Below are 57,671 nucleotides of genomic sequence, written 5' to 3'. Positions count from 1 at the left end.
GGTCTATGAGTACATATATTCCAGACAGTGATATTTCAAAAATTAATAGAGGAGATAGTACGATCGTTGTAGACGCTATGTTTAAAGATGTATTTACGCTTTCGCGAAAACTACACAGATTGACTAACGGTTATTTTGATCCAACAGTGGGAGGCTTGCGTAACGCTTATGGATTTGGTGACACAAAACCACTAGCAATAATAGATAGTGTACGTTTAGATTCTATGATGCAATATGTAGGATTTGATAAAGTAAACCTTTCGCCGAAAGGCACCATACAAAAACAATATTCAGAGATATATTTTGACTTTAATGCCATTGCCAAAGGATATGGTATCGATCGAATAGCGGTATTTATGCAAGAGCAAGGACTTAGCGATTTCTTAATTGAGTTGGGAGGAGAAATACGAGCACAAGGAAAGCATCAACTGAAAGATAAATCATGGACTGTAGGTGTTGAGAGTATTTATTCTTCTACTGAAGATAGAGTGGCTACCGTTGCTTTACGATTGGATGACAAATCGATGGCGGGATCTGGAAATTACCGTAAAAACAGAATAGATGCTCTGACGGGAAAACAATATGTTCATACGATAAATCCATTGACGGGAAGCGCCGAAAAAAGCAATGTGTTAAGTGCCAATGTAATTGCCTCTACGTGTGCCGAAGCAGATGCCTGGGCTACTGCTTTTATGGCCATGGGATTAGAGCGTTCTAAAGTACTACTAGCTGCGCAAAAAGATATAGATGCGTATTTAGTATTTTCTAATGGAGAAAACTCAACAGGTACATACGTAACAGGTGGTTTTAAACAATTATTGACAGAGTAATTTTAAAAACGCAACGCTTCTTTTTTGTCAAATTCTTTAGCTGTAATAGGTTTCCCTGCAATAGTTGCTGTATCCCAATCTTGCGTGATTTTCCATTGTCCTTTTATTTTTTCAAGTACAATGTGAAATTGCCCATAACTGTATTGTGTTTTTCCATCTTTTGAAGTAAACCCTATACGATAAAACCCTACTTCATACGAAGTGGTTTCATTCGTTTTTCTACTATCAAACCAAAAGTCTAAGCTAATCGTATCTCCATTTTTGCGATTTGCAGCAAAACGTTCTGCATTTCCTTTCTTAAAGGCGTTTTCTGTATCAATACCTTGAGGTGTGACACGTAATACTTGAGCTGCATACGTCGCATTTAAGGCATCTCCATCAAGTGTCTCAAAGGCATTTTGAAACGGTTTCCATACCGTTTGATCTATTTCTTTTTGGATAGCTTCAGTTGTGTTTTGTGCATTCATTGTTGTGATTGCTAAGGTCAATAAAAGGAATAGGTGTTTCATGATCTATATTTTTATATACAATTTCTTATTTTCTACACACAGGCAAAATTTCGCCTTGAGCGAGTCTATAGAGGTCTACTTCTTTGGGAGATAAAATGGTTGTGTAATCTACCTCGTCTACGGTAAACCCAATACCTCTGAGTTTGTCAAAATAGTCTCTTCCGTATACGCGTACATGATCATATTGTCCAAAGATGTTAGCGCGTTCAATAGGATCCGTAATGGTGTCATCTTCAAAGGTAACATCACGATCTAATTCTTGAGGAATCTGTAAAATGGCCATACCGCCAGGTTTCAGTACGCGATATAATTCTTGCATCGCTTTCGTATCGTCAGGTATATGTTCTAATACATGATTGCAGAAAATGATGTCGTATTGGTTTTCGCCGAAAGGCAACTTACAAATATCGGCTTTTACATCAGCCAGTGGTGAGTTCAGATCTGTTGTTGTGTAGTCTAGATGTTTTAGTTTTCGAAAACGCTTATAAAAGGCTTGCTCTGGTGCAAAATGAAGCACTTTTGACGGTTTTGTAAAGAAGTCAGTTTCACGTTGAAGCCAAAGCCATAATAAGCGATGCCTCTCTAAAGAGAGGGTAGAAGGGGATAAGATGTTTTCGCGTTGCGTTACATATCCATAAGGTAAAAACTTTCGAAATCCTTTTCCATCAATAGGATCTTTATAACGTGACCCTCTTAAAAATAATGCAAATACAGGGCGTATTACATAACTCAACCGAATAAGTAATGGCCTTGGAATGGCATTTAGAAAAAATTTAAAAAGCTTTTTCATCTATGATATAAATTTTTAATTGTAGAAATAAAGCATATAAAAATTTTTAGCATAGATCAATCACTTCGTTTTCGTATAAAAAAAATAATTTTTTAATAAAGCAATGTAAAAAATATTTTTGTTTACACTCATTTCACGATTTATAGTACCAATGCTTCTTGACGAAAAGGAGTTTCTTCATCACTTTCAATACCTAATGCTTGATAAATGTAGGCAAAAGTAGAGAGGAGTTCAGGTTTCCCATCTAGAATAGCTACATCATGTTCAAAATGAGCACTAGGTTTATTATCACGCGTTGTGATAGTCCAACCATCACTGTGTTGTTTAATATTTTTTGTTCCTAAATTGATCATAGGCTCTATAGCAACAACCATCCCTTCTACAAACTTTTTACCGCGGCCTCGTTTTCCGTAATTAGGCATTTCTGGAGCTTCGTGCATCACTTTACCTAGCCCGTGACCTACAAGTTCGCGTACCACACCATATCCATGGTCTTCGGTATATTTTTGGATAGCATAGCCTACATCACCTACTCGGTTTCCTACTTTGAGTTGTTCGATTCCTTTATAGAGTGATTCTTTCGTGACATCTAGTAATTTCTTTACTTCAGGAGCAACTTCGCCTACTTCAAAGGTATAGGCATGATCTCCATAAAACCCATTTTTGATAGCACCACAATCTATAGAAATGATATCTCCTTCTGTCAGAGGTGTGTCATTTGGAATCCCGTGTACCACCTGCTGATTTGGACTCATACATAGGGTATTTGGGAAGTCATATAGTCCTAAAAATCCAGGAATTGCATCTTGACTGTGTATGTATTCTTCGGCGAGTTTGTCTAAGTATAGAGTAGTAACTCCAGGTTTTACTTCACCTGCAAGCATGCCTAACGTACGAGATACAACGAGGGCACTCTCTCGCATAAGTTCAATTTCTTCTCTAGTCTTCTGGATAATCATACGTCTGTGTCATTTTGATCTTTAAATATCTCTTCTATACGAGATAAGAATCCTTTCTTTGATTTTTTAGCTTTTAGATTAGGTCTTTTTGATGCGCTAGCATCACCTACGAGTATATGATAAATTTCTCCCCATCCCATCATGCCGCCTATATTTCTATCATCTATAAATAAATCTGCATTTATTTTCCTACTGATGTTAGGACTCATTTCCTCCTCAGGATAACTTTTATTTACTGCATAAAAAGTGATTCCATTTTTTTTACAAAAGGCAACTGCTTCTTCGAGTTTTTCTCCAGAACGATAGGTCCATAAAATAAGTATGTGCCCTTCACTTTGAAGTTTTTTTAAGGTGTCAAAAGCAAATAATAATGGCTTACCTATATCTGGATATGCATTTGTTACAATGGTTCCGTCAAAATCTACAGCTATTGTCTTTTTTTCCAATGAAAATCAATTTGGTGCAAAGTTACAAAAATGAAAAGGTAGTGAATACAAAAATAATTGATAAGACAGAAGAATGAATAAACTATAATAGCACCTAAAAACACATGTTTTAGATGCTATTACTATTGTGTTTTATAATGAAATACCAATAGTAATTTTAATTACTAGGGTATACTATAAATTATTCAGCATATGGATGCTTATACTCTTCTCCATTAAGAATTTTAGCCATATCCTGTTCTATACTGAAAATAGAATACTCTACAATACGCCCTAATTCTTTTCCTTCTTTTTCAAAGATGATCGTAGGTACATATTCTACATTTCTTCCTTCCAAAAGATCGGCAGGAGCTAACTTATCTTCAGATACTGTAATAAGATTTATTGTAGAAGCATCAATACCAGCGACGTCAAGTGCTTTAAAAAAGGCAGGAACTTCACGTTGACTGTCTTCACACCATGTTCCCATAAATACAGTGATATCTGTTTGGGCTAAATTCTCTTTTATAGAAGTCATGGTCGCTGTGTCTAATGGATGTTGCTTGTAACTTTCTTCAAACCATCTATTATAAGGTTCTTTTTCTAAGGTTGCGCGTACTTGTTTACCAATAATAATAGGATCTCCATTGTCATCTATCAGATCATTCTCAGAATTTTCTATAGCTTCAGTTTCTGCATGCTGCACAGGCGTTTCTGTAGTTTGTGTATTTTCTTTACAAGCAGTAAATGCAAGGCAAACCATTAATAAGGCACTTACGATGTTATTGAATTTCATAGTTATTTTCTTTTTTTATTAAACAAGAGGTATGCGATCCATCACCTCTGGTTGTGGTACTCCAATTAGTTTTAATACGGTAGGAGCTACATCTGCCAAAATACCATTTTTTATTGTTTTTATGTCTTTATCTACTAAAATCACAGGAACTGGATTTGTGGTATGTGCCGTATTTGGAGTTCCATCAGGATTAATCATGGTTTCTGCATTTCCATGATCTGCAATGATAATAACAGTATAGTCTTTTTCTTGCGCTTGGGTTACAATAGCTTTGGTACAACTATCTACCGTTTCACAAGCTTTAATAGCCGCTTCCATAACACCAGTATGACCTACCATATCTGGATTTGCAAAATTTAAACACACAAAATCTACGTCTCCTTTTTGAATCTCAGGAATGATTTTATCTCGTATGTCAAAGGCGCTCATTTCAGGTTGTAAATCGTAAGTCGCTACTTTTGGTGACGGACATAATAATCGTGATTCACCTTCAAATGGAGTTTCTCTTCCTCCATTAAAAAAGAAAGTGACATGCGGATACTTTTCTGTCTCTGCAATACGAATCTGTTTTTTGCCTGCCTTTGCTAATGTCTCTCCTAAGGTATCTACAAGATTATCCTTATCATATACGACATGAATATCAGAAAACGTATCATCATAATTGGTCATTGTGACATAATGAAGGCGTAATTTTTTGGTGTTTTGTTCAGGGAAATCTTTTTGAGATAGCATTTCAGTAAGTTCACGACCACGATCTGTTCTGAAATTAAAAAAGATAATCACATCATCTTCTTGTATGGTAGCTATTGGAGTACCATTATGTGTACACACTAAGGGTTGTAAGAACTCATCGGTGACATCGGTATCATAGCTTGCTTGTATGTCCTGAGCAGGATTTTCTGTGTGTGTTCCTTTTCCGTGTACAAGTAAGTCATATGCCATTTGTACACGTTCCCAGCGTTTATCTCGATCCATGGCATAATATCGCCCTATGACGGATGCGAGTTGTGTATTATACGCTTTCGCGAAAGCGGATATATCTTCCACAAAGGCTTTCCCCGATTTTGGGTCTACATCGCGGCCGTCTGTGAATGCATGAATATAAGATTGAGGAACACCGGAAGCATGTGCAGCTTCAATCAATCCTTTCAAATGATTGATGTGAGAATGCACACCTCCATCGGATAGTAATCCTAAAAAATGAATAGGTTTCTGATGCTCTTTTGCATAGGTGAACGCATCAATAAGTGTTTGCTCGGTTTTTAACGTATCGTTTTTTAATGCACGATTAATTTTTGCAAAATCCTGATAAATGATTCGACCAGCGCCAAGGTTCATATGTCCTACTTCGCTATTCCCCATTTGCCCTTCAGGAAGACCTACATTCTCTCCATGAGTGAGTAATTGTGCATGTGGGTATTTTGTATAAAGACTATCAATAAATGGTGTCTGAGCTTGATCTACCGCCGATACTTTTTGATCTGGAGCCATCCCCCAGCCATCTAATATCATCAGGATTGTTTTCTTATTCATGGATATGATTTATAGTTGTAAAGATAAAAAACAAAACCTCGCCTAAGCGAGGTTTTGATGTGCTTTTAACGAAAACGTTTTAGCCTTGATATCCATATTTTTGAATACTCTCTTTTATTTTTTCAATACGATTATCAGGATCGGGATGTGTACTTGAGAATTCTGGCTGACGATTCGGTCCAGCTGCTGCTTTTAAGACTTGCATTACTTTTATCATTTCATTAGGATTATATCCTGCACGAATCATAAAACGCACCCCTAGGTCATCACTTTCTAACTCATCATCACGTCCATTTCCTAATAAAATATTTTGACCTATAGCTCCAGCTGCTTGTCCCATGCCGCCTCCTACTTCTGCACCCATTGAAATGGTTTGCCACATTTCAGATTTTGCTACACGTTCTGCACTGTGTTTTCCTAATACATGACCAATTTCATGACCTAATACACCTGCCACTTGATCTTCATTTTCTAATTTGGAAAGTAAGGCATACGTAATAAATATCTGCCCGCCAGGAAGCGCAAAGGCATTGATGGTTTGCTCATCTCGTAATAAGTGAAATTCGTATCTATAAGGAGTTTCACGAGCCATACTACTTTGAACTAGTTTTTCTCCTACTTGATCTATAAATGCTTGAAGTTGCATATCTGGATGTAGACCTCCGTGTTGATCTGCCATTGCGGGAGCGTGTTGCAAACCAATGGCAATTTCTTGATCTGGAGTCATTGTTATGGATTGTACAGTTCCTGTATATGGATTTTTTTCTTTGCTACTGCAGTTCTTAATAAGTGCAAAAGCTACTACTGCTACTCCGATTAGGAGTCTTATTTTCATTCCGCCACCGCGTCTCATCACATATTAATTTTGGTTAGTGCAACTAAGGTACAAAAAAGTCAGTAGTCAGTATAAGATACAATTTCTTGCTTAAGAATTCCCTCCTAATAAGGAGGGTTAGGGAGGTGTAAAATAGAGCCATACTCTAAAATAGCGTACTACTTTATTTCGTATATCTGTATATAAAAGATGTAATAAATTATGAATAGAACTATTGTATAGAAAAATCAGAATTTTATTTTCTAATAAACCTACTTCACTTCATATCTCCATCCATGAGGATCGGCAGCGCGATTGTATTGTATGTCTTTTAGAGCTTTCTTAAATTTAGAAGCGTAACTATGTTCTATAGAAGGGAGGTCATAGTCTTTTTCTTGGTATCCAAAACTTTTAAAAGGTACTACGACGGCAGCAGTTCCTGCACCGAAGATTTCTTTCAATGCTCCCGATTGTGCAGCAGTTACAATTTCTGAAACAGCGACACGACGTACTTCTACGTTTATCCCTGCATCTTGTGCTAATTGGATAATACTTTTACGCGTGATTCCGTCTAGGATACGATCATTGTTTGGAGCGGTAAGTAGTGTGTCACCTACTCTAAAGAATACATTCATCGTACCTGCTTCTTCTAAATACTCATGCGTACTTGCATCTGTCCATACAATTTGTTGATATCCTTTTTCTTTAGCAAGATTGGTCGGATAAAATTGAGAAGCATAGTTTCCAGCAGCTTTTGCAAATCCAACACCGCCATCGGCAGCACGACTGAATTTTTCGGCAAATAGAACACTTACTTCCCCAGAATAATAGGCTTGGGCTGGTGCACAAATAATCATAAATCGATATCGATCTGATGGAGAAGCAGAAACACCAGATTGCGTTGCAATCACAAAAGGTCTTATGTATAATGCATTTCCGTCGCCAGATTTTATCCACTCATTGTCTAAATGAAGCAATGTTTTTAGACCGTCAAAAAAGTATTCTTTCGGAAATTCAGGAATAGCAAGTCTTGAAGACGACTTATTAATACGTTCCCAGTTTTCTTCAGGACGAAATAACCATGTGTCTCCTGCATCATCTTTAAAGGCTTTCATGCCTTCAAAAACAGCTTGTCCATAATGAAAAACTTTAGCACTAGGATCTATCGTAATAGGTCCGTAAGGTGCAATTTGAGGCTCTTGCCAAGCACCATCTACATAATCACAAAAAAACATATGATCTGTAAACACACTCCCAAAAGTAAGATTATTAAAATCTACTTCGCTTATTCTACTCTTCTCAGACTTTGTTATGTTCATTGCAACGGTTGTATTCATGGTGCAAATTTAAGAATTTAACACGCTAAGGATGCTTATAAATTCATAATTTTGTCTTATAATTAGCGTAGACCTATCAAAAGATTTTAAACAAATGAAGACAAAATTTATCATATTAGTAATTGCACTCATTTCGTTGAGTTGTAAAGAGCAGACTGAAGCGGTGAAAAAAGAAGGAGATGTTGCCATCATACATGCTAAAGAACAAGTAGACCAAACAACCTATACAAGTTATGGCGAAAAAATAACGGCACAAAACTTAATGGCAGTTGCTGGTGTTAAAGAAGAATATAAAAACTTAAAGAAAGGAGATACGGCTACCGTTAAGTTTAAAGCACCTATAGATGCCGTATGTAAAAGCAAAGGATGCTGGATGCGTCTAGACTTAGGAGATGAAGAAGAGGTGTTTGTAAAATTTAAAGACTATGCTTTCTTTGTGCCTACAGATGCAGCCGGAGAAGCGATTGTAGAAGGAAAAGCCTTTGTAGAAGAAACTTCTATACAAGAACAACAACACTTAGCATTAGATGCGGGAATGTCTGCTGATGATATTGCTGCTATTACAGCACCAAAACGTGAGTTAAAACTTATGGCAACAGGTGTGTTAATGGAAAAGTAGAATGCATTCTGTTTTTCGTTACCTCAAAAGATAATAAGATATTTATATTTTCTGTATGAAACGAGAAATCATTATCACAGGTGACGGATCTAAAACCATTCATATTCCTGAATGGGATGAACAATACCATAGTAAACATGGGGCGATACAAGAAGCACAACATGTGTTTTTAAATATGGGGTTGCATCATTACATATCTAAACCGTCCTATAAAAAAGAAATGCCTGTTGCTATTCTAGAAATGGGTTTTGGGACAGGACTCAATGCGTTATTGACTTTTTTTGAAGCTAAAAAGACGAAAACGCCAATTTTGTATACTGGCATAGAAGCATACCCTATAACTTCAGAAGAGATTGATGCCATGGAGTATGTATCGCTCCTAAAAGAAGAAGAGGCTCAGCAAATATATGACGAGCTTCACACGACTGTGTGGGAATCTCAAGAAGCAATTAGTACTTCATTTCAATTGACAAAACGAGAACAGCGTTTTAAAAATATAGAAGATAAAGAGGTATTTGATATTGTCTATTTTGATGCTTTTGGCGCGAGAGTGCAACCTGAACTTTGGGGAGACGTTATTTTTAAAAAAATGTATACCGCTTTACGCGAAAATGGAGTTCTAGTGACTTACGCAGCTAAAGGTAGTGTACGAAGAGCGATGCAAGCCGTAGGTTTTGACGTAGAGCGTTTGCCTGGACCTCCAGGAAAACGAGAAATGTTACGCGCTACAAAATTGTAGTATATCTATAAAATAGTCAGTATACACTTTTGTGCATTTAGAAAAAATAGAGTGGGTTTAGAGGCTATATTTTCATTCTTTTCCTCAAATCCTAAAGGATGGAATGAAAATTTCTACTATTCACCCTTTAGGGTAGGGGAAAAAGTAGTAGAAATAGAATCAAATGCACAACAGGTTTAGTATACACTTTTGTACCCCGACTTAGCACTTCGACAAGCTAATGTGACATTCAATATAAACTTTCTGCGTTATATTATTTCGCGAAAGCGTATCCAATAAAACACCTTTAAAAAATAGTCTCATGTGTGGTATCTGTAAAGCGTTCTAAAAACTTCATACCGCGATAGGAATTTCCTCTTTCGTTGAGTTTAGGGCTCCAAACACTAATCGTGTACGAATTAGGAAGTACAGCGACAATACCACCACCGACCCCACTTTTACCGGGCAATCCTACTTTATATGCAAACTCTCCAGCTTCATCATAAAAACCACAGGTTTGCATAATCGCATTCACACGTTTGGATTGAGAACGTGTTAGAATTTCTTTATTAGTGATTAATTGATTGCCACCATTTGCTAAATACCCAAACGTTTTTGAAAGTTGACAACAATTCATTTCTACAGACGAGAGATAGAAATAGAGATCAATCACTTGATCTACATCGTTTTTAATGTTGCCAAAAGACTTCATAAAATTGACTAAGGCAAAATTACGGTACCCATTAGACTTTTCAGACTGTGCAATGATTTCAGAATAGTGAATATCTTGATTATTGGCGACGTTTCTTATGTAGGCAATCAATGCTGCTTTTGGGTTTTTAAGATGACTACATAAAATATCACACACGACAATAGCACCTGCATTAATTAAAGGATTCCGTGGAATTCCATTTTCTGATTCTAATTGCACTAACGAATTAAAAGCAGATCCGGAAGGCTCTACATCAATACGTTGCCAAATGGTTTTGTCTCCTAATGATAATGCAAAACTAAGTGATAGTACTTTGGCAATACTCTGTATAGAAAATAAGGTGTTTGCATCACCAGCAGTATATTGTGTTCCGTCATTGGTAGTCAGGCATACTCCAAAATGAGCAGGATCTACCTTCCCTAACTCAGGAATATAGGTAGCTACATTTCCTTTGTTTTCTATGCTTTTGATATATGTATAAGTATCTTCAATGATGTGCTGGCAGTTCATAGTGGTAATTATTCTTAGCAGTATGTTATACTATTTATGAGTTATTGATCACTTTACCAAAATATGTTTCTCTTGCTTCTTCTAAGCTCATTTGTTTATTTTTAATGCTCCATGCAATATCAAATAATTCAATAATATTAGACATGGCAATAGCTCTTGTAGGATCTTTAGGCAAACAATGGAAATGAGCTTGTTCTGATGGAGAAATTCCCTTTCCATTATCTGTTAATGTAACATAAACAATAGTTTTGGTATCAGCTCCAGACATTCCTTCTTCGATGTCCCATCTCCATCTCACATCATCTGTGGCTCCAACTAAAACAACATTATCTTCAATTGTAATCCAATTAATAACAAGATGTGTTATTTCTTCATTCATAGTATTTAGTGATTGTACTTCTCAAATATAAGAATTACAACCCCACCTAAGGTATACGCTAGTATATCTTTCCAATCAAACGTCGTCCCGAGTATGATTTTAGCAATTTTATTGTTAGAGAGTCCTACCCAATCTATAAAAGAAGTGGCTTGTATCACCTCAACGCTATATGCAAAAAGGAGTACGCCAATAATTGCTTTTATATAGTTTGTGTTTATAAAGGTTCGTACAAAGCAATAGACTAAAATCACCACGAGCAGATCTCCGATAAATGGGCGAATAATCGTATCGTGTACAAAAAGAGCAATTCCTACTTCTACAGTAAGTAGTAAGCAAAATACTAAAAAGTATTTAAAGTTAAATGCCATATTTATTGTGCAAAAATAATGTATACAAAGCCTTCATTCCTGTTTCTCCCAGAGGGAGAAATGATATACAATAGGATTATTAGTTTTACTCTTTTACCAAGTTAGAAAATCTAATGACATGATAAAACAACCCTGTAATTGCAGCATATCCAAAAGTGACAATCCAGGTTTTTGCGTAGGTAAATGGATGTCGTATACGCATGATGATATCTTCAATGAGTGCTAAAGGATTTTGTATAATATCCCAACTATTCCATCGTAAGAAACGTCCTAGATAAATACCAAAACCACATAAAACAAAAATGCTTATGAGTACCAAAAGAGACCATTTGTTTGCTATTTTTTTAGAAAGTATGATCTGCATGTCTTGAATAGTTAAGGTCATAATAAATAATCCGTAAGCAGCAAATGAGAATAACAATAAAGTGTCATACCATACCATTTTTTGGGATGCATGTTGTAAGTGTTGCAAATCGGTAATGAGATATGGAGTATTGGGTAAGAATACTAACCAAAAACTAAAAATAGGCAAGAGCATCCAGCTCTTATAGGTCCACTTTTTTTGGCTTCGTACCATAAACGTGATTCCATATGGAATAAACGCCAGGAAGAGATTCCATACTAAAAACAGATAGTGAAAAGATCCCGTGATTTTAATACGCATTGTTAATAACAATCCACAAAAGAGAAAGCCTATAAACAATGTACTGAGTTCGTTTATTTTTGAGATAATAAGATGTTTCATTTGTTTGCGTTTTTTTAAAATCCATCTATGGCCATTACGAGATAAAAACACCCATAAGCAATAGGAATGTTGGCAAGCATGGTAATGATCACCAAAAAATGTTCTTGAATGTCTTTATAATTCTTAATAGCATTTACTAGCACTAAGAGGAGTACAATGGTATGTATCGCCACTGTTGGATATAAGTGAAAAAATCCGATGAATAATGAAGTTTCGTTTGGATGTATGGCATAAATAATCACTTGTAGTATGCCAAAACATAGACTAAAGAGCATTAATCGTAATGCAAATCGATTTAGAGGATATGTGATTGTTTTCATAGTGAATTGTGATATTTAATTCCTCGTAAGGTTTTTGATTGCCAAGTTTGGTTTTGAAGCTTTTTTATATAGTTTTCATAGGTATATGTGATCGCATCCAATCTTTCCTGTGAGAATTTTTCTGGGTGCGCTTTCGCGAAAGCGTATAATAGATCTATATGATTACTTCTCATAGATTCTAAATACATAAGATCAGGGCGTTCTACCTGTGTTAAATTATAGCGGGTAATCTCTCGATTCCAGCTAAAACTACTCATCATGACAATGACTAGAAAGACAATTCTTGCATTCAAGCGTACCAAATACATCACATTTTTACGATACGCAACCTTGAGATAGGTAGTGACTAATCCTGCAATGCATAAGGATAGGTAAATACCAACACCTATGCGTTTATAGGTAAGTCCGAAGTCTGTGATATAGATATAATTCTTATAAGCCGTAATGAGTACAAGGATGCCGTTTAAAATAATCCAGATGTACGTGAGTATGCGTAAACGCTGACTCTTTTTATAAAAATTAAGATTGCCTCTAAAAAAGATAAGAATCAAGGTAATTGCGATAAGAATAGAAGTAATCAACGCATTCACCCCTTCGTGTACAGTTTTAGATAATTCTGAGGCATGTTGAAATGAATTAGTAGTTACATACCAGATATCTACAACTAGAAAAAAGAGAATAAGCGCATTAAGTACACCTATGACAAGGGATCCTAATAATTGTTCTTTGTGTAATAACGGTTCTTGTGTTTCAGAAATAGGAGTTGAGGTCAAGTCTAGTGCCACACTTCGATCTGCATCTGTAAGAGGTGCTAAAGATGCAGGCGCAGTCATATTGTTAAGTAATAGATACCCCATTACGGTCATTAATAACCAAGATAGGTTGATAAAACTAAGATCGATAGCTGCGACCCATTTTTCAAAGATGGGATTGATGTTGCTGTATAAGCTTGCAAATATGATGGGTAAGCCTACCACGAGTATAACCGTTAACATGATAAAACCATAATCACGTTTTTTCTTTGGTGTAAGTATTTTGCGCTCTTCTTTAGGTGTCAAATAATAATGTAGTGCACCTACTACAGATTGATAAATTCCATTGATACCTTGAACATAAATTGCATTTTTTGAACCAGAGATCGTACCAGCAAAGACAATAAAAGTGATAAAGGACATGAAGAGTGCTAATGCACTATGATTTGTGAATACAAAAAAGGACGTGAGAAGATAGATAAAAGAAGCGAGTAGCATATCTGCTCGTTTAAATACTTCTCGACGCATAATTGCGAGTATTGTAATGGCTACAACTGCAAAAATGAATAGGTTAAGTCCTATGTTTTGATTGTAGAATAAGGTGCTAAATCCCAAAGCACTAATCCATAAAATGAGTTGACGTTTCATATTGTTGTGATTTTAAAGGTGTATTGTAATGTGATAAGTGGTTGCTGTAATAGTTTTAAAAAATTGAGATGATAAAAAGCATGTGCTTTTCTTCCTTTCTTATATGCATCTCGAAATTGTTTGATATGATCTGGAAATAGGATGGCGCCTATAGATAGTACTGTAAAGAGGTATAGTGATCGTTTGCCATTGCCAAAAAGATAAAATTGCATGGCAATTTCTTCAGGAACAGAAATACCACTTCCAGTAAGCACGTGATAGATGTCATGATCTTCTAGTTGAGGTTCTGGGGTAAAATGATGTTTGAGTAAGAAACAGCCTAGATGGTACCCTAAACTTTCCATAGGATAGGTGAGTAAGTCTTTGACTGAAATACCCCATGGAGATTCCTTTTTGAATAGTAGTCTATAAGGGAGTTTACTCCACTCATAGAGACGTTCTAGTAATATATAGCGTAGTGTTTTCATAATTATAAAGTACTTTGTATTTCAAAGTAAAATGATAAAAAAATATAGTTTCTATTTACCGATAAGCTTTTCTAGGGCTTCGATATGCTTTTTAAAAGCGGCTTTTCCTTTTCTTGTTGCGGTATAACTCGTATTGGGTTTTCGGCCAATAAATGTTTTGTTTACAGAAATATAGTCTTCCTTTTCTAAGGCTTTTGTATGACTTGCTAAGTTTCCATCGGTCGCTCCGAGTAATTCTTTAAGCTCTTTAAAATCGGCACTCTCATTGACCATCAATACACTCATAATCCCAAGACGTATCCTGTGATCAAAAGCTTTATTTATGTTATTTATTATTGACATTTTTTTGGTGCGCTTTCGCGAAAGCATATAAAGAATTAATTTCTATCAAAAATACGTTATGTTTTCTGTGTTTCATTTTAAAAATAAACAACCACCCGCTTATTCCTTTTTCATATCATACTTCATATACATGATACTCCCATAAACAATATGTAAGACTCCAAAACCAAGAGCCCAAAAGTAGAGGCCGTAGCCTATAAATTGTGTGCTTATGAGTCCTATGATGACATTAACGAGTCCTAAATACTTAATATCTCCTAAGGTGAATTTGCTAGCGTTAATTAAGGCCAAACCATAAAAAATTAAGGTACAAGGAGCCACAAGACCTAGAAGTCCATATTGTAATAACACCAAGCAAAAAGCACCTCCAGTGAGCAACGGAATTGAAAAGTTAATGAGTAACCTTCTTGAAGAAGGGTCCCATATTTTTTCTTCATGTTTTTTTGCTTTACGTATAGTGAGTATAATTCCTGTAACAACCGCGGCAATAAGCACGATAAGCGCTACTAAGAATAATTTTGAGCCAGAGGGATGCGCAAGATATGCATTAATCAATCCTACAACTGAGGCATACCTAGCACCACCTGAAGTAAGCTGTTCGGTTGTAAGAATGTTATGTGCAATAAGGGCACCAATTAAGGCGTATATACCTGCAAGTATTCCAGAAAGTCCACTTAATGACATAAATCGTGATGATTTACGCATCATAGACTTGATACTCACAATGTCTTCTAAATATTTATTTGACTCCATAATAAAGTACTTTGAAATTCAAAGTTAATAAATATTTTGAGATTTGCAAGAATATGATAATGTTCCTTGTGTTAATTATCTGTTATTTAAAATTAAAATCAGTGAAAGAATTGGATGTGTCTAGCTAGATTTATGGAGAATAAAATAGTATTAAATATGTTAGACAATAAAAAAGCGAACTTTTTAGTTCGCTTTTTTAAATATTTAATTTACACAGCAGCAATTAGGATTTGTATTTGTATAATGACAGAAACAGGCATAGCAACCTCCATTTTCACCATTAACTAGTTTTTGTTCTTCTATTTTAAGAACGTAGATCCCCTTTAATTTTGAAATGTTATTTAACATGGCAATATGTTTTAAAGATTAGACATTTCTTAAAGATACCACTTTTCTCTTATATTTCTGAATATAAGTATTTTATATTTTATTTCTTATTTGAATTCAGTATACGCTTTCGCGAAAGCAAAAGAAGAACGATTACCTTAATATTACGATACTTAATTTAACGTAGTGCTTTCTTAATTACTCACAATCTCCAAATTGTGCATCAATTTCACATTACCTTCTGAATCTTTTCTAAAGAGAAAAGAATAACTTTTTCCTTGATAGAATTTAGGATATTTCCCTCTGCGTTTTCTTTTAAAGACTAAGATTTCAATAGCAAAGACATTGTGTTCTGTTTCAGTAACAATAAATACATGTTTTGCTCTTTTTTTGGTGCGTAATTCTTTAAAAACAGGAATTTCAATAGGAATGTATAATTCTCCAAAATAACTTTCAAAGTCACGATCCTTAAATTCTAAGGTTTGATCATCTAGCCAAAATGCATAGGCTTGATTTGCAAAACTCGTCGTTTTTGCAGAAGTCGTATACGTCTCAATCCCTAGTTTTTTAAACGTAGGACTGTTCTCTATAATACGTAAAGCATCTTGATATACTGTTGCAGTTTCTTGTGCGTATGTAGAGAGTAAAAATGATATTCCTAAAAGGAAGGTGACTAAAATCTTTTTCATGTGTATAAATATAACGCTGTGTCTATGTCGGCTAATCTGCAATTTCTTTAAGACGTTTCCAAACTTTTAACAATGCACCTCCTGAAATACCTGTAATACTCAATGTAATAAGCGCATTTGTAGTTTCTCCATAAATAAAATACCCTGTAGTGAATAATGCTCCGTATACAAATACACATCCTAATAACATAGCCAGAATTCCCTGTGGGACAATCCAAGGAGTTTGAGACGCTTCTTGCTGTTCAGGCGTCATTTGTGCCACTATTTTTTTCCAGCCTTTTCCTCCAGGCATTGTCTTTTGATAGAATCTTGAGAGTGTCTCTTGTGATTCAGGCTGTGTTGCATAAGTAACAATAAGCCAGATAATAGAAGTAACAACCACAATAAATGGGAATTTATAATAGGCTGGCATCCATCCTGAATCCCCAAACATGGTATCTCCAAGGGGAGTAAAGGTGAGTAACATAGAGATCGTTCCAGAAGCGATCATTGCACTTATTTCTGTCCATGCATTAATACGCCACCAGAACCAGCGAAGTATGAAAATGAGACCCGTTCCAGCCCCAAACATAATAATGATATTAAATAGTTGAAGCGCATTATTCATCGCAAGTGCCATGAGTGCACTTATGATCATAAGGATCACTGTTGCAAAACGCCCCGCTTGTACCTGCTCTTTCTCAGAAGCATCCTTCTTAATTTGTGTTTTATATAAATCATTTACTAAGTAGGAGGCCCCCCAATTCAGATGCGTAGAAATCGTACTCATAAAAGCAGCCGCAAGCGAAGCCAATACAATCCCTAATAAACCACTTGGTAATTTAGTAAGCATCGCAGAATAGGCAAGATCTTGTCCTAATTTATCTTCTGAGATGTTAGGAAATGCTTCTTGTATACTTGCTATATCTGGAAAAACAATAAGTGAAGCCAATGCCACTAAAATCCATGGCCATGGGCGAATTGCAATATGCATAAAATTGAAAAAGAAAGTCGCACCTATGGCGTGATTTTCGTCTTTAGCAGCAAGCATACGTTGCGCAACATAACCACCTCCACCAGGCTCTCCACCAGGATACCAACTGCTCCACCATTGTACAGCAATCGGAATAATAAAGAGGGTGATATATAATTCTTTTTTATCAACATCAGGAACAAAAGCAAGCTTGTCTGCCACATTAGGATGTGATACGAGTGCTTCTAAACCGCCCACTTCAGGAAGCCCTACAATATAAACAGCAGCACCTAAGGCACCGATCATCGCTACAAAAAAGAGAATGAAATCAGTATATACAACCCCTTTAAACCCTCCAATAGAGCTAAAAAGTAAGGTAATAGATCCAGCAATGAGTATCGTAACCCATCCGTCAAGACCGAGCATCACTTCGCCTATTTTAATAGCGGCAAGCATCACCCCAGCCATCGCAAACATATTAAAGAATACGCCTAAAAATACGGCTCTAAACCATCGTAAGAAACGAGCAGGAGCACCGCCATAACGTAATTCGTAAAACTCAATATCTGTTTTTACATTCGATTTTCGCCATAAGCGAGCATATACAAAAACCGTCAATAACCCTGTAATCAGGAACGCCCACCATACCCAGTTACCCGCCACACCATTGGTACGTACAATATCTGTTACCAGATTTGGCGTATCTGTCGAAAAGGTAGTTGCTACCATAGAAAGCCCTAATAACCACCAGGGCATATTCCGTCCGGATAAAAAATATTGAGAGGTGTTTTTTCCTGAAGTCTTACTTACATAAAACCCTACCGATAGGATAATAACAAAAAGTGTAATAATAATGACTAGGTCTAGTGTCGATAAATCAATCATACGTAAATTCAATTATGCATTCCAATCTAAGGTCGGAATATGTGTAGAAAGATAATCATTCAAAATAAAAATATCATCTTTTCCGGTTAAATCAGGTACGTGTTCTGCAAAAGGAATGGCTTGCATCGCAGTAGGATGCTCATGAACCATCGCAAGAACAGCCGTTGGTAACTCTTTTTCATTTCGTTCAGGATGCATAGGGCATGCCACTAAATACGGATAAAAAGAAGCGCCTTCAAATTTGAAAATATTCATACTGACTCTAAAGGTTCCATCGGTATTTCTATAATGCTCGACTTCTGATGCCTCAGGTTTTTCAATAATGTCTTCTAGATATTGTTCGGTAGTTACTTTTGTTAATGCAAACCGCGCAATACGTTCCATAGGATATTGTAGTGCATCGCGATCATAATTTAAAAATGCATGGCTGTTTTTGTTTTCGCGCAAAGCGAAAAATGCCGTAGTACTATATAAATTATCAGCATTACATACCAGGAATGTAGTTTTTTTTAATGTCGGATACTGTTCCATAGCCTGCAACAAAGCATCCGTCGTACCTAATGGTTTTTCTCGACCTTCAGGAATATGTTGTACAGCATATGAAATGGATACTCCATGAAAATGATTACTTCGTTCTTTGTTGCCATAATATTCTTTAAACAAAGTGCCTTTAGGATGAATGACAATAATTACGTTGGTAATTCCTGCTTGTTTAGCGTTGTATAAGACATAATCAAGCATCGGTCTATCATTTAGTAAAATGAGTGCTTTACTACGGGTATTTGCTTGCGTTGTCATTTCATCAGAAAGCGTTGAAGCTTTTGATTTTTTCATACGCGATGACGCGCCACCTGCGAGTATAATTAATGTATCTGTCATGCTATGAATGCTCCTTTGCTAATGTGTACGTGATAGGCATCTTTTGCGCCTGAATTCAGTATGGCTTCAATAACAGCTTGTTGTTTTTCATGAGGCGCAATGGCACAAATACAACCGCCACCACCAGATCCTACAATTTTTGCACCGTAAGCACCTGCGTGTAATGCAGCATCAATCATAGCATCTATTAATGGAACTGTGATTTGAAGCGTATTTTTTAAAACAGCATGATGCGCATTTAATAAATCACCTATATGTTTATAATCTATTTTTGTTTCGCTTAAAGCGAAAAATGCCTCTTGTGTAATGAGATGATTTTGAATAGCCGCATAAAAAAAAGGGTGTAAATTATCAGGAAGTAGTGTTTTGTAGGCTGTATATTCTTCAAGTGTTGCCGTTGCAAGGTCAAAGGATGGGGTTATTTTTTCTATAAAAGCAATGGCTTCCAATGATTTTCCTTTAATATCTCCTAAAACACCCACTGTATTTTTTGCAACACCAGATTCACCAACAATCAATCCTTCTAATGAACATCCTATTTTACGATAATTTGATGCTAGATTTGTTTCTAAATAAATGGTATCCCCAATAGCACTGGTATACTGATCCATTTTTCCGCCAGGTGCTTTCTGAGCAACAACCTCAGCTTCATACGCCACTTGACCCATAAACTCTGGAGTTATTTCTTGATGACACCCAAAAGTGGTAAACAACCACTGTATCCAAGCAACCACCATAGCAGAAGAGCTGGATAAGCCTGCATTGATAGGAATATCTCCTTCTATAGTGATATCATATCCTTCGGTTGGGACACATCCGTATTGCTGTACGACGTACAAGGCTGTTTTGAGATGCGAACCTTTTGTGGGTTTGAGTTCGCTTTCGCGAAAGCGTATATATTCTTCTTTCCCAAGATCAGGCATGTTGATCACAAACGAATCGGTACCATTAGGCGTCCCTTGTATGCTAATATATCTATTGATCGCACACGCAATAATAGGAAGTTCTAAATAATCTTGATGATCACCAAATAGGCAAATACGTCCTGGTGCTTTTGAAATCATAGCAGCTATTAGTAGGTATCTTTCATCCAGTTATAAGGTTTGCGACTCACCCATAAACCTCTCGTGAAATCGGGAAAATCTTGAGGTTCCCCATTATTTGCAATAGAGGCCTCAGAAAGTGGCGTGATCGCACTCCACGCTGCCGCATCATACGCATCAAGAGGTGGTGCTATATTTTGCTTTGCAGATTCTACAAAAGCATTGAGTACAAAAAAGTCCATCCCTCCATGACCAGAACCTGTTGCATATTCTCCATACTTTTTCCATAACGGATGATCGTATTTGTCTAACCATGCTTTGGCATCATCCCAACGATGGGGCTCACTTTTTCCTTCTATATAAATACGACTGCCATCTACTTCCCATAACCCTTGACTTCCTTGTACTCTAAATCCGAGCGAGTAGGGACGTGGGGAGTTACAATCATGTGTCACAATAATAGTTTCTCCATTTGCCGTGTCTATTGTAGAGGTGATCACATCTCCTTGTTTCCATTTTAGTTTTGCATTCGGGTGATCTTTTCCTCCGTTTTCAACAATGTATTTATTGATACCAACCGCTTTGGTTGCATGCGAAGTCATAGATACAAATCGGTTCCCTCTATTAACGTTGCACATAGTTGCCATTGGTCCTACACCATGTGTAGGATATACATCTCCATTACGTAATAAGGAATGTTGTGTACGCCATTTGGATTCAGAAATTCCTTTGTCTCCAAATTCGACTCCTTTTCCATAGGGAGTAACTCCATCATTCAGTTTTACAAAGCGTAAGTCATGTTGATATCCGCATCTAAAATGAATTAGTTCACCAAATACTTCTTGACGTACCATATTCAACACAGCAAGAATATCACGACGGTAATTTACATTTTCCAAAATCATTAAATGGCTTCCCGTTTCTTCATGGGTATTGACAAGGTCCCAACATTCTTCCATGGTATTTGCCGCCGAAACTTCTACGCCCGTATATTTCCCTGCTTTCATTGCATCTACTGCCATGCGCGTATGCCATAACCAAGGCGTGGAAATAATAACAGCATCGATACTTTTTTCTTCTAGTAGATTTCTATAATCATAATCATCTTTTCCAAATACTTTAGGTGCTTTAAACCCCGCTTTGGCAATGTGATCTTTAGCAATGGTGATTCTAGCAGGATCAATATCACAAATCGCTTCTATAGTAACATCTTTGCGTTGTAATAAATTCGTAAGGTGATTGGTACCTCTTAATCCTACACCAATGAGGGCAACACCTAAGGTTTCTTTTAAAGGGTCAGAAGCACTATAAGCTATGTTAGGAGCAAGAGCAATACCTGCGCCGACTAGGGCTGTTTTTTTTACAAAATCACGACGAGAATTCATAGATGAGGTTATTAAAGTTGCTTAAAAATAGGGATTTTAATCGCAGGGCGATAGCCAAGGGTTTAATTCTCTTAAATTTGTCTTGAAATTTCATAGAATATCTAAAATGATAAGATTCTAAAACAAGTTTAGAATAACATCTTAAGTTACTTTTTAGACAAGATTTTCTTATTCTATAGCAAATATGGATATATTATAGTTGATTACGCTTTCGCGAAAGCGAATAAAACAACTTTCATCTATTTGGAGTATTTTTAATACCTAATTTGTGTTAAAAATAAAATACCAAACTCTTGAATCCCGCCGAAAATTATATCGTTTCAAAACCAGAGCCGTGGCGTACCATCCTTATGGAATTGCAGGCTATTATTAAACATACCATACCAAATATAGAAGAACAATATAAATGGCATTTACCGTTTTATAAAGTAGATGGAAAAATGTGTTGCTTTCTCAATTTTAGAAAAACATTTGTAGATGTAGGTTTTATTAATGGCATTCATATAGCTATTCATAAAGACCACTTAGTAGCAGGCGAAAAACGTAAAACATTACGATCATTACGATATTATTCCCTAGAAGATATAGATGTAGCTGTATTACAAGATATTCTTCATGCAGCTGTCGCACTGCATAAAAACAAGTGAAAACCCGTTGTGCATTTTGAATAGATTTCTTGATTTTTTCCCCTTCCTGAAGGGTGAATCAAAGAAATCTTTAGTACTTCCTTTAGCATTTGAGGAAAATAATGAAGATTGATAGGATACTATGACAATTATTTTGTCAAAATGCACAACGTGTAAGTAAAAGCATATTCATATTATTGTAGTGTTAATTTTTAGGCTTTTAAGAATTTATTAAGACTCTTAGGCGTATGTTTGTAGTAGTTTCACTGAAACTTTAACTTGCTATCAATTATGAAGATATATGTATCTTATCTAGCAAGCAAAAGGGAACCTTTGGGGGAAGGTTCCCTTATTTGAAAAACAGAAAACGCGTATTCATTATAAATACGCGTTTTCTGTTGTATATGTTATGGGTATCTACAATGTGTTTATGGTTTTGCGTATTGCGACTAGGTTGGTTAGTAGCTTTTCTAAATACGCTAAATCTAGCATGTTTGCACCATCACTCTTTGCATTTGCAGGATCAAAGTGTGTTTCTATAAATAACCCGTCTACATGATTTACAATTCCTGCGCGCGCTATCGTTTCTATCATATCAGGACGACCACCTGTGACACCGCTAGACTGATTAGGTTGTTGTAAGGAATGTGTGACATCAAGTACCGTTGGTGCATATTGTCTCATCGTAGGAATTCCTCTAAAATCTACAATCATATCTTGGTATCCAAACATCGTCCCACGATCGGTAATCATCACTTGTTCATTACCAGTTCCCGTTACTTTTTTAGTAGCATGTTGCATGCTTTCTGGAGACATGAATTGTCCTTTCTTCAGATTTACAACCTTTCCTGTCTCAGCAGCAGCAACGACAAGAGCTGTTTGTCTTACTAGAAAAGCAGGTATTTGAAGGATATCTACATACTGTGCTGCAAGTGCCGCATCTGGAACTTCATGAATGTCGGTTACGGTAGGAACATCAAATTGCTCTGAAACTTTTGCTAGTATTTCTAATGCCTTCTCATCTCCTATTCCTGTAAAACTATCGACACGACTACGATTTGCTTTTCTAAAACTTCCCTTAAATACATAAGGGATTTCTAATTTGGTAGTGATTTCAAGAACCCTTTCTGCAATGCGCATCGCCATCTCTTCGCCTTCAATGGCACATGGACCTGCTAATAAAAAAAAGGTGTCTTTATCTGTGTGTTTAAGTTTAGGAATCTTAGATAATTGCATAGTGTTTTGTATTGTTATACGCTTTTGTACTTCGACAGGCTCAGTATAAACTCCAGCGTACGTCTCATAAAATCTATACAAAGATAAAGCTAAAAAACAGGAAAATACCTTTTACTTTTTTAGAATAGATGTGGTAGGTTTGTCTGGCTTTGCATACTGTAATCGATCTAATAGCTGAGGTTGTGAATAACTATCTAAACCATTAATCGTAACGCCGTTTGCTTCGCTTAGATCTATCCATCCGTCTTCGGTATGTACTCCTTCCGGAAGGTAAATGTCTTCAATGGCTCCCACCATCAGTACGGTGCTATTTTCTTCAATCGAGTATTCGTTTATATACCGACATGCAATTTTGATATGTGCCTCTTTTACAAAAGGCGCTTTATGATTTCCTAGAAACTCAGCAGTAAGTCCTGTAGCATCAAATTCAGAAATAGCAGCATCGTATCTTGCAGAGGTTTGATGTGCTTCTTTTATGATAGCTGTATTGATATGATTAATGGTAAAAATACCTGTGTCTTTTATGTTTATGTAGGTATGTCTTGGAACTAGGGTAGGTCTTGTGATAAAACCGATTAAAGGTGGATGACTGCCTAAATGCGTGACAGAACTAAAAACCGCAAGATTGGTAACCTCTTCTTTGTCAACTGTTCCAAGAAGGTTGGCAGATTTGTATCCTGTAACGCTATTGATGAAATTCGCTCTAAATCGCTTATCCATTCCTTCAATAGTCTCTTTATCAAAATGTAGTATCTTTCTCAAAGTTTTATTAATGAAACACTATTTTGTAAAGTCTGTAAGACGCATACAAAATAGATAGTTGAACTAATCCCGCTTTTTGGCGGGATCTAAAGTTTAATAACTCTAAACTAGCTTTAAGAGTACAAGATTATTCTTTAATAGATAGTCTTACGCTTTTCTTAAAGTCTATATTATTTCAAAAATACGAATTATGTCTGATGCAAATTCTGATTATTTTTCAGTAAATCGCGATACGTGGAATCAAAAAGTAGAAATTCATGCGTCTAGTGAATTTTATAATATGGATGGATTTCTTGCTGGAGAAAGTTCCTTAAATCATTATGAGTTGCAAGCCTTAGGAGATGTGAGTGGAAAGTCTTTCTTGCATTTACAATGTCATTTTGGTCAAGATACTTTAAGTTTTTCTAGACTGGGAGCGCAATGTACGGGAGTTGATTTAAGTGATGAAGGTATTGCACTGGCTCAAAAACTAAATAAACAACTTGAACTCGATGCTACGTTTATACGATGTAATGTATTAGAGACTTCTTCCTATGTCAAAGATCAGTTTGATATTGTGTTTACCAGTTATGGAACGATAGGCTGGTTGCCTGATTTAAAACCTTGGGGAAAAATGATTGCCGAGCGTTTGAAATCTGGAGGTGTCTTTTATATGGTAGAATTTCACCCTCTAGTTTGGATGTTTGATTATACTTCAGGAAAAGCAGAGTTGCGATATGGATATAACCAGAAAGAAGCAATCTATGAAGAGTACGAAGGAACCTATGCCGATCAAAATGCAACCATGGTCAGTAAAGAATATGGATGGAATCATGGATTGGGTGATGTGATTTCTGCACTTACCGAACAAGGGTTGATCGTAGAGTTTTTAAGAGAACATGACGAGAGTCCATATGATGTGTTACCCGATCTTATAAAAAACGAAAACGATCTTTATGTGACTAAAGACCGTTTGTATCCGTTGTTGTTTGAATTGAAGGTGCGAAAACCTTAATGTGCAGTTTCCTTTAATAAATGCGGAAATTTCTTTTGAAAACGTCGTAATCTCGGAATAGACACATTTTGAATGTAAGAGCTTCTAGGATGTAGACGCTCATAATTTTGATGGTATTCTTCTCCTCTCCAAAATTTTTGAAAGGGTAAGATAGACGCAGCAACCTTTCCTTCTCCATAAATCTTTTCTTGCTCTTTTACTTTTTGAAGGATGATTTCCTTTTCTTTTTCATTTTGATAAAAAATGATAGAGCGATATTGAGATCCTCTATCGGGTCCTTGACCATATACTTGGGTGACATTTTGAGATCCAAAATACACATCGACTAAGGTTGCAAATGACACAACAGCTGGATCATAGTAAATTTCTACAGCTTCTGCATGACCTGTACGACCTGTATTACTTGATTCGTAGGTTGGATTTTCTGTATGGCCTCCGCTATATCCCGAAATAGATTCTTTTACGCCTTCTACACTTTCATAAATAGCTTCTACACACCAAAAACATCCGCTAGCAAAATAGGCTTTAGCTAAACCATCTTGCGTTTGTGTTTGTATAGGAGTTAGTTGAGCAGTAGGTTCATTCTGTTTATAAGGTTTGCTTTGACATGAAATAGCAAGCGCAAGGCTTGTAATGATTATTGATAATTTCATTGTTGATTTTCTTTTCGCTTTTTGTCTACTAATTTACGAGAATCTTACTACTTCATATACTAAGGCTTTGTTAACGCAATGATGTATTGTTGTATTTTTTGTAATTTTGTGGATAACAATGAAAGCAATAATTCACAAAATAAAGGCTGTTAGCATGGCATTTGTAGTCATCTTTACTACAATGTCCTTTACTGTAGACATGCATTATTGTGGAGATACATTAATAGATATTGCTGTTTTCCAAGAAGCAAAAGATTGCGGAATGCAGATGGCAATGTCTACGGCTACTTCTAATGAAATGAAGGGAATGAGTTGTTGTCATGATGAGCAAATTGTGAGCATTGGTCAAGACGATTTAAAACCCTCTTTTCAAAAAATGGATCTAGAACAACAAGAATTTGTTGTTGCTTTTTATGGATCTTATATTCAATTGTTTGAGTATTCAGAAACCCAAACAGTTCCTTTTGATGGCTATCCGCCACCCGATATTGTCACAGATTTTGTGGTTCTTCACGAGCAGTTTTTGATTTGATATATGATGCTTTATTAGTGAAACACTATTTAGTAAAGTCTGTAAGATGCATACAAAATAGATAGTTGAACTAATCCCGCATTTATTAGCGGGTTGTTGGTTTACTACCTTGCCTCTTGGGTCGTTCCTTTTATCGGTTCCAGAATTTGCCTTGAGGTTCAGCCTTTTACTCGACGCAGTTACGTTTAATCATATATTAGTAATTACATGAAACATATTTTATGGGTTGTTGCATTATTCGCTTTCGCGAAAGCGTATGCACAAGGACCCCCTATTACAGCAGACAAGCCTATTATGTTAGGCGGCGGTAGCTTTACTGCCAAAACATTAACAGAAATTAGAAGCACCGAACGACTTACAGCAGTATACGTTCCTATTATGCTTCACTATTTGCCAACGTCCAATTCCTTAGTTGCAGTACACCTGCCATATCTACATTATGATATAGAAAATGGCGCATCAGAAAGTACCATTGCCGATATTAAGGTATTAGGAAAATATCAATTTTATCGTAAAGATGCTACTGGAAAAACCTTTAGAGTGATCGCTAAGACTTTTCAAAGTATCCCGACAGGAGATAAGATTGATTTGATTGGGCTTAGTACAGGTTTTTATGAAGGCTATTATGGCATAGTTTCTGGTTATGAAACCTTAAAGTACGGTATTTCGACAGAGCTAGGTTATAACTGGTCACCAGAAGCAACGGTAGATGAATTTCGAGGGAAATTTGGTGTAGGCTTACCTTTATTAAAACCGCAATACCCTAATAAACAAATAAACCTATATTTTGAATATACGAGTTCGTTATTTACAGAAAGAGATTGGTATCAGTTACTCTATGCACAAGGGATACAGTATGCAGGGAAGAACATCACCTTTGATCTCGCTGTGCAATTACCACTTATTCAAAATATGGACCCAACAAGAGAGTTAAATTATAGTGTATTTCTCGGTACGAGATACACGTTTTAAAACACAAAAAATGAAAAAAATCATAATCATAGTCTTTGCCGTTTTATTGGCAATACCCGCAGTACAAGCTCAAAAAACCTACGATCAATTTGAAGTACAAGTAGACGGATTGGGATGTCCTTTCTGTGCCTACGGCTTAGAGAAGAAATTCAAAGAATTTAAAGGGATTAAAAAAGTAAAAATAGATATAGAAACGGGTGATTTTAGCTTTGCATACCCATCAGAAAAAGCGTTGACGATTCAAGCGGTAGAAGAACAAGTGAAAAAAGCAGGATATACGCCTATGTCTGGTCGTGTAACACGTCATGATGGTACTGTAGAAGAAATGGTTGGTGCTAAAGAAGCCATTGCAGCCGATGCAGAACTCATCACAGAAAGTGCTTTTGTTGCTGGAAATTGCGAGATGTGTCAAGCGCGTATTGTAAAAGCTTCTACAGATGTGTTTGGAGTCGCAACTGCTGTTTGGAATAAAGACACTAAGCTTTTAGAAGTGTCTTATGACAAGAAAACGACAAATCTTGACGCCATTGAAAAAGCAGTAGCCAAAGCTGGTCATGATACAAAAAACCATCAAGCTAAAAATGGCACCTATAAATCATTACCTGGGTGTTGTGCGTATGAGCGTGTGGAGTATTAACAATCGTTTTTTGACCTTCGAAAAGTTGTCGTAAAATTTGAAGTGAAAATCTCGTAAAATTTCAGATTGTTTGAGCGTAGCGAGTTTCTGAAATTTAGGGATAGAACGATAAATTTAGACAAGGTTTCGTGAGTCTAGACTTTTTTGTTTCTTTTTTTGTCAATGAAAAAAAGAAAGAGAAATAAGAATTCATTATTACAAATCAAGCTAGTGATTATGGGTTTTAATAAATAAAAAGAACAATGAAATATATATATAGTCTATTAGCACTCCTTATGTTTATAAGCTGTGCAGAAAAAGAAGAAGTTGCAAAAAGTTGGCAACTCTCAAAAACAATCCCTATCACTGGGATAAATGCCATCGGAATGGCAATTACTTCAGAAGGATTTTGGTTAAGTGATGGAGATCATAATCGGTTGGTACTAATAGATAATGAAGGGAAAACGATAAAAACCATCGATTCTTTAGAACGCCCTATGCATATAGATGGAGCAGAAGAAATACTCTATGTACCACAATATGGAAATGATGAAGTGAGTGTATTTACTAATGGAGAAAAGAAAACACTTTTTCTTTTAGACTCATTAGATGCACCTGCTGGTGTTTCTTCCTATAAGCAGGAAAAAGCCATTGCCGATTTTTATAATAATCGTATTCTGTATAGTAACGATGGAAAAAAGTTTATCTCTTTCGGAAAAGAAGGAAAGGCGACAGGCGATTTTTATTATCCAACTGATGTGCAAATAACAGAAAACCATATTTGGGTAGCCGATGCTTATAATAACCGTATTCAGGTGTTTGACAAGCAAGGAACCTTCTTGAAAGTAATAGGCGTCGATCAAAAAATGAATGCAGCTACAGGGATTTTTGTAACCTCCACGGAAGTATTTGTAACCGATTTTGAAAATGATCGTGTCTTGGTATTTAATCACGACGGCGTCTTACAGCAAGAACTTTCAAAAGGGGTAGAAAAACCTATAGAAGTGATTCAACATCAAGGACAACTATTCGTGAGTAATTACAGAAAAAGTGAATTATTAGTTTTTGACTGGAAGGGTACTCCAGAAGGAGAGACTCATCAAGAAGATACACAAGATCATGACCATGATCACTAATGATATACAACATAGTTACACTATAACAGGAATGACCTGTAATGGATGTCGCGCTGGCGTAGAGCGAGATTTAAAAGCCATTCCAGAGGTTAGTGACGCTATGGTTTCTCTAGAGAAGGAAGAAGCCATCATTCATATGGCTTCTCCTGTTTCTCTAGCAACATTGCAAGCAGGATTAAAACCAAAGTATACCATTACAGAGAATACGCAACAACGCGTATTTTCTACTACCGAACAACCACTTTCAAAGTGGAGACAATTACGCCCTTTATTTCTCATTTTTGGATACATCACTGTCGCAAGTATAGGATTACATTATAAAGACTGGAAGGTAGAAGAGGCGATGCTAGACTTTATGGGGTTGTTTTATATCGTATTTAGCTTTTTTAAATTTTTAGACCTCAAAGGATTTGTCTTAAGTTTTAAGATGTACGATCCTCTAGCAAACAAGATAAACGTATATGGTTGGATGTATCCCTTTATAGAACTTGTATTGGGTATTTTATTTTTAACGCGAACAGCGATACCTACAGCCTTAATTAGTACACTTGTGATTCTTGGTGTGACCACGATAGGTGTTACTAGAAGTTTACTAAGTAAACAAGAAATTCAATGCGCTTGTTTAGGAACCGCTTTAAAACTCCCGATGACAGAAGCGACCTTTATAGAAAATGCCATTATGATTGTGATGGCTGTTTTTATGCTCTTCATATAATTCCCGCGTAGGCGGGAATCTCTAAGTAGGCGGGAATCTTTCAGTACTTCGACTATGTTCAGCATAAACTCTGATGGGAATCTTAGTAATAGCAGTGAGTAGGCTTAATTAAATGTAAGCTCCTTCCCTTGGAGAGGGAAGGTGGCTGTAACGAGGTACGAGTTACAGTCGGAAGGGAGCAAACTCTATGGTTTTAAGAAAAGACAATTATTTCATCTTCACTCAAAACAGGACAAAGTCTAGAACTAAATTGAATGTAGCATAATCTAAGAATTCTCGATGACACTCGAATAGAGATTACGATACACTTTTTTATATTTACAGGATGGCATATATCATTCCTTTCGTTCTATTTGTATTTGTACTTCTTTTGCTTTCGCGAAAGCGTAAAAAGGAACAACCCAAATCCTTTCCAGTGCATTGGCATGAAATTCTGTTAAAACGTGTCAGCTTTTATAAAAAACGTACCAAAGAACAACAGCAAGTATTTCAGAAGCGAATGATGCTTTTTTTAAATGAAATAAATATTGAAGCTGTTCAGTTTGAATTGGAAGAATTAGATACCATATTGATTGCGGCAAGTGCCGTAATTCCAGTATTTGGATTTAAAGAATGGCATTATAATAATTTGAGTACGGTATTAATTTATCCTGACTATTTTGATGAAAACTTATCCTTTGATGCCGATGTTCAAGGGCGAAAAATTGCAGGATTGGTAGGGACGGGGCGTTTTAAAAACCAAATGATCCTTTCGCGTAAAGCATTGCATCACGGGTTTACAAATGCTACCGACAAAGGGAATACAGCCATACATGAGTTTGTACATTTATTAGATAATACTGATGGAATGACTGATGGAATACCTGAACGGTTATTAGAACATCAATACATTGCGCCATGGTTAGTTTTAATGCATAAGGAGATGGAAGCTATTAATAATGATGCTTCAGATATACGGAGTTATGGGGGTACAAGCCAAACAGAATTTTTTGCCGTCGCTTCCGAATACTTTTTTGAACGCCCTGATTTATTTAAACGCAAGCATCCAGAACTCTATGAGATGCTATCTCGATGCTTTACTCCTGCTGAAGCATAAATTAGATAAAAGAAGTTTTCTGTAACATATAAAATAGATACTTTAGCACGTTGTGCATTTTAAATAATTTTATCGATTTTTCCTATACCCTAAAGGGATATCGACGAAATTTTTAGTTCTTCCTTTAGGATTGAGGTGAAAAACTGAAAATTTCATTAGAAAATTAGAGTAACGAACATCTAAATGCACAACGGGTTACTTTATAGTAGATGTATCGAATATCCTCTTTATTTAATAATTGCATTATTTAGCGTCATTCCGAATTTATTTCGGAATCTCATCAAATGCATACTCAAACTATTGTGATGAGAAGCTGAAACAAGTTCAGCTTGACGAAAACTCAGTATTAGTAATAACAGACAATTAAATAGATTTATTTCTTTTTTCTTAAAAAAAAGAAAGGCACTCATTATAAGTGAGTTATCTTTTTTATGCTTAATACCTACTGAAAAGACTGGATAAGCACGCATTTTTTCTTGGTAAAAAAGACAAACGATGGTATTATTGTAGCTTGTTAAGGGGATTTGAGTTTACTTTCCTAAACCATATGAGCAGTTCCCTAAATGAAGTTCGTTTTTTAAGTGAAAGCGGTTTAATTTTAACAGCTTTCTGAAAAAGAAAAATAGATATAATGTGTAATTGTCGATAAAAAGAAGATTTGGTGAGATAAAAAACAAAAAAAGAAGTAACAAAATTGCGAATTAAGCTACTAATCATAGGGTCTTTAGGAATACAGTAAAATATGCTATTAGAGAAATTAGAAATAACTATTTGAAAGTTAATATTGATCGGTAGTTACCAGATTATAAGGTTGTTTAGATAATTTTAAGATTTAATTATAAAAGAATAAGCCAATTTTAACAGTTTTTTTCTCAATTCAATATATGCTCATAAAGAAAAAATGACGTTCTTTAGAGTCTTAAAAGTAGTAAGTTTAGACTTACAGTATTTGTAAGAGATTACCACACATTACGTACTATCTCGTAGGGGAAGTTATAGACGATAGTACATTCAATTATAGCAAACAACTAAGGTATGGTACATAAAGTACCTTGGGACAACTATCTCAAAGACGTAAATATATGTCGGGATAAGAAATAATTACTATATAACATACGTTATGTAGTACTATAGTTAAGTCACTTTATGGATGCATTGGGCATTTTCTGTGGTGCGTTGATTCTCAATGTTATCCTTAGTGATTTAACTATAAAAGAATGTGTTTCTCTAAGGAAGTCATACAATGACGACTTATAAAAACGAATATTAAAAAAAGCTTGTAATTTTAATAGAAGCTTGACATACTATTAGTGTTCTATTAACAATAGAATTATAATATTTACAGTGAAAATAGAAAGCACCACTACACCCTATTTTCAAACCAAACACCACACACTCAGGACTGACTCATAAGGGGAATATGTTGTCGCAGTTAGTCTATTCATTTTTTAAACACCACACACCTCCCAATTGCTGGGAAGAAGGCTTTGTATGGCTTTTTGTAATCATGGTGTAGCTATGGGCTATGCGTTAAAAACAAGAGGTAAAGTCTTATGGAAAAAGAAACAAAGATAATAGCCGTAGGCTATCGTCTAGGTTATATCACTATGAGGATACCTCAAGAACTTTTATGTGGGGTGTTTGGGCTTGAGGGATTCCTTAAGTGGTATGGCCATAATACTATATCATTTTTGATATAAAAGTACGTATGTAAAACGAAGTAATTTTTTGTTTAGGCGAAAAAGAAAATCTAAGCATAGCTATAGCTACGGTTCTATTTTATTTTGAAGCATAAGCGAAAAAGAGCAAAATTTTAAAAGCAGTTTTATGTCAGAAATGATATCATATCTAATCACAAAGGACACCCCATCTAGGTATGTGGTGTGGTGCTAACCCTAGATGCGTCCTGCGTGATGGTATATGAATTGAATTTTGGGTGTTTTATGTGTTATAAAACAGTACAGATACCGTATTGACCGTTGGGTTAAAAGTATCTGTAGTAATTAAGAAATAAGGATATTATTATGGAGGAAATGCCAGAAACAAGTGCGCAAATGCAAGGTCTTACCACATCACAAGATGGTGTGGGTAGGGTTGCAAAGTTGCAGCCTGTATCACATTTTTATATACATGGAGGAAATCAAGTTGGAGATTTTACACAAGTAGCAAATCAATCATTTGGTCCCGTTGATGAAAACCAATTTCGTACAACGGCAACTGTATCTTTTAGTGGCAGTAAAGATATCTATGCACTATGTATGGGGACAGTTTTCTTACAACCACAAACAGGAGATACCAGTAAAATCAATCTTGTCTTAAAACCATTCAAGCAACCTGTCAATGGGTTGAATATCAAGTATATTGTATATCGTGGTTTAGAGAAAAGTGATTTTATAACTACAGATGGTAAAGTAGCAGGTAGTGAAACGAGTGGTAGTGGATTTGTAAAGTACATATGGGCGCAATACAATAAATTTTATAATGTTGGAAATGGAGAAACTGCACCAGAGTTTAAAGCAAGTTTTTTAGGATATCCTCATACTCCTGAAGAATTACAACTTCAAGAAACTACTCATTTGATGGATCAATATTTTTTCAAAATTGCTTCTATAGATGAGACCACTTCTGAAGAAGATCCTATGACTTCATATGACCTACCTATTATTCCAAGAGGAGTTCATTTAGGAAAAGCTACAGGGAGTATAGGTATAGATATTGTTTTAAATGATGGTGATTATATCATAGAAAATGATACACTTCCTTTTCAATTAAATTTAGAGTACGCCAGAGATTCGTTTTATGTTATTGATACAGCAACTGAAACAGATGCATTTGTAAAAAAACGTTTAAAAGAAGTAGCTACAAAGTTTATAGATGTAGCCGCTTTTTATGGACTTCATGCGAATGGCGCAGGTAAATTATATGTTGATGCAGTAGATGCTCCTTTGACAACTAAAGAAGAAATCGCATCACGACTTCAGAATTATCATACGAAGAATAATTTCTACCTCTATATACAAGCCAACAGACAACGTTCTTATAATTTTTATGGAAATTATACGCATTCTGAGGGGAATGATAATACGATTAAAATTGGTGCCACTGAGGATAATCTAAGTGAAACTACTTTTGGGACTAATGGTTGGCCTATTCATATTTTCAATCAAGGACAAGATCCTGCTACCGAAAATAATACGGTTACGTTTCAGTTAACCACCGATACTTATGATGGTGCCGCATTATTTGTACAGATAGGGGAATTGGCTTCTCCTCATGAAGAGAATTTTGTAAGAGGGATTAATTTACTACAGGAATTATCAAATGCTGCTGCTGCTGAAATTGACATTAGGTATACCAAAACCTTACAACTTACGATACCTTCTATTGGGGCAGATGCGATTACAAGCTTTTCTCATTGCATATATGAAGGTAAGATTTTAGAAATCAAGGATGATATTTATCCTGACCAAGTATTTTATTTAAAAGATATTGATGATGTTTTTGGATTGATTAATGCACAAAGTGTTTTTTCACTAGAAGGAGGAAATCTTCCTACTGTTGTTAATGAACAGTTGCAAATCATTGATTTTCCTAATTCATCTTCGAATAAAGATATTGGTGCAATTAGGAGTCAGAAAGTAGAAGATAAAATACAAACAGGCGAAAATATGTTTCAGGGAAGGGTAACTTATGAAACATTGATGAATACTACTAAAAGAGATGCTTCTCCATATCTAAAAAAGTCTACACCCACATCAGATAGAGCTAAAAGTGGCTTTGATAGTTTTGGAGTTGAACAGCGAGCTTTTTATGCTCCTAAACCTCCATATTCATTAAGAACAAGTCTTTTTACAGATAACGTTAGTAATAAAATTACAAGTGTAGTTTTAGAGGTTGAATATGCACATTTAATTACAAAAAAAATACTTGGCTTAACTAGTGATGAAAATGGTTTATTAAAAGATATAGCGCAAAATGTAATTAATCCAAAAGTATATTTTCAAAATACACTTTATAATGATGATGATGTTTATCTCTCCATAGAAAATATTAGATATTCCATCTACAATCTCTCTGTAGTTGGTGAAAACATATTTGGAGAACTAACCCTGTTTCAAATGCCAAATCCAATACGTGTGTATAGTGTTGATGGCTTTGTGTTTTTTACTGATGAATACGCAAAATCAATTCCCCAAAGATTAGAATCTGATTTCTTCACAATTTTAAAAATTTAAATTATGGCAAATTATTTTGTAGCAGTAAATGGGCACTTTTTAAGCCTTACTCAATATTCAGGAACACCTCAAGGTGTTGCAAATAATTATGATATAGTTTTTGATGACGAGACAGGAAGGGTATTATTTTTTGATCAATATTTGTCATTGTATAATTCAAAAGACAATGGTAAGTTTGTAGGATATTTTCCTCACGAAGATTTTTACAATAATCAAAGTGGTTATAGTAAAAGAAAAAAAGTAGAAGTAGAAAAATTCTATAAGTCCATTGTACTCCCTAAATCTAATGAAGCTTTCCCTTATATAACAGGAGCACCTATCAGTCCGTCAGATAACGTTTTTTTGGCAAAAAGAGAATTGATTATAGAGAATGGTCAACATAGGGTAAAGACAATAGTTGAGAAATTTAATGTTGGCAACCTAAAAAAATTAGATTACTATCAAGATCCAACAACTAAAAAATATATAGCAACACAAATTATAGGTTCAGGTTTAATTGAAGGTGTAGAATCAACTCCATTTACAGTAGATTTAGCAAAAGAAAGTTTAAACAATTATTTTAATAAAATTACTACTCAAGGTTATTATAAAAATCAAGTTCTAGAATATTATGGAGATAATGCTAAGGAACTTATTGAAAATGTTATAATTCTATTTCATAGTTTATATTCTAATTCTCGTTTTGTAAATTACTTAGATATTTACAATATGTCATCCATATTTGATTTACATTTTACAATAATAGATAATGCTGAGAATTATTCTTCATTTCGACATATCTATAATCCGGGGTATTTTAATTTGTTGAGAGATAGATTGCTAGATTTTAGAAAGTATCTTACTACAAATTTCTTGATATCTAAAATAGAATTTCAAACACTTGTATTTGGTCTGTTTAATGAAGATGTACTGATGCATCTACCTTATGATGATAAAATAAAATTATTAGAAAACTTTTACATAGAAAATAAATGGCCACTTTTCGGATATCTAATAAGTGGGATATGGTATCTGACTGGCAATTCTGTTGATATTTCGGAAGAAAGATTTGTAGTTAAGTTAATTAAATCAATAATGAGAGTAGATGAAAATGGGACTCTATTGAATCTTGATGAGGTTAATAAGTTTATGGATTTGCTGGCGAAACCTCCATGTTGGGAGAAAGATGCTGGTTCTAATAATAGAACTTTTTATGAGTTATTATACGACACTATAGATACTGATGTAGCTTTTGGAGGACCAGGAGCAAAAGGGGAGTTAGTAGATGCTATATATCAATTATGGTTAAAAAGTAAATATAATCCAAAATCTAATCAACCTATTGACACTCATTTTGTGTATCAATACACCGAAGAAAATGCTATACAATATGATCCAGATAACACAAATCAGCCTTACACACTAAATAAAAGTGCAGCCCCAAGAATTTTACCTTATGAGTCTGAAAAAGTATGGGTTTGGCATGTAGATAATTTCAACTTTAAATTTAAAGACAATAAAATTTTAGCATTACAAGACATAGAACCTGGTTTTTATACAGAGTTAAGAGAAAATTATGCGCATGAAATATTAAATGTAATTCATACAAGTAACCATAAAAAACCTTATGGATATTATCATTCTTTTCAACCTATAAACATAGTTAACCTAAGTTCTGATGATACACAAGAAACCATAGTGAAAATCCCTTATGATAAAAGCACTCTAAATTTAGTTGAACCAGCAAATTTTAATCCTTGTGATATAGATGAGTCTGGTAGAGGAAGTAACCTACCCATTTTTTACCTAAAATATATAGATGATGTAGGCGATCGTAAAGATGCGGAAGAAGCTATTCTATTAACAATTGACATATTAAGTATAGCAATAGGCGGTTGGGCTATCTATAGAAGATTAATAGCAGAAGGGGTTAAAATTTCAATACGTACTGCATTTACTAGTGGATTATCTGCAACTACTATTTTAGATTCTATACCAGAGGCAGCAGGGCGATTAATTAGAATTTTTAGGTCAGTAGGCGTTTTGTCTCTGGCTGAATTTCTGTCTGGTGCTGCTAGTATTGCGTATAATATAGCTTCTGGTGGTAGCTGTTCAGACTATAATAATTGTAATAACGAACCTCTTCAACCAGATAATCCAAACTATACAGCATACCAGCGCTGTATAACTATACAAAAATGGTTGTTTGCTATTGAAATATTATCTCTTTCAGGTGATGCTATCACTAAACGTTTTTTCAAAACAACAACAAGGGAACTTGATAACGTTTTACCTCCTGATAATCCATATAGTACAGATGTTGTAGGAAATTCACAATATTCAGGATTTAGAGGAACAGTAACATCTCTTAAAAATATATCTACACAAGAAGTGATAGATTGGTTAAGTTACCTTCAAACTAATGGTTATAATGAGATACATGCAAAAGTTATTCAATTTAATAATATAGATAAACAAGAAAGCTTTATAGCAGCTTTTGGTAGGAATACAGAACAGTTAGACACACTTAACCAAAATAGTGCACAAGCTACACAACGCTGGTCTGAATTATTTGACAGAAAAGTTGTAGATAGAAATGATATAGATATACTAACTGATAATGAATTGTATCAGCGCTATATTACAGTATATAATTACAATGAATTAGCACCAGAGTTAAATAGACTCACAAAAGTCAGAAGGCAACAATTTTTAGAAGATTTTGCAGATCAAACAGAAGATTGGTTTTTAAAACTTAAAGAAAAACCAGAAGCTATTGCTAGATGGGATAGAATGACTGCGGAGATGAAGCTTTCTATGAAATCTGAGCCAGAGTTTTGGTTGTATTATATTGATATATTACCTGAGGGAACTACATTTAGAAAATTAAGTACATATTTTGAAGTTCAAGGACCAAATCTGCCAAATGGTAAGCCAGGAGAAATTTATTTTTATGGACCTAAAGTTTCGGTTGAATTTTCAAGCAAAAGAAAATATATAGGATACGATACTATTGTAAAGTACTATAAATATACTCCAGATCAAAGACAAATGTTTTTAAATAATTTTTTTGATGATTATTCACCTGCATTTTCATATAATGCTAGTAAGGCTATACAGCATGGTTACCCAACCCCTACTAGACCACCAAGGAATATTGGTCCAGATTTTAGCGGGTTAAATTATTTTATTAATGCAGATGGTACACTTGGAAATGGAAAATATCATCTTTTAGATGGACTACTTACAGAGTCCGTAGATGATATATTTATTAAAATTCAAAACAATGGAGGAGAATATTTTGGAGCACTAAGCATAGATAGGAAAAAAGATTATGTAGGTTTTTGGTCTTCAATGGATATAAATCCAGATGACGGAGAGAAAATTAAATTTTATCTAAAGCTTGAAATTCATCATTTAGATGATATTGATAAAGATCTTAAAGGAACTTTACAACTAGTAACATATGATGCTCATAGGGCAACAAAGAATCATGTTGGAAACAATAGTATGTATTATGAATTCCTTAAGTTTATAGAAGCACAACCTTAAAAAATTATAAATTATGATTATTACATTTCATATACAAGCAGATCAGCTAATTATTGATACAGATTTAAATGATTTTGAACAGCAAATAAATAAAACTTTACCAAATGATTATCGTCAGCATATGCTACAATATAATGGAGGAGGGATAGATAAATTTAACCTTGCTCATGTTGTAGATGAGACTTATGGCGCTTATGGTTTAGCTTATTTATTTGCTCTTAAATATGATTCAACAACTATAGAAAGTATTTTTACTGCATATCAAGATGATTATCCAGTTGGATACATCCCTATAGGTGTAGCTGCTGGTGGAGGAGAGTTTATTATGTCATTAAATAATGATGAAACTTATGGAGAAATAAAAATTTTGGAAGAAGATGGAATAATGGAATATTTATCGCCTTCATTTTCACAATTTCTTGAAGATATGGTGGAAATTAAAGGATAGATGATAGGTTGAAAATAATGATAATATTGGTGATTTATCACCTTCTTTTACAGATATTATTAATGATATGGTAGAAATTGAAGATGATTTTTAAAGTATATCAATACGTGAACTAGGATTGATGATTGGCGTAATTAACTTTAAGTAACAAACGAAATTAATTCTAATCCAGAACGAATAGTTAACTTAAAATTCTAGAGATTATAATAGCACACTAGTTATGAAAATAACTAGTGATAGGGGAGAACTGTCTTCATTTAGAAAGGAATAGTAAAAAAATAATTGAAATAAAGTAACAGGTAAAATGCTTTTAGTGAGCTTTTTATAGAGGGGTCTTTTGCTATAAAAGTAACTAAAACTAATAATTCTACATCGCTATTTCAATGAATAAAAAATAAAGAATATGTCTACAGAAGAAAATAATACAGTAGCATTAGCACAACGGTTTTATCCAACATTATCCAGTGTGGTAAATCAGGATGAAATCCCAGAAATATTAGGGTTTATCAAAGATGGCATTGTCTTTCTTTTTGATAAAATCCATTTTAAAGATTTACAATACAGTAAAAGCCCAAGGGGAGATGCGGCTTTTTATACTTTGTCTATTGTAACGAGAGATCGGATTGATATCGAAGTCCCAGGCACAGGCATATTCTTGGTATTAAATCCAGATGCAGATGATGCAAACATTTCATCATTTCCTATCACTATTGATTATGAGTGGAAATTGCTGGTCTATTTACGTTCTTTTAATTTGGATCAATTTGATTTCTCCCCTAAGTCATTTTTTGAAACCGCTTTACGTGTATTAAGTATTTCGGAAGAAGATGCGATTGCTAATTTCATAAATATATTTACAGAACCTGTAAATGATACAACAACAGCTTTAGAGCAGTTTGTAAATGACTTAAATGCATTTAATACAGAGGCAAATATCTCTGCTCCGACAGAAAACACAACACTTACAGATGTTGTAAAAGATATTTATGCTAAAACGCAGGATTATGCAACAATTATGGCTTTTGGAGCCTATATCTTAACCAATGATGTAGAAGAGACAAAAGTAAAGTTAAAAGAATTTTTTAGAAGTCTTCTGCCACAAGATATAGAAGAGTATATTAAAGATCTTTTACTACCCAAAGTAAAAGCAACGCTCCAACTTAGAGCAGGGGTTGAATTCCCACGTTCTATCCTAAAACCTGTATATGATGAGCAAGGAATCCATCCAATAGATGGTTCTATGGGAGAACCACTTACAGAGGTTCCAGAAACCGATGGGGAAGGAAACCCTAAAGTATTATTAAGCTTTGGAGAAGCCCTGTTTTATGCAGATACAGAAACAGGATTAGGATATAATCTAGATATTGTACTGAATACTAACTTCCCTGCACAAGTTGGAAATACAGGGTTGATCATTGATATCAAAAATTTAAAAATTGATATCAGTACCACCGAGAATATTATAGAAGCAGATGAAGATAATCGCCCACCAGAATTTATGGGCGTATACATGGAACGCACCGATATTTTCTTACCTAAAAAATGGTTCAAAAAAGAAACGGGACAAACCTTAGTTATTTCTGGAAGAAAACTACTCATCGGTACGGGAGGTATGTCAGGAACCATTGCACTAAGAGCAACCCATGCTATGCAAGATGACGTGGTAACAGATTACTTTAGTGAATATTTTGATTTTAATTATCCGCTAACAGTTCTCGTCAACAATACAGAAACAGAAATTCCTGATTATACAGCATTATTAGCACATGTAAATACGCTGGATAATCCTAGTGAACCAAAATTTCAATATCCATTTACGATAACAGCTCAAGGTGCTGTCATTCAGTTTAATGAAGAACAACAGTTTTTTAACTATATCAATGCTCTGAATCCAAATAAATTTATGTGGTTCCAGTTAGGGAGTAATCCTGAAAGAGCCTGGCGTTTAGGATTTGATGTTTTTGATTTAACCTTCCATCATGGGCAAGTCATAGAGTCTAATCTTCATGCGCAGATAGAGATTCCGAAGTTTAAAGGTGTTAATAATCCAAATGAAGATCTGTTAATAGACCTCGTAGGACATTGGCATAGCGAAGATGATTTTAATCTAACAGCAGCCTTTTTGCCTTCAGGATTACCGATTAATCTATTCAATTTTATGACGCTCAATTTATTAACGGCGGAGTTAGGAAAAGATGAGGGGAGGTTCTACATCGGGACTTCCTGTCAAATCTCTTTTGAGAATAATGCGATCATGCAGTCTTTTATTGGTGATCAAGCTATTGAAATTCCACAGTTGCGTATTTATGATAATGGAAGTATCGAAATAGTAGGAGGAAATGGATTTATTCCTTTAAATATCTCTCTTAATCTAGGTCCTGTTGAAATGGCAGTTACAGGAATTCATTATGGATCAACACAATTGGAGCATAATGGTGATATGCGTACCTATAATTATTGGGGATTTGATGGCGCTATAAGTATAAATCCATTAGGTCTTGATGCCCGTGGTGATGGAATTAAATACTACTATACCACAGATAATGATGAGTTTGGAGGTAATGGCGATAGTTTTATACACGTGTCTAGTATAGAGGTAAATCTTGTTATTCCTGGCACAGCAAGTCCAGAAAGTGCTGTAGCTATTATTAATGGAGCATTATCATTACCAGATCCAGGAACATCTCCAGAATATACAGGAGAAATTTCGCTTAAGCTTCCTAAAGCAAAAATTGCAGGGGGTGCCGCAATGCGATTAGCACCGCGATATCCAGCATTTGTCATAGATGCCTTTATAGATCTTCCAGCACCCATTCCAATTGGACCTTTAGGTATTTATGGGTTTAGAGGCTTATTAGGTTTTAGATATGTCGCAGAAAAAGAGGCGGTTGGTCTCGTTTCTGGAGAAGATAGTTGGTATGACTATTATACGTATGAACCTAAAGGGGTTCATGTTGAAAAAATGAGCGGCCCTGAACGAACAGAAGATTATGAATTGCCTATTTCTTTAGGCGCAGGAGCGGTTTTAGGAACTAGTTTTGATGGAGGAACTGTATTTTCAGTTCGAACCATGTTATTGCTTTCTATGCCTACACTCTTCTTGTTAGAAGGTAGAGGGAGCATTCTTAGTGCACGATTAGGCCTCACAGATGATAGAGAACCACCATTTTTCGCATTCTTTGCCTGGGGTGATAACTCGATAGAGTTTGGTATGGGAGCAGATTTCCAGATACCAGATAATGGTTCGATTTTAGATATCTATGCCGAAGCACAAATGGGCTTTTTCTTTGATAATCCTTCGGCTTGGTATGTTAATTTTGGTACACGTGACACACCCATTACAGCAGAAATTCTTACAATTTTAAGAGGTCAATCATACTTAATGCTTTCTGCACAAGGTATTGAAGCAGGTGCTCGCTTAGACTTTGAATTGAGAAAACGTTTTGGCCCAGCCAAAGTACATATACTTGCCTACTTAGAGATGGGAGGGTTCGTGAGTTTTGAACGCCCACAAATAGGTGGATATATTGCTGCTGGAGGTAGTATTGATATTGATATTTGGATTGTAGGAGTAACGCTAGAATTGGATGCTATATTTTCGGCAGAAGCGTCAAAACCTTTTCTAATATATGCAGAAGTTAAATTACGTGTTTGCGCGAAGATCGTCTTTGCTAATGTATGCAAAAACTTTACAGTAAAACTGAAATGGGAGAAAAACAAAATGGTAGACCGCTCTCCTGTGGCACCTCTTCCTTTCTCTACTGAAAATGGTCAGTTAGATCGTACTGAAGAGTTAGTGAAAGGAATCCATATGCTTACGAATGAGGCATTTGATTTGGATTATCTAGGAGTGAATATCTCTTCTCCTGTAGATCCTAGCGAAATAGCTCACGATGCAATTATTCCTTTAGATACCTATATTGAATTTAAGGCGATTAAAGGATTAGTGCCTGGCGCTATATCAAATAAAATAGGTGGATATACATTTCCTCCTGAAAAATTTGTAGATCTCATCCCTCCACAAAGAACTGTGACTGGTGGATACGAACTACGCCAAGTAAGACATCGCTATTCTATAGAAGATATTGAAATTAAAGCTTGGAATGGAACTTGGCAAGACTATCATCCATTTAAAGCAATGGTACATGAAGATAATAGATCGGAAGTCGAGAACTTACGTATAGGATACTGGCAGCTTAAAGAAAAGCAATACGATACCATTCGTTTATTAGCAACAACACCTTTTACATATATGGAAGCAGGAGAGCCGGGATGGTCTATTCCTGAACAATATGGAATTACACCTTCAACATTATATTGTAGAGAAGAGGAACGTGAAGAAGATTGTGCCAATGTTTTAGGAATACCGCTAGGAACGCAATATCACATTCCTATTATGTATAATGCCCATTTTATTGATGGCGCTTATTTTGTACTAGCTGGAGAAAATGGATATGATATTACTAATGGAACAGTCACTGTTGCACTAGACGATTATATGGAGGTTGCCAATATTGTCAATAATCATGATTTTGCACGATCTCTAGCCTTTAGAAATGAAAATAGATTAGTGATTCGTTTACCAGAACCATCGGTGAAAACAAGTTTAAAGCTTACTACTGATGCAGAAGGAGTTACTGTTGATTATTATAGAACGATAATAAACGATGATGTCAGTCAAGTACAGTATGCACTTATTGAGTCTACATATAACACAGCGAGTCAGTTAAGTAGTATTGTTGAGTATACTAATGACCAGTATCAGATAAGTAAAGTGATCATCACTCCAAAAAACTGTAATTCAAAAACATTAAAGGATATAAAAACTAGCTTAGCAAATTTAGAAAAGACATCTTATGCTAACGCTAATGGCGATGTTTCAGGAAGTAGCTTTACTCAAAGTACAGTATATAGTGATCTTTCTAATCAATTAAACACTGCTAAAGCTTCTTGTTGTAAAGAATCAGGAGGTGTTTCTTGTGAAAAAGATGATGTCGTATGTGATTTTTATAATATACTTAAAACAGAGTTATATGCGTGTATAGACGCGATAGGTGTACCTGGAGGAGATGATGAAACTAAGTCAAACATTAATATTCCTATTTCAGTTAAGTATGAACCTTATAGTGGATGTTTTGAAAAATTCATACATGATATTGAGGCATTTAACATGCAGTACCCTGAATATGACTTATTGAATTTACTACAACCAACCTTAGGTGATTTAGAGGTATATCCAAATGGATTTTTTGATGATAATCTGTCTACAGCGGTATTTATGGCAGAATTAATTTTAGCCATGATTTACGAGTTAGGGAATTGTGATTGTGATCCTAAACCAGTAGAAAGTTGTGTAACCTCACTTCAAGAAGTATGTTGGTTAACCTTAGAAGATCATCAGTGGAATGAAGCAATTCCTGGTTCAGAAGCTATAGAAGCAGAACATCAAGATATGATTGATGCATTGCAACAAGCAGCACAACCTATATGGAGACCTAATACAACCTATTATGTAAAATATACTTTAAAAGATGAAGTAGATAATGGCGAAAGCGAGCCTGGAATTTATGACTATTATTATGGATTTAGAACCGCTGGACCTTTGGGTCATTTCCATAAGCATCCTAATGTGAATTACCCTCCAAATGGAGCAACAGAAGAAGAGTATACACTTACGTCACTACGATCTTATATAGACTATAAGCGTTCGTATCCAAATGCAAATGGTAATTTATTAAGGGCTAAACCACTCTTTTATGGACATCACCAATGTAAAATAGATTTGTTTTTTAATAAATCGCTTACAGAGCATATGCTTAATAAATGGCACCCGTATTTAGGAATGCCTGAACTAGATGGAGCATTGCATATTGCAATTAAAGACCCAGTAACCGATGTTATTGTTCCATATCCACTACCAGCAGATTATAATGAAGAGTCTGTACCTGTGGGTGAAACATTTGCTACTTGGCTAGAATTTGAAAGTGCTGAAGTATTGAATGGAACACCGAGCGTTGTCACATTATTTGATAATGATAATCAGCAGATAGGGATGTATTCCACCTTAGATTGGCAATATCTGCAGATATCTAATAAGTATCATATACGAATTGATGATGATGCAATACTCTCTGAGAATACAGATTTAATTGGTGGTAAGGTTTCTTGGGAGATTAATGGGGTAACCATTGAACGTAGTATCATCGATATTGGGCAAGAAGATGCGACTTGGAACATAGATAATAACCCATTGTTACCGCCTCATATACAAGCAATCAATAATATGATTGAGAATGGAGAGATACCTTGTGATATTGATCTTGGAGATCCAATAGTTCCTAATAGTTCATTCTATACAGTTACACTTACAAATTTAAAACCGCAGAAATTATATACAGCGCTTTTCTATAATGCTTTTGAAGTATTCAATGGAACCGTATTGAGTGAACCTGTACATCAATTTGTATTTCAGACATCAAGATATGCTGACTTCAAAGCTCAGGTTGAAAGTTATATCGTCTCTGATGATCAGGAAAACACTGGAAAAGCGATATATGAAATTCCAGTAGCTGTAGATACGGCATCTATAAATGCAGCATATGCATTAGTAGAAGCAGAAGAAGGGCCTGTAAATGATCCTTGGGAAACACAATATCTCCACTTTTTTGATAGAGCTACTGAAGGAATATTTGGAATAAATCCGTTAGATCCTCCTGCAACGACAGAATTTAATAAGGTTATGAATGCTACGACAGGAGATGTTATCGCATTATTGATAAAAAGTCCAGAACCTTTTAATGATCCAAAGATTCCATTGAATAGTATCAAAGGAACTATTGAAGTAGTAGATGGAAATGGAGAGAGCAGTACAGCATATAAGACATTATATAGTAAAGACTATTCACAAGTATTGATTATGCATAGTAGCAAAAAAATAACTACTTCGGCATTGAATATCAAATTTACATATCTACGATGGGAACAGGGTAATGAGTATGTAGCTACAGATAGTGTAATAGTAGAGAATATTTTAATTAACGAATAAAAAAGAAACGAAAATGAGTTTTTTTAATAGATATACAGGTTTTAGTACAAGAAAAGTTATTGAGTTTTCTGATGGTATATACATATTAGGACAATCTAATGATGGTTTAAATATTGCTAAGTTAAATTTTGAAGGTGATATATTATGGAGTAAATCCTATTTTAATGAAAATTTACAGTATACAGAATTTCAAGATGGTATAGATATTGGGACAGGCATTGTCTTTCTTTACAAAAGTTCAGTCTATACTGATAATCCTGACTTTAAAACAGGAATGATTTTAATTGATTATTCAGGAAACATTTTATGGAATAATATTTATTATCAAGCTTCTAATCATCCAAATAGTGGCGGAATAGCAGGAGCTAGAAATATTATTACAAGGAGGTTAATTGAATTAAATGGAGCAATATTTATAATAATACAAGATAGAATAGCAATCTCTGGTGAAGGTCATGATGGTATATTAGATATATTCATATACAAAATTGATTTTAATGGAAATGCTATTAATCAGAAACGTATTTCCTTCAATCATGCATTAACATTCATTATAAATGCAACATCCTTTAATAATAGCATTGCTCTTTTTGGAGAGGATATAATTGATTATTCATCTACTTCGGAAAAAAAGCATGCTGCAATTTTTATAATTAATACAGACTTAACCACAATAAATCGTCACATTCTACAAGATGTAGAACTATCAGATAGAACGATTAATTTTAGAAGAATTACAAATTTAAGTGCTGTTGAAAATGGCAAAGTGTATATCTCGGGAATGGTAAACGAACTGTCATTGCCTTCCCCTACTATAACTACTAACTTTACCCGTACATTTATAGCTAGATTGGATATAAATACCTTTAATGTTGAAAAAATGATTTTTGATGAATCTAATCCTCAACTATCTTCTTTTTTAGAAATCTATCAAAATCAAGTTTATTTCTATTCTGTTACAGATGATAGTTTTAGAAAATTTACAACTAATTTAAATCATATTGATAGATTCAGATTAGGCTCAAATTCTCATGATATTCTACATCCTCAAATTTTCAACAATAAAATATTGGGAATATATAATGGAGGATCTGTATATAATACTTTTGCATTAGACCTAAACTTAAACAGTTGTCTTACACAACAATTACAAGAATTGCCTACAACCGAATTTCAGAATAACGTAGAGCTGCTTTCTGATCAATTGTATAATTTTCAAACTAATTCTGAAGCCTGGATTGGTGTTTCTCATTTTGTAAGCGATAAGCCTTTAATTAGAGCTTTTATCTGTGAATTCTATAGAGGAATTGATCTTAATCAAAGTACAATAACAGCAAATCCTACTGAAATAACAGCTAACGGAACATCAACATCAACAATAATTGTACAGCTAAAAGATAGTGAAGGTCAGATTGTTACAGAAGGAGGGCAAGACATAACTATTATAAAAAATGATGAAGCAAGTGCTGCTATAAGTAATACCACAGATAATAATAATGGAACTTATCAAGCAACGCTCACTTCCAGTCAATTATTAGAAACTGTCACGTTATCTTTTTACCTGAATAATGAAAATAACCTTAGTATTAATACTGCTTTGGTTGTCATAGGTAGTCTTGTTAATCTAGAACAAAGTACAATTACGGCGAGTCCAACAGAAATAATGGCGAACGGTAGTTCACAATCTTTGATCACTGTACAGCTTAATGATGATAATGGAGAGCCAGTTACAGAAGGAGAGTATGTTACTATATTAAATCTAAATGATGCTGGGACACTAGAAAATCCTAGTGGGATGACGGGTGAGAATGGTGTATATACGACCTTACTAACTTCATCTACGACAATAGAGACCGCATTACTTGGGTTTTCAGTAGAGAATGTAGGTCAGGGTATAGATACAGCAACAGTAGAATTTATTGAACCTGGTTCAATTATTACGATTACAGATACGACCGCTATACAGTCTCAACACCTATATTTACAAGCAGCTGGTTCTAATGGTCAGGAAAGTACGAAGGGAAGACATTTGCGCTGGGCATTGCGTGGTGCTTTAGGTGAGAAACACTTGCCAAAGGGAGATTATGCAACCACTAACGTTAATTTTAACAAACCAAAAGATTATGTACGTATTTATAGAGCTGCATATAAAAAGAAAACGACAACGCTAGATTTTATAGTAGATACACCTGAAGTAGTTGACAATACCAATTATCTATGGATATATAGAATAGAGGATAAGGATTTTAGTATCCGTTTTAATAATACGATACTATATAATCAAATAGTAGCGACCATCAATCCATTATCACAACCAACAGCGTTTTTAGAAGCCTATGGGGATCAACTCATAGAAATAGAAAGTGCTTCAGGACTCTTTTTTGCTGCGCGATGCTATTTTGAACAAGGTATCTCTTCAGTACAAAAAACAATCAAAATGGAAACACTCTCTGTAGAAGCAGATACAGCTATCGCAAGTAAAATTGTTTCCAATAGAAGAAGTTTACAAGGATCTCAAGTTGGAAGTTCACTCAGACTCTTATGTGAAAATGGAAAAGCAGTCCGTGGAGAAATTTCAGGAGTGACTTTAAGTTCCATTGATTTTGAATTCTACGATACACTTATTGACGAGATAAATACAACAACGGGTTGGGATGAATTAGGAGATTTTGCGTTAACACTTGACACGAATACAGCCTATGAACAACTCGAACCGTCCCATGGAGATGTGCATGGAGTTTGGCAACGATTTAATGATGAAGCTTATGTCAATATTAATAATTATCATGATAGATGGGAAGGAGCCGTGGAGACAGGTGATCGTAATATAAAACAAGTTGTAGATAAATACATTTCTTTAAGTAATGAAGCTTCTAATCCTACAGCTGTAGAATCAATTCCTTTAGGAAATGATCCTAATGATCCAACAGATGCTGTCTCAATATCCAATTTAGATTTGTTAGCTATCGCAGCTAATGACTATCATGTTGCTCGTTTGCTAGGTTTAGGAACACTAGATATAAATACCCCTGAATCTTTTACTACAAAAGATGCTACAGGTAAGCAGATCACTGTTCAGGCATACAAAAGTCCTTTGTATGTGTATGTTGCAGAATATTATACAGTGGCAGATCTTGAAGATGGTCAAGGAGAGAGAGATGTACATCACCTTTTTATGAGTTTGCCTACATCTGATGCTACAAGTCGATTACCGTTAGCAGTAAACTTAAATAATATAGAACCTGGATTGTCTATAGGAAATATAGTGCTTACTGATGAAGAGGGGTATACACATGATGGTTTATCTCGTTATGTAAAGTTATACAATGAAAACCTGCCAGAAGATCAGATTGATGTTCCTTTCTTTAATTCTAATGAATATATAAACTTAAGTGCCATAACCAATACAGTGTATGGAGGTTTAGAATATAAAATGGATAATGAACAGGAATGGAGAAAACCAGAACTTCCTAAGGAAATACGGTATGAAAATGCTGTTCCAACAGGAGAAGAACCCCATTTTGAATCACGTTTTCTAATGATTCCTTCTACAGATGCTGCGTATTATACACATAGGCAAAGAGTAAGTGGGACACATCATTATAGTAGTTATGGTATTAATTGGTTTTCAAGAGCGACAGCAAGTGGTACAACAGTATCTATTAGTACAGAGTTGCGTCCCAAAAACCCATTACTGCCACCTTCTAATACCGCGGCACATTTAATACGAAGTGAGAGCCCTTTATTATTAACATCGGCGAGTGAACAAGATCGATTAGGTGGAATTAACCCTAATGGAGATAGAACACTTATTCGTCTATCATTTGATTACCATAGTTATCATGAACTTAAAAATTATCAGATTCCTGTAGACGATTCTATTACTAATTCAGAATTGATTGCTGATACCACTAGTGTATATTCGGATAATGATGAAATTTTTGCTGAAAATATTGAGGTGTTCTTTCGAAATGAAGTCCCTAATAACATAATAGGGAAAGCATTAACAGTTACAGATCACAATTCTGACGAAACACTATCCATAATCCAAACAGGAGATTATTTTATTGCGAGTACTGGGCAAACCGTAACTCCTACAGTAGCTCCAGGTACAGAAGCTAATTATATAGGTGGTTTCTTTACAATGGGAACTGATAATTATTTAATACAAGAAGTTGAACAAGCTACTCAGGGACCACAATTTACAGTCTATAAAAAAGAAATTACAGAGTCTATAGTCAATGGAGGAATGCCTTCTAACCAAACAGATGGAGAACTTGTTTCACCTGAAATTATAGGAGATGGATATTTTATGGCATTTGAGAATATGCAAACCCCTGATAATTGGGGGAATCCTAACCCATATGCTGTCAATGTTAAAGTTGGAGAAAATTCAAATATTCATAGAGAAGTGATCACATTAGTTGATGATGATGGAATAGAAGATCGTTACCTAGAGAAGACACGAGGTATATGGTCAGATGAAAGTTCTAACCATACTACGATAGAGTCTTTAGATGAAAATGGAAATGTAACTGCCCAAAATACAGGATTATACAAAATTACATTTCATGGAATTCAATTACATGAACATTCACAATATAATGAGAATGGGGTGAGTGTAGAATGGAGCGGAGGAATCATTCGTTTATTTACTGAAGCGACAATGGCTTCAGGGATTCCTACAGGGTCTCGTAAGGTGTTACCTGTACTTAAAATAGAAAATGTTATACGTGTAGGAGAAACAGTACAGCCCTATAATGATCTAGTTGTTTATGTTCAAGACCCTGCTTTTGATTCTACTGATACTGGATATGATGCAATTCAAACTGGAAATAATATAGAAGCAAACTTTTATCCCGGATATAAGGTATACTTATATGCTGATGCAACTTTTGGACTTACAGAAAGTAATATACTTCCAGATGAGGGAGAAGGAATGAAGTATTCAATTTTTGGTTTTAGAAGCCAGGATACAGATGATGATTTTGTGTCAAAAATGAGTATTCCCGCTGTAATGTATGCTCAAGAACTTATTGAGGCATTACCTCCAGAACAACCAGAAGGAGGCGTATATGCAACACGTCCTGATTTTTATGGAAGATCAACATATACTTTGACTACTAAATATCAACATAAACCACATGGAGTACTCTTTTATAGAGCTAATGATGAAGCCATACTTAATTCACTGTATGAAAAAGCAACCGTAAGAGAAATCCGAACGCAATTAGCACTATTAGGAGGAAACAATGAAGAATACTTAAATAACCGTTGGGAAAACTTTTTAAATTTCGGACAATTAGAAATGGATGGTGATTATAAGGTATATCCCCCAGCAGATGTTTCTGAAGATGGTTACAAATTCCCAAATCCTGATAAAGTATCACTCTATGAATGGGCTAATACGATATTAGGGGAATTAGGGCAACCTCTTATTACAGAGTCGCCTGGAGATTTAGCCGTAGGTGATCCTAAAATTTTAAACTTTGTAAAAGGGTTCATTTATAATGCATTTGTGCCTCTTACTGAAATTCCAATTCTGTATCAATATCTTAATGACTCAGAATATCAACCAATTGCTAAAAAACAAGTCGTATATGATCGTAATGGACACACATTACCACCGGTAGATCCTAAAACATTAGGACCAGATGATGAAGCTCCAGAGTTTGATATGGCGCCTATGATGAAAATTATAGGCGAAGCTCCAAACGAAACGCTATTTACTGATTTTACTCTAGATGGAACCTCAAATAATTTGTATTTCTATGGCGCAAAAGAGCTAAGTACTCAAATGAAAATGAGTCCATTTAGTCCCTTCTTAGGGCCTGTTAAATTAGTAAATACAAATGCACCAGAACAACCGGAGATAAAACGTATTATGCCAGTTTTGGAGAATCAAATATTAGGAATAACACCAAAAGTGCAACTAGAGATTAATGCCTATTCAGAAGCACAGAATATTCAGAGATTGACAGTCTATAGAGCTACAAATAAATTAGATGCTCAATCAGTAAGAACAATGAATCCTGTAAAAGTAATTGATTTAACACAAGAACAGTATGCAGGACAGTCTGTATTAAAAGTATATGACGATTTCTCAGATCTTACAGAAGTTCCCTATGGACAAGGATTATACTATAGAATTACTGTATCTAGAGCTGTAACATATATAGATAAAGAAGGTGTTTTAGTAGATGATTTTGCACCATCAAAAGCTTCTAAAATTGTAGCAACTATGATGGTAGAAGTAAATACACCATCCTCTCCAGAACTTAGTTATGAAGCAAATATAAATTCATATGACGATACTACAAATAATGATAGCACTATAGTATTATCAGCAGTTCGTTTGTCATGGGAGAAACAAGTGTATAATGCAAAGTATCACCTTTATAAAATGAATAGTCAAGGAAATTGGTATAAGATCTATGAATTACAAACGAATGATAATCAAATAGAAGTGTCCTTGTCTGAAACTGATGCAGAATCACCCCTATTATTAGTACAAGATGGTGAAGGGACTAATAGATATCATCACTTTAAAGTAATTACAGAGAATACTTCTGGTATGTTGAGTACGGAAGAAAAGATTCTGACACTACCAGATACTGTAATCCCTAATAATGGAGTATCATTCCCTACAATTGGTGTGAGTAGCATGGATATAGGGACAACATTTACAATAAACTAAAAATAAAAAGATTAAAATTTATATTATGGCAACAAGTAAGGAACAATTAAAGCAATACTTTGAAACTGGAGATACACCATCAGAAGGGCAATTTGGTGAACTTATTGACAGTTATAGACATATAGATACTGGGGAGGTAATAAGTACAGTTGACGATGCAGATGATAGCACAACGCTAACAATTACCGATGGAAGCACTGTAATAGTACCAAAGTCTAATTTCTATGACAATAGATATAAACGTCAATATTCTGAAACCATCATGGTAGAAGGTGATGCAGATAAATACTATCAGGTAGTTATCAAAGGCGGGAATCAAAATAGAATACGAGAATTAAATATTCATAGGGGGTTTAATGATCCTGCACCAGATACTTGGAATACCCCTACGCATAAAGGGGCTTTAACTGCCGAATTTAGGTTAAATGCAGGAAATTGGGGAGGTGCTCAATATGATTGGATGCTTTTAGATTTTAGAGAAGTATATTCTAATATGCTTGCAGATGCAGGTCGCACACCTTATAACCGTGCCTTTTATGTGATGTTACGAGGAGGAGGTGCTACTTACCTCATAGATTCTGATGACGTTTTAGATATCCAGATTGCTTATAGTACTGCAGATATTGTATTTCCAAGTTCAAATCCTACATATGTAGTATATGGAAAAGAACCCCTTAATGAAGTAAATACACAGAATTTATCAGGTCATCAACTAGTTTTGAAAAGAGATGTTGGTGATTTGTTGAACATAGATGCTGCTAATATAGCAAGTATAGAACCTAATACCTATGCTTCAGAAAGAAGAGGTATTGTAAAGTTTAGGCATATCCCAACTGGAGGTAACACTTATTTTCATATAAAAACACCTATGCGAGTAGATAGCCACAGTCACATGTATCACTTTAGTGCTGAAGGATATTTTTATGGGGCAGGAGAGATTATAGATATCGTATGGGTTGGATATTGTTATAATGCAGGAAATAATATTATTAGAACACAATCAAATGTATCACGAGCAGATCTAGCGAGGGTGACAGCAGGTCAGTATGTAGGAACAGATAATCATGTATATTTATGGCTTAAAGGATATAGTAGTTATTACACTACGTTTAGAATAAATACGATACGAGTAGGTAGTGGTCCTTTGTTTGAAGAAGGAGATCTTGAAGTTATTGTGAGTGATCAAGCTCAATTATAAAAAATGCTTGTACTCTTAGACAATGGTCATGGCGGCCTTATCAATAACACATACCAAACCCCAGGCAAACGAAAAGACTGGGGTGATGGGAATGTGATCTATGAAGGCGAATTTAATCGTGCGATTGTGAATGGGATTATTCAAGATCTTACGTTCTTAAAAATTCCATATGTAAATATCGCTCCAGAATATTGGGATGTGAGTTTAAAAACACGGGTACGTCGTGCTAATGTCTATGCACGTCAAAAATGTTTTTATCTAAGTATCCATTCCAATGCGGGTGGTGGTATAGGAAGCGAAATTTTCACCTCTCCAGGACAGACTCAAAGTGATCGTATTGCCTCTATTTTTGGTCAAGAATATCAAAAGACATTTCCAGATCGGAAATTGCGAACTGATTTTTCGGATGGTGATCTCGATAAAGAAGGACGCTTTTATGTCCTTACGAAAACGAAAATGCCTGCGATACTCACAGAGAATTTCTTTATGGATAATAGAGAAGAATTTAATACGATATTAATGACCTCAGAAGGACGCTCTCGTATTATCAAATACCACGTAGATGCTATTCGAAGAGTGGTACATGCGATGCAATAATACGAGAACGTGTTATGCGAAACCTTTTTATGCTTTAATGTTTCAGGCTCTATAGTTGTAAACCTGCCTACCGGCAGGCAGGTCTTATAAGTTCGCTTTAACGCTTCGCTCTCCCTTTGGTCATGAATCTCGCTAGCTCGATTTCGCGAAAGCGTATATAAAAGGAATAATTTAGTAAAGCTCAATTTTGCAAAGTTTGTAAAACGAATCTAATAATGTAAGTTGAATCTGCCCATAAAGGCAGGATAATCTTGCTTTTTCAGTGGAGTCTTGAATTAATATTTCGGTTTTTGTATTTATCCTTTTATAAAGCTCCTTCCCTTGTAGAGGGAAGGTGGCTGTATGGAGGAACGAAATACAGACGGAAGGGAGGAATTTCTGTACTATTTTTGTCACCCTGAATTTATTTCAGGGTCTCACTACTTTTAGAATTGGTAGGATGAGATGCTGAAATAAATTCAGCATGACGTATTCAGTTTCTTCTTAAAAAGAACATTACTCCTCAATCTCTTTCAAGATCGTTTCAGAACTACGTAACACCTTTTTGTAACAACGTGTCACAAACCAAATAAGAAGTCCGAAAAAGACAAGCATAAATGGTACGGCAATACCGAGTTTAGGATCCAGCGTTTCAAATAGATTTTCGTCATTAAATAACTTAGCCGAAACAGGTACTGTAAGAGTCATAAATAGAAAACTAATTCCAACGTTCAATTTTTGAAAATTGACAAAGTTCTTTTTCCCTTTAGCATAGGTTTCCATGGTTTCTTTATAATTCATTTTAGTGACATTCACTTGTTGCATCCCTCGTATCGTTTTTAAGGAAAGAATAGGAAGTACAGCAAGGATGAGCATACATAAAATAGCAGATACTTGTAGGGAGATGGTGTCAAATGTTTTAAAATTAGCTAATAATACGACCAATGCTACGTAGCAAACCACGCCTCCTATTTTTTCTGCAGTAAAGATCTTATTCCATTGTGAGGTATATTTTTGTTGTGTCATTTTGAGTATAATTTCGTCTGTTAATTGTTTTTGTTTTTCTAGTTCCTGGCTCATTTGTGACCAGGCAGCTTGCATTTCTTCAAGTTCCATAGTGTTATTTTTTAACCAGTTGTGTTCTTAGTTTTTCTTTGATACGAGAGATGCGTGTGGCTACTTTACTTCTAGAAAATCCAGTAATGGAGGCAATCTCTTCATACTTTTTACCTTCTAATAAAAGAAGGATGATCCCTTTGTTGACATCAGAAAGTTGCCGTATCTGAGCATACATTTCTGCGAGTCGTTCTTCCAGAATCGGGTCGTCAGGCTCATATTTCAGATGTAGGTTGTCTATTCCTACAGCGGTGCCTTTTCGCTTTTCCTTTTTTAAGAAGGTAAAGGCAGTGTTTAACGCCACACGATACATCCAAGTACTGGCTTTAGAATCTCCTCTAAAACTGTCAAACCCTTTCCATAATTGAAATACGATATCTTGATACAGATCCTTTTGATTTTCAAGCGTATCACAATACACCCTAGAAATCTTAAAAATGATCCCTTCGTTTTCTTTTATGAGTTGTGTAAATGCTTCTTCTTTGCGCATTAAAGATGATTTTAGTGAACCTCAATGTTGAGGAGTCTATACGACGAACGCAACATTGTAAGTTGAACTAATCCCGCTGTATAGCGGGATCTTATTCTATTTACATACTATTAGTAAGATATGTATTAAAAAAGTCGCAAAAAAGTTTACTTTTTTTCAAACCGTTGTTGTAGAAGGGTTTTGTATGTTTGCTTAAAGCGAAAAGGTATAGTGGAAATAGAGTATTTAAAATTATTAGAAAAGACTCCTAAAAATAAACCTGATGGATTTACAAATAAAGGTGTGTCTATAAGTGAAATAGAAAATCTTGAGAAAAAATATAATAAAGGAAACCGTTTTCCTAAATCATATAGAGAGTTTCTTTTTTTAGCCGGGAAGTTTTGTTGGTTTTTTCATAACGGAGGAGAATTAGATGAATTAATAGATTATTTTCAAAGAGATTTATTATATAGTAAAATTGAAATGAATAGACCTATTGTAATTTATGATACAAATAGTTCAGATAGTTATTATTTTATGTATTTGGATGAAGGTGTAGAAGATCCTATTGTTTACTATATAACTGTTCTCCCTCCAGAAGAGCTTAACTGCGAAATGATATGGTCAGATGAGAAAAAATTTTCAGAAATAGTGTATAGTTGTATTAAATCAGGATGGTAATTGTTAGATTAATTTTGATTTTTAATATTAAATAAAAAAATAATAAATGAGTTGGATAAAAACCCTAGGATATGATGAAGCAGAAGGCCTTTTAAAACGTATGTACGACCGCGTAAAAGGTCCTGATAACAATATAGACAATGTATTGTCTATACATAGTTTGCGACCGCATACATTAAAAGGGCATATGACCTTATATAAAAGTGTCCTTCATAATTCCAATAATACCTTGCCCAAATGGTATTTAGAAGCGATAGGAGTCTACGTGAGTTATCTCAATAAATGTGATTATTGTGTACAACACCATCTGGCTGGATTCACACGATTACTCGCAGATGATGATCGTGCTGCTGCTTTTTATCAACGTGTACAAGATGATACGGTAGCTACTTTTTTTGATACCCATTATAAAGATGGTATTGTACATGCACAAAAACTCACCCAAGCCCATCACACCATTACTAAAGACGATATAGAGCATCTAAAAACCGTAGGCTTCTCTGAAGGCGAAATTCTAGAAATCAACCAAGTCACTAGTTACTTTAATTATGTAAACCGTATGGTCGTTGGTCTAGGCGTCAACACTGATGGAGATATCATCGGACTTTCACCAGGCAATAGTGACGAACCCGATAATTGGAGTCATCAGTAAGAGTTGAGAAGTTCATGAATTCGTCATTTCGAGGGAAACGTAGTGACGAGAAATTGCATAACAGTGAGAAAGTTAGTTTAGGAGTTTAGGAGTTTAGGAGTTTAGGAGTTTAGGAGTTTAGGAGTTTAGGAGTTTAGGAGTTTAGGAGTTTAGGAGTTTAGGAGTTTAGGAGTTTAGGAGTTTAGGAGTTTAGGAGTTT

47 protein-coding genes (1 of these 47 running past the window's edge) are annotated in these 57,671 nt (G+C 35.1%); 20 read left to right on the top strand and 27 right to left on the bottom strand.

From position 1 onward, the window contains the following. Nucleotides 1–830, top strand: the 3' portion of a protein-coding gene (locus Q1A60_RS13020; protein ID WP_299767377.1) for an FAD:protein FMN transferase. The gene continues 181 nt to the left of window position 1, outside the view; only the last 830 of its 1,011 coding nucleotides appear in the window; its start codon lies off the left edge, out of view; the stop codon is at nt 828–830. A 2-nt stretch (nt 831–832) separates the two neighbouring features. On the opposite strand, the gene Q1A60_RS13015 is transcribed toward Q1A60_RS13020, so the two are convergent. The 8 genes from Q1A60_RS13015 to Q1A60_RS12980 form a co-directional block, all read right to left on the bottom strand. Then, nucleotides 833–1,339 (bottom strand): hypothetical protein, encoded by a 507-nt coding sequence (locus Q1A60_RS13015; RefSeq protein ID WP_299767378.1) that lies wholly within the window; start codon nt 1,337–1,339, stop codon nt 833–835. Between the two features lie 25 nt (nt 1,340–1,364). Beyond that, nucleotides 1,365–2,129: a class I SAM-dependent methyltransferase gene (locus Q1A60_RS13010; protein ID WP_299767379.1), complete on the bottom strand. Its 765-nt coding sequence runs from the start codon at nt 2,127–2,129 to the stop codon at nt 1,365–1,367. Nucleotides 2,130–2,269: 140 nt separating this feature from the next. Then, nucleotides 2,270–3,088 (bottom strand): type I methionyl aminopeptidase, encoded by an 819-nt coding sequence (gene map, locus Q1A60_RS13005; RefSeq protein ID WP_299767380.1) that lies wholly within the window; start codon nt 3,086–3,088, stop codon nt 2,270–2,272. Beyond that, nucleotides 3,085–3,534, bottom strand: coding sequence for a BT0820 family HAD-type phosphatase (locus Q1A60_RS13000; protein ID WP_299767381.1), 450 nt, complete (start codon nt 3,532–3,534; stop codon nt 3,085–3,087). The genes map and Q1A60_RS13000 overlap by 4 nt, the downstream gene beginning before the upstream one ends. 181 nt (nt 3,535–3,715) lie before the next feature. Beyond that, nucleotides 3,716–4,309 carry a thioredoxin family protein gene (locus tag Q1A60_RS12995; RefSeq protein ID WP_299767382.1) on the bottom strand — a complete coding sequence of 198 codons (594 nt, stop codon included), beginning with the start codon at nt 4,307–4,309 and terminating at the stop codon, nt 3,716–3,718. Nucleotides 4,310–4,327: 18 nt separating this feature from the next. Continuing rightward, a complete protein-coding gene (gene gpmI / locus Q1A60_RS12990) occupies nt 4,328–5,842 on the bottom strand; it encodes a 2,3-bisphosphoglycerate-independent phosphoglycerate mutase (RefSeq protein WP_299767383.1) in 1,515 nt (504 codons plus the stop codon). Nucleotides 5,843–5,921: 79 nt separating this feature from the next. Beyond that, nucleotides 5,922–6,695: a M48 family metalloprotease gene (locus tag Q1A60_RS12985; protein ID WP_299767384.1), complete on the bottom strand. Its 774-nt coding sequence runs from the start codon at nt 6,693–6,695 to the stop codon at nt 5,922–5,924. Nucleotides 6,696–6,928: 233 nt separating this feature from the next. After that, a complete protein-coding gene (locus tag Q1A60_RS12980; RefSeq protein ID WP_299767385.1) occupies nt 6,929–7,993 on the bottom strand; it encodes a branched-chain amino acid aminotransferase in 1,065 nt (354 codons plus the stop codon). Nucleotides 7,994–8,087: 94 nt separating this feature from the next. Between Q1A60_RS12980 and Q1A60_RS12975 the strand changes: the two genes are divergently transcribed. Next, nucleotides 8,088–8,612, top strand: a complete 525-nt coding sequence (locus Q1A60_RS12975) for a DUF4920 domain-containing protein (RefSeq protein WP_299767386.1) — start codon at nt 8,088–8,090, stop codon at nt 8,610–8,612. A 55-nt stretch (nt 8,613–8,667) separates the two neighbouring features. Next, nucleotides 8,668–9,351: a tRNA (5-methylaminomethyl-2-thiouridine)(34)-methyltransferase MnmD gene (mnmD, locus tag Q1A60_RS12970; RefSeq protein ID WP_299767387.1), complete on the top strand. Its 684-nt coding sequence runs from the start codon at nt 8,668–8,670 to the stop codon at nt 9,349–9,351. Between the two features lie 286 nt (nt 9,352–9,637). Here the strand turns inward: mnmD and Q1A60_RS12965 are convergent, their stop codons facing one another. The 14 genes from Q1A60_RS12965 to Q1A60_RS12900 all read right to left on the bottom strand — a co-directional run bounded on the left by Q1A60_RS12965 (nt 9,638) and on the right by Q1A60_RS12900 (nt 21,486). After that, complete coding sequence (locus Q1A60_RS12965) at nt 9,638–10,552, bottom strand: glutaminase (RefSeq protein WP_299767388.1); 915 nt, start codon at nt 10,550–10,552, stop codon at nt 9,638–9,640. Nucleotides 10,553–10,586: 34 nt separating this feature from the next. Further along, nucleotides 10,587–10,931 (bottom strand): hypothetical protein, encoded by a 345-nt coding sequence (locus Q1A60_RS12960; RefSeq protein WP_299767389.1) that lies wholly within the window; start codon nt 10,929–10,931, stop codon nt 10,587–10,589. A 5-nt stretch (nt 10,932–10,936) separates the two neighbouring features. After that, a complete protein-coding gene (locus Q1A60_RS12955) occupies nt 10,937–11,299 on the bottom strand; it encodes a DUF2809 domain-containing protein (RefSeq protein ID WP_299767390.1) in 363 nt (120 codons plus the stop codon). Between the two features lie 85 nt (nt 11,300–11,384). Continuing rightward, entirely contained in the window at nt 11,385–12,044 is a 660-nt protein-coding gene (locus Q1A60_RS12950; protein WP_299767391.1) for a DUF1361 domain-containing protein, read from the bottom strand. 14 nt (nt 12,045–12,058) lie between these two features. Beyond that, nucleotides 12,059–12,364: a hypothetical protein gene (locus tag Q1A60_RS12945; RefSeq protein WP_299767392.1), complete on the bottom strand. Its 306-nt coding sequence runs from the start codon at nt 12,362–12,364 to the stop codon at nt 12,059–12,061. Beyond that, entirely contained in the window at nt 12,361–13,764 is a 1,404-nt protein-coding gene (locus Q1A60_RS12940) for a DUF4173 domain-containing protein (protein WP_299767393.1), read from the bottom strand. Before Q1A60_RS12940 ends, Q1A60_RS12945 begins: the two co-directional genes overlap by 4 nt. After that, nucleotides 13,761–14,231 (bottom strand): hypothetical protein, encoded by a 471-nt coding sequence (locus Q1A60_RS12935; RefSeq protein ID WP_299767394.1) that lies wholly within the window; start codon nt 14,229–14,231, stop codon nt 13,761–13,763. The genes Q1A60_RS12940 and Q1A60_RS12935 overlap by 4 nt, the downstream gene beginning before the upstream one ends. A gap of 51 nt (nt 14,232–14,282) precedes the next feature. Further along, nucleotides 14,283–14,573 carry a transcriptional regulator gene (locus Q1A60_RS12930; protein ID WP_299767395.1) on the bottom strand — a complete coding sequence of 97 codons (291 nt, stop codon included), beginning with the start codon at nt 14,571–14,573 and terminating at the stop codon, nt 14,283–14,285. A 99-nt stretch (nt 14,574–14,672) separates the two neighbouring features. Further along, the gene (locus tag Q1A60_RS12925) at nt 14,673–15,326 is read right to left on the bottom strand and encodes a hypothetical protein (protein WP_299767396.1); all 654 of its coding nucleotides are present in this window, start codon (nt 15,324–15,326) and stop codon (nt 14,673–14,675) included. A gap of 521 nt (nt 15,327–15,847) precedes the next feature. Next, nucleotides 15,848–16,342: a hypothetical protein gene (locus Q1A60_RS12920; RefSeq protein ID WP_299767397.1), complete on the bottom strand. Its 495-nt coding sequence runs from the start codon at nt 16,340–16,342 to the stop codon at nt 15,848–15,850. A gap of 31 nt (nt 16,343–16,373) precedes the next feature. After that, nucleotides 16,374–18,179 (bottom strand): sodium:solute symporter family protein, encoded by a 1,806-nt coding sequence (locus Q1A60_RS12915; protein ID WP_299767398.1) that lies wholly within the window; start codon nt 18,177–18,179, stop codon nt 16,374–16,376. Nucleotides 18,180–18,191: 12 nt separating this feature from the next. Continuing rightward, entirely contained in the window at nt 18,192–19,058 is an 867-nt protein-coding gene (locus Q1A60_RS12910) for a sugar phosphate nucleotidyltransferase (protein WP_299767399.1), read from the bottom strand. Further along, on the bottom strand, nt 19,055–20,122 hold the full coding sequence (locus Q1A60_RS12905) for a galactokinase family protein (protein WP_299767400.1): 1,068 nt from the start codon (nt 20,120–20,122) through the stop codon (nt 19,055–19,057). Before Q1A60_RS12905 ends, Q1A60_RS12910 begins: the two co-directional genes overlap by 4 nt. Before the next feature lie 8 nt (nt 20,123–20,130). Continuing rightward, nucleotides 20,131–21,486, bottom strand: a complete 1,356-nt coding sequence (locus tag Q1A60_RS12900) for a Gfo/Idh/MocA family oxidoreductase (protein ID WP_299767401.1) — start codon at nt 21,484–21,486, stop codon at nt 20,131–20,133. A 293-nt stretch (nt 21,487–21,779) separates the two neighbouring features. Here Q1A60_RS12900 and Q1A60_RS12895 point away from each other — a divergent pair, with 293 nt between their 5' ends. Further along, on the top strand, nt 21,780–22,133 hold the full coding sequence (locus Q1A60_RS12895) for a DUF1801 domain-containing protein (RefSeq protein WP_299767402.1): 354 nt from the start codon (nt 21,780–21,782) through the stop codon (nt 22,131–22,133). Between the two features lie 396 nt (nt 22,134–22,529). Here Q1A60_RS12895 and kdsA read toward each other — a convergent pair whose 3' ends face one another. After that, nucleotides 22,530–23,348, bottom strand: coding sequence for a 3-deoxy-8-phosphooctulonate synthase (gene kdsA, locus Q1A60_RS12890; protein ID WP_299767403.1), 819 nt, complete (start codon nt 23,346–23,348; stop codon nt 22,530–22,532). Between the two features lie 111 nt (nt 23,349–23,459). Further along, nucleotides 23,460–24,110, bottom strand: a complete 651-nt coding sequence (locus Q1A60_RS12885; RefSeq protein WP_299767404.1) for a flavin reductase family protein — start codon at nt 24,108–24,110, stop codon at nt 23,460–23,462. Between the two features lie 190 nt (nt 24,111–24,300). On the opposite strand from Q1A60_RS12885, the gene Q1A60_RS12880 reads away from it, so the two are divergent. Then, nucleotides 24,301–25,104, top strand: a complete 804-nt coding sequence (locus Q1A60_RS12880; protein WP_299767405.1) for a class I SAM-dependent methyltransferase — start codon at nt 24,301–24,303, stop codon at nt 25,102–25,104. Here Q1A60_RS12880 and msrA read toward each other — a convergent pair. Beyond that, entirely contained in the window at nt 25,101–25,757 is a 657-nt protein-coding gene (gene msrA / locus Q1A60_RS12875; protein WP_299767406.1) for a peptide-methionine (S)-S-oxide reductase MsrA, read from the bottom strand. The two genes, Q1A60_RS12880 and msrA, sit on opposite strands and share 4 nt — an antisense overlap. Nucleotides 25,758–25,875: 118 nt before the next feature. Between msrA and Q1A60_RS12870 the strand changes: the two genes are divergently transcribed. The 13 genes from Q1A60_RS12870 (at nt 25,876) to Q1A60_RS12810 (ending at nt 54,575) form a co-directional block, all read left to right on the top strand. Further along, on the top strand, nt 25,876–26,289 hold the full coding sequence (locus Q1A60_RS12870) for a hypothetical protein (RefSeq protein WP_299767407.1): 414 nt from the start codon (nt 25,876–25,878) through the stop codon (nt 26,287–26,289). A 207-nt stretch (nt 26,290–26,496) separates the two neighbouring features. After that, entirely contained in the window at nt 26,497–27,261 is a 765-nt protein-coding gene (locus Q1A60_RS12865; RefSeq protein WP_299767408.1) for a hypothetical protein, read from the top strand. Between the two features lie 10 nt (nt 27,262–27,271). Then, nucleotides 27,272–27,898 carry a heavy-metal-associated domain-containing protein gene (locus Q1A60_RS12860; protein WP_299767409.1) on the top strand — a complete coding sequence of 209 codons (627 nt, stop codon included), beginning with the start codon at nt 27,272–27,274 and terminating at the stop codon, nt 27,896–27,898. Between the two features lie 242 nt (nt 27,899–28,140). Beyond that, entirely contained in the window at nt 28,141–29,013 is an 873-nt protein-coding gene (locus tag Q1A60_RS12855) for an NHL repeat-containing protein (RefSeq protein WP_299767410.1), read from the top strand. Then, nucleotides 28,997–29,728, top strand: a complete 732-nt coding sequence (locus Q1A60_RS12850; protein WP_299767411.1) for a MauE/DoxX family redox-associated membrane protein — start codon at nt 28,997–28,999, stop codon at nt 29,726–29,728. Before Q1A60_RS12855 ends, Q1A60_RS12850 begins: the two co-directional genes overlap by 17 nt. A 325-nt stretch (nt 29,729–30,053) precedes the next feature. After that, nucleotides 30,054–30,824, top strand: coding sequence for a M90 family metallopeptidase (locus tag Q1A60_RS12845; protein WP_299767412.1), 771 nt, complete (start codon nt 30,054–30,056; stop codon nt 30,822–30,824). 2,024 nt (nt 30,825–32,848) lie between these two features. Beyond that, a complete protein-coding gene (locus Q1A60_RS12840) occupies nt 32,849–35,059 on the top strand; it encodes a hypothetical protein (protein ID WP_299767413.1) in 2,211 nt (736 codons plus the stop codon). Between the two features lie 3 nt (nt 35,060–35,062). Then, nucleotides 35,063–38,590: a hypothetical protein gene (locus Q1A60_RS12835; RefSeq protein WP_299767414.1), complete on the top strand. Its 3,528-nt coding sequence runs from the start codon at nt 35,063–35,065 to the stop codon at nt 38,588–38,590. A gap of 13 nt (nt 38,591–38,603) precedes the next feature. Continuing rightward, nucleotides 38,604–39,038: an SMI1/KNR4 family protein gene (locus tag Q1A60_RS12830; RefSeq protein ID WP_299767415.1), complete on the top strand. Its 435-nt coding sequence runs from the start codon at nt 38,604–38,606 to the stop codon at nt 39,036–39,038. A gap of 403 nt (nt 39,039–39,441) precedes the next feature. Further along, the gene (locus tag Q1A60_RS12825) at nt 39,442–46,083 is read left to right on the top strand and encodes a hypothetical protein (RefSeq protein WP_299767416.1); all 6,642 of its coding nucleotides are present in this window, start codon (nt 39,442–39,444) and stop codon (nt 46,081–46,083) included. Between the two features lie 13 nt (nt 46,084–46,096). After that, on the top strand, nt 46,097–52,780 hold the full coding sequence (locus tag Q1A60_RS12820) for an Ig-like domain-containing protein (protein WP_299767417.1): 6,684 nt from the start codon (nt 46,097–46,099) through the stop codon (nt 52,778–52,780). Nucleotides 52,781–52,805: 25 nt separating this feature from the next. Further along, a complete protein-coding gene (locus tag Q1A60_RS12815; protein ID WP_299767418.1) occupies nt 52,806–53,978 on the top strand; it encodes a hypothetical protein in 1,173 nt (390 codons plus the stop codon). A 3-nt stretch (nt 53,979–53,981) separates the two neighbouring features. After that, a complete protein-coding gene (locus Q1A60_RS12810) occupies nt 53,982–54,575 on the top strand; it encodes an N-acetylmuramoyl-L-alanine amidase (RefSeq protein ID WP_299767419.1) in 594 nt (197 codons plus the stop codon). Between the two features lie 495 nt (nt 54,576–55,070). Here Q1A60_RS12810 and Q1A60_RS12805 read toward each other — a convergent pair whose 3' ends face one another. Beyond that, the gene (locus Q1A60_RS12805) at nt 55,071–55,670 is read right to left on the bottom strand and encodes a hypothetical protein (protein ID WP_299767420.1); all 600 of its coding nucleotides are present in this window, start codon (nt 55,668–55,670) and stop codon (nt 55,071–55,073) included. A gap of 4 nt (nt 55,671–55,674) precedes the next feature. Then, complete coding sequence (locus Q1A60_RS12800; protein WP_299767421.1) at nt 55,675–56,160, bottom strand: sigma-70 family RNA polymerase sigma factor; 486 nt, start codon at nt 56,158–56,160, stop codon at nt 55,675–55,677. Between the two features lie 210 nt (nt 56,161–56,370). On the opposite strand from Q1A60_RS12800, the gene Q1A60_RS12795 reads away from it, so the two are divergent. Then, a complete protein-coding gene (locus Q1A60_RS12795) occupies nt 56,371–56,820 on the top strand; it encodes an SMI1/KNR4 family protein (protein WP_299767422.1) in 450 nt (149 codons plus the stop codon). Between the two features lie 46 nt (nt 56,821–56,866). Beyond that, nucleotides 56,867–57,472 carry a peroxidase-related enzyme gene (locus Q1A60_RS12790; protein ID WP_299767423.1) on the top strand — a complete coding sequence of 202 codons (606 nt, stop codon included), beginning with the start codon at nt 56,867–56,869 and terminating at the stop codon, nt 57,470–57,472. Nucleotides 57,473–57,671 lie beyond the last annotated feature (199 nt).

It is taken from the genome of uncultured Dokdonia sp. (genome assembly GCF_947492535.1).
Classification (GTDB): Bacteria; Bacteroidota; Bacteroidia; order Flavobacteriales; family Flavobacteriaceae; genus Dokdonia.
Note: the sequence above shows the minus strand (reverse complement) of the source record. Positions and strands in the feature narration are given on the sequence as shown.

Excerpts from the sequence above, each read along its gene's own strand:
- Q1A60_RS13015 (WP_299767378.1), bottom strand. The coding sequence starts at position 1,339 with ATGAAACACCTATTCCTTTTATTGACCTTAGCAATCACAACAATGAAT.
- Q1A60_RS13010 (WP_299767379.1), bottom strand. The coding sequence starts at position 2,129 with ATGAAAAAGCTTTTTAAATTTTTTCTAAATGCCATTCCAAGGCCATTA.
- map (WP_299767380.1), bottom strand. The coding sequence starts at position 3,088 with ATGATTATCCAGAAGACTAGAGAAGAAATTGAACTTATGCGAGAGAGT.
- Q1A60_RS12995 (WP_299767382.1), bottom strand. The coding sequence starts at position 4,309 with ATGAAATTCAATAACATCGTAAGTGCCTTATTAATGGTTTGCCTTGCA.
- gpmI (WP_299767383.1), bottom strand. The coding sequence starts at position 5,842 with ATGAATAAGAAAACAATCCTGATGATATTAGATGGCTGGGGGATGGCT.
- Q1A60_RS12985 (WP_299767384.1), bottom strand. The coding sequence starts at position 6,695 with ATGAGACGCGGTGGCGGAATGAAAATAAGACTCCTAATCGGAGTAGCA.
- Q1A60_RS12980 (WP_299767385.1), bottom strand. The coding sequence starts at position 7,993 with ATGAATACAACCGTTGCAATGAACATAACAAAGTCTGAGAAGAGTAGA.
- Q1A60_RS12975 (WP_299767386.1), top strand. The coding sequence starts at position 8,088 with ATGAAGACAAAATTTATCATATTAGTAATTGCACTCATTTCGTTGAGT.
- mnmD (WP_299767387.1), top strand. The coding sequence starts at position 8,668 with ATGAAACGAGAAATCATTATCACAGGTGACGGATCTAAAACCATTCAT.
- Q1A60_RS12965 (WP_299767388.1), bottom strand. The coding sequence starts at position 10,552 with ATGAACTGCCAGCACATCATTGAAGATACTTATACATATATCAAAAGC.
- Q1A60_RS12960 (WP_299767389.1), bottom strand. The coding sequence starts at position 10,931 with ATGAATGAAGAAATAACACATCTTGTTATTAATTGGATTACAATTGAA.
- Q1A60_RS12955 (WP_299767390.1), bottom strand. The coding sequence starts at position 11,299 with ATGGCATTTAACTTTAAATACTTTTTAGTATTTTGCTTACTACTTACT.
- Q1A60_RS12950 (WP_299767391.1), bottom strand. The coding sequence starts at position 12,044 with ATGAAACATCTTATTATCTCAAAAATAAACGAACTCAGTACATTGTTT.
- Q1A60_RS12945 (WP_299767392.1), bottom strand. The coding sequence starts at position 12,364 with ATGAAAACAATCACATATCCTCTAAATCGATTTGCATTACGATTAATG.
- Q1A60_RS12940 (WP_299767393.1), bottom strand. The coding sequence starts at position 13,764 with ATGAAACGTCAACTCATTTTATGGATTAGTGCTTTGGGATTTAGCACC.
- Q1A60_RS12935 (WP_299767394.1), bottom strand. The coding sequence starts at position 14,231 with ATGAAAACACTACGCTATATATTACTAGAACGTCTCTATGAGTGGAGT.
- Q1A60_RS12930 (WP_299767395.1), bottom strand. The coding sequence starts at position 14,573 with ATGTCAATAATAAATAACATAAATAAAGCTTTTGATCACAGGATACGT.
- Q1A60_RS12925 (WP_299767396.1), bottom strand. The coding sequence starts at position 15,326 with ATGGAGTCAAATAAATATTTAGAAGACATTGTGAGTATCAAGTCTATG.
- Q1A60_RS12920 (WP_299767397.1), bottom strand. The coding sequence starts at position 16,342 with ATGAAAAAGATTTTAGTCACCTTCCTTTTAGGAATATCATTTTTACTC.
- Q1A60_RS12915 (WP_299767398.1), bottom strand. The coding sequence starts at position 18,179 with ATGATTGATTTATCGACACTAGACCTAGTCATTATTATTACACTTTTT.
- Q1A60_RS12910 (WP_299767399.1), bottom strand. The coding sequence starts at position 19,058 with ATGACAGATACATTAATTATACTCGCAGGTGGCGCGTCATCGCGTATG.
- Q1A60_RS12905 (WP_299767400.1), bottom strand. The coding sequence starts at position 20,122 with ATGATTTCAAAAGCACCAGGACGTATTTGCCTATTTGGTGATCATCAA.
- Q1A60_RS12900 (WP_299767401.1), bottom strand. The coding sequence starts at position 21,486 with ATGAATTCTCGTCGTGATTTTGTAAAAAAAACAGCCCTAGTCGGCGCA.
- kdsA (WP_299767403.1), bottom strand. The coding sequence starts at position 23,348 with ATGCAATTATCTAAGATTCCTAAACTTAAACACACAGATAAAGACACC.
- Q1A60_RS12880 (WP_299767405.1), top strand. The coding sequence starts at position 24,301 with ATGTCTGATGCAAATTCTGATTATTTTTCAGTAAATCGCGATACGTGG.
- msrA (WP_299767406.1), bottom strand. The coding sequence starts at position 25,757 with ATGAAATTATCAATAATCATTACAAGCCTTGCGCTTGCTATTTCATGT.
- Q1A60_RS12870 (WP_299767407.1), top strand. The coding sequence starts at position 25,876 with ATGAAAGCAATAATTCACAAAATAAAGGCTGTTAGCATGGCATTTGTA.
- Q1A60_RS12865 (WP_299767408.1), top strand. The coding sequence starts at position 26,497 with ATGAAACATATTTTATGGGTTGTTGCATTATTCGCTTTCGCGAAAGCG.
- Q1A60_RS12860 (WP_299767409.1), top strand. The coding sequence starts at position 27,272 with ATGAAAAAAATCATAATCATAGTCTTTGCCGTTTTATTGGCAATACCC.
- Q1A60_RS12855 (WP_299767410.1), top strand. The coding sequence starts at position 28,141 with ATGAAATATATATATAGTCTATTAGCACTCCTTATGTTTATAAGCTGT.
- Q1A60_RS12850 (WP_299767411.1), top strand. The coding sequence starts at position 28,997 with ATGACCATGATCACTAATGATATACAACATAGTTACACTATAACAGGA.
- Q1A60_RS12845 (WP_299767412.1), top strand. The coding sequence starts at position 30,054 with ATGGCATATATCATTCCTTTCGTTCTATTTGTATTTGTACTTCTTTTG.
- Q1A60_RS12840 (WP_299767413.1), top strand. The coding sequence starts at position 32,849 with ATGGAGGAAATGCCAGAAACAAGTGCGCAAATGCAAGGTCTTACCACA.
- Q1A60_RS12835 (WP_299767414.1), top strand. The coding sequence starts at position 35,063 with ATGGCAAATTATTTTGTAGCAGTAAATGGGCACTTTTTAAGCCTTACT.
- Q1A60_RS12830 (WP_299767415.1), top strand. The coding sequence starts at position 38,604 with ATGATTATTACATTTCATATACAAGCAGATCAGCTAATTATTGATACA.
- Q1A60_RS12825 (WP_299767416.1), top strand. The coding sequence starts at position 39,442 with ATGTCTACAGAAGAAAATAATACAGTAGCATTAGCACAACGGTTTTAT.
- Q1A60_RS12820 (WP_299767417.1), top strand. The coding sequence starts at position 46,097 with ATGAGTTTTTTTAATAGATATACAGGTTTTAGTACAAGAAAAGTTATT.
- Q1A60_RS12815 (WP_299767418.1), top strand. The coding sequence starts at position 52,806 with ATGGCAACAAGTAAGGAACAATTAAAGCAATACTTTGAAACTGGAGAT.
- Q1A60_RS12810 (WP_299767419.1), top strand. The coding sequence starts at position 53,982 with ATGCTTGTACTCTTAGACAATGGTCATGGCGGCCTTATCAATAACACA.
- Q1A60_RS12805 (WP_299767420.1), bottom strand. The coding sequence starts at position 55,670 with ATGGAACTTGAAGAAATGCAAGCTGCCTGGTCACAAATGAGCCAGGAA.
- Q1A60_RS12800 (WP_299767421.1), bottom strand. The coding sequence starts at position 56,160 with ATGCGCAAAGAAGAAGCATTTACACAACTCATAAAAGAAAACGAAGGG.
- Q1A60_RS12790 (WP_299767423.1), top strand. The coding sequence starts at position 56,867 with ATGAGTTGGATAAAAACCCTAGGATATGATGAAGCAGAAGGCCTTTTA.